A 55,684-nucleotide genomic window follows, 5' to 3' on the forward strand; every position below is an offset into this window, starting at 1 on the left:
CCACTACCGCGCCGCCTTCTTCAGGGCGACGGCCGCGTCGGCCACCAGCGCCGGGTCCACGGCCGCACCCTGCTGGATCAGCTTGCGCCCCTGCGCGAGATCGCGCGGACGGCCGACCGCCAGCAGCGCGGCCAGCCGCTCACCGCGCAGCCAGCACACGCTCCAGGCGGCGCCCTCGGGATCACCGCGCCACACCAGCTCGTCCCCCTCGCCGTGGTGGCCCGCGTACTGCACGAAGCGCCCGAACTGCTCGGACCAGAAATACGGCACCGGGTCGTGCTCGACGCTGTCGGCCGCGCCGTCGGCATGCCCCTCGGCCAGCAGGTTCGCGGCCACCGTGCGGGGGCCCTGGAGCGCGTTGTCCCAGTGGTGGACCAGCAGCCGCTCGCCGTAGCGGGCCGACGGGAAGGAGGCGCAGTCCCCCACCGCGTAGACGCCGGGCACGGAGGCGCGCAGCCGGGAGTCGGCGCGCACCGCGCCGTCGGGACCGAGTTCGACGCCGGAGCCGCGCAGCCAGCCCGTGGCCGGGCGGGCGCCGATGCCGACGAGCACCGCGTCGGCCGCCAGCCTGTCCCCGTCGGACAGCAGCACCGCACCCCGCTCGACACCCGAGACGGCCACACCCGTGCGCAGCTCCACCCCGGCCTGCGCGTACCAGGCCCGCATCGGCTCCGAGACGCGCGCAGGCAAGGCGCCGGGCAGCGGCGTGGCGGCGGCCTCCACCACCGTCACCTCGCAGTCGCGCTCGCGCGCCGCCGTCGCGAACTCCGCACCGATCCAGCCCGCACCCACCACGACGACGCGGCCGCGCTCGGCCAGCACAGGACGCAGCCGCCTGGCGTCGTCCAGGGTGCGCAGCAGATGCACCCCGGGCACGCCCTCGCTGCCGGGCAGCGCGACCGGCTCGGCGCCGGTCGCCACGACCAGGCGGTCGTAGTGCACGGGCCCCGCGTCGGTGACCAGCAGCCGCTCGCGCGCACGCAGCCCCGTGACGGTGCGGCCCAGCTCCAGCTCGATGCCCAGCCCGGCGAAGTCGATGTCGAAGAGCGGCTCCTCGGACTCCTCCCCGGTGCCGAGGAGCACGGCCTTCGACAGCGGCGGCCGGTCGTAGGGGGCGTGCGGCTCGGCTCCGATCAGCCGCACGGACCCCGGCCAGCCCTGCTCCCGCAGGTGCACGGCGGTCTGCACGCCCGCCATCCCGGCTCCCACGATCACGACCCGCTGCTGCGTCTGGCTCCCACTCACGCTCTGGCTCCCACTCACGCCGCTCACTGTATGCCGCCGCGCCGCGCCCGCACTCGGACGGCCGACCGGGATCGGGCACGACCACCGACCGAGGCCCTGGTCCCGGCGCTGAGCACCGCAGTAGGCTGGCCGCGTACATCCAGCACACGCGGGAGCCCGGACGCACCGGGCTGAGAGGGAGGCTGCGGCGGCCTCCGACCGTCCGAACCTGATCCGGGTCATTCCGGCGAAGGGAGCAGCGGCACCCCCATGCGCGAGACGACATCGAGCGGTACGACATCCGGCAAGGCGCCGTCCGGCGCCCCCGACGTCCTCGTCCTCGGCGGCGGCCTCATCGGCCTGGTCACCGCCTGGCGCGCGGCCCGGCGCGGCCTGCGCGTCACCGTTGTCGACCCCGAACCCGGCGGCGGCGCCGCACAGGTCGCGGCCGGCATGCTCGCGGCCGTCACCGAACTGCACTACGGCGAGGAGACGCTCCTCGACCTCAACCTCGCCTCAGCGGCCCGCTACCCCGCCTTCGTCGCCGAACTGGAAGAGGCCTCAGGGCTGGACGTCGGCCACCGCGCCTGCGGCACCCTCGCCGTCGCGCTCGACGCCGACGACCGCGCCCACCTGCGGGAGCTGCACGCGCTGCACCAGCGCTGCGGACTGAGCTCCGCGTGGCTGACCGGGCGCGAATGCCGCCGCCTCGAGCCGATGCTGGCACCGTCCGTACGCGGCGGGGTCCGCGTCGACGGCGACCACCAGATCGACCCGCGCCGCCTGGCCGCCGCCCTGCTGCGGGCCTGCGCACACGCCCGCGTCACCTTCCTGCGGACCACGGCCAGGCGGCTCCTGGTCGCCGGCGGCCGGGCCGTGGGCGCCGCCACCGCCGACGGCGGCGAGGTGACCGCGGGCCAGACCGTCCTCGCGCTCGGCTCGCGCAGCGGCACGCTCGAGGGCGTGCCCGCGCACGTGCCGGTGCCGGTACGCCCCGTCAAGGGCCAGGTGCTGCGACTGCGGATGCCGGCGTCCGGCGGCGCCCGCGAGGCGTTCCTCAGCCGCACGGTCCGCGCCGTCGTGCGCGGCGGTGCGCTCTACCTGGTGCCGCGCGAGAACGGCGAACTGGTCGTCGGCGCCACCAGCGAAGAGCTGGGCTGGGACACCACCGTGACCGCCGGCGGCGTCTACGAACTGCTGCGGGACGCGCACGAACTCGTCCCCGGCGTCACCGAACTGCCGCTGGCCGAAACCGTCGCAGGGCTGCGCCCGGGATCCCCCGACAACGCGCCCCTGCTCGGCCCCACACGACTGCCGGGGCTCCACCTGGCCACAGGACACCACCGCAACGGCGTGCTGCTCACCCCCGTCACCGGCGACGTGATGGCCGGCCTGCTGGCCGACGGCGAGCTGCCGCCCCTGGCCCGGGCCTTCACCCCGGGCCGCTTCGCCACACCCCCCGCCCCCGAGCCGCAGGAGCAGACCGCATGACCTCCACCACCGCGCGGGTCACCGTCTCCGTCAACGGTGAACCCCGCCACCTGACGGAGGGCACCACCCTCGACCAGCTCGTGGCCACCCTCACCGCCGCGCCCTCGGGGGTGGCCGCCGCGCTCAACGAGAACGTCGTCCCCCGCGGCAGCTGGGCCACCACGGCGCTGGGCGAGGGAGACCGCGTCGAAGTACTCACCGCAGTCCAGGGAGGCTGAGCACCACCATGGCCGACGACCCGCTGACCATCGGCGACACCACCTTCGACTCCCGCCTGATCATGGGCACCGGCGGCGCCCCCAGCCTGGACGTGCTGGAAAAGGCACTGCTGGCCTCCGGCACCGAACTGACCACCGTCGCCATGCGGCGCCTCGACCCGTCCGTCAGCGGCTCCGTACTGTCCGTACTCGAACGGCACGGCATCCGCGTCCTGCCCAACACCGCGGGCTGCTACACGGCCGGCGAAGCGGTGCTCACCGCGCGGCTCGCGCGCGAAGCGCTGGGCACCGACTGGGTCAAGCTCGAGGTCATCGCCGACGAACGCACCCTGCTGCCCGACCCCGTCGAACTCCTCGACGCCGCCGAGACCCTCGTCGACGACGGCTTCACCGTGCTGCCCTACACCAACGACGACCCCGTACTCGCCCGCAAACTCGAAGACGCCGGATGCGCCGCGATCATGCCGCTCGGCTCCCCCATCGGATCAGGGCTCGGCATCCGCAACCCCCACAACTTCCACCTCATCACCGAGCGGGCCACGGTCCCCGTCGTCCTCGACGCCGGGGCCGGCACCGCCTCCGACGTCGCCCTGGCCATGGAACTCGGCTGCTCCGCCGTGATGCTGGCCTCCGCGGTGACGCGGGCTCAAGAGCCCGCGCTCATGGCGGCGGGCATGCGGGCCGCTGTCGACGGTGGGCGGCTGGCGTTCCTCGCGGGGCGGATTCCTCGGCGGTGGTATGCCTCGGCGTCCTCTCCTGCGGAGGGCTTGGCCGACTTTGACCCTGAGCGGCCGGCCTTTCGCTGATACCCCAGCACCTGGGGCGGGCCCCCCAGACCTCCCCCTTTACCAGTGGGGCCAGCCCACCCCCGATGTTGCCGATCTCTATCCGGGGGGCTCCGCCCCCCAGACCCCCGGCCCCTCGCCGGGGAGGCTTTGGGGCGGCGCTGCCCCCCAAATGCCCCCCGCTACGGGGGCTCCGCCCCCCTAGGAACCCCCGCCAAGGGGCTCCGCCCCCTGGACCCCCACATGAGACAGCACCACAGAACGCATGCGCTGGGCCGTCTCTTGCGTAAGAGGGGAACTGGCTCTCCTCCAGGGGGCTCCTAGGGGGGACGGAGTCCCCCGTAGCGGGGGGCCGTTGGGGGGCGGAGCCGCCCCAACGCCCGGCCGGCGAGGCCCCGGGGGTTTGGGGGCGGAGCCCCCGACCACGGCCGAGGGCACCTCAGCGGAAGAAGGGGAAGACCATGTAAGGGGGCCAGGGGCGGAGCCCCGAGGGGAGGGGGACTGTCACTGTTCGGCTCTAGTGCGGGCGCGAGGCATAAGGAGGCGCGGGGAACTCGTAAACTCTGCGCAATGGACACCACCCTCAAGGACCCCCTGGTCGGTCAGGTTCTCGATGGCCGGTACCGCATCGAAGCCCGCGTAGCCGTCGGCGGCATGGCGACGGTCTACCGCGCCATGGACACCCGCCTGGACCGGGTGCTGGCCCTGAAGGTGATGCACACCTCCCTCTCGTCGGACGAGACGTTCGTGACGCGTTTCATCCGGGAGGCGAAGTCCGCCGCGCGGCTCGCGCACCCGAACGTGGTGGGCGTGTTCGACCAGGGCACGGACGGTACGTACGTGTATCTGGCGATGGAGTACGTGGAGGGCTGCACGCTCCGTGACGTCCTGCGCGACAAGGGCGCGCTGCGCCCGCGCCCCGCGCTGGACGTGCTGGAGCCGGTGCTGGCGGCGCTGGGCGCCGCCCACCGGGCGGGGCTCGTGCACCGGGACGTGAAACCGGAGAACGTCCTGATAGGGGACGACGGCCGGGTGAAGGTCGCCGACTTCGGGCTCGTGCGCGCTGTGGACAGCCAGACGTCCGCGACGACGGACTCGATCCTGGGCACGGTCTCGTATCTGGCGCCTGAGCAGATCGAGGACGGTACGGCGTCGCCGCGTACGGATCTGTACGCGTGCGGCGTGATGTTCTACGAGATGCTGACGGGCTCCAAGCCGCACGCGGGCTCCACTCCGGCGCAGGTCCTCTACCAGCACCTGAACAAGGACATGCCGCTCCCCTCGGCTGCGGTGCCGGGGATGGCGGCCGCGTTGGACGGGCTGGTGGCGCGGGCGACGGCACGGAACCCCGAGGGGCGCCCCGAGGACGCGGTGGCGCTGCTCGCGGAGGTCCGCTCGACCCGTGCGGGGCTCTCGGAGGAGGAGCTGGACGCGGTGCCCCCGCAGGCCAAGGACGGCGGGGAGCAGGCGGTGGCGCCGGCCGAGCAGGACGGTACGGGGACGCCGGTGGCCGCCGTGCCGCCGTCGGAGGCCGAGACGTCGGTGATTCCGCGGCCCGCGGCGAACGATCCGGTGCCGGACGCCGAACCGATGGACCGTACGGCGCTCCTTTCGGCGGTGCCGGCCACCGAACCGCCGCCCGCCGGGGCGGCGGAGCCCGCCGCCCCGCCCCGGCGGCGGGTGCTGCAACCGCGCTGGGTGCTGGTGGCGCTGGGAGTGCTGCTGGTGCTGCTGGTGGGGACGGGCGTCTGGTACATCAACTCGGGGCAGTTCACCAAGACACCCGCGGTCTTGGACCAGACGCAGTCGGAGGCGACCAAGGCGCTGGCGGAAGCGGGCCTCGACGTGAAGGTGGAGCGCGACTACAGCCAGCGGGTGAAGCGCGGCCACGTCATCGGCACCGACCCGAAGCCGGGTGAGCGGGTGCGCAAGACGGGCGCGGTCACGCTGACCGTCTCGCGCGGCCCCGAGGTGGTGAAGGTGCCGCAGCTGCGCGGCACCCCGCTCAGCGACGCCCGGCGCAAGCTGAAGGACGCCGGTCTCGAGCCCGGGCTGGTCAAGCGGCGGTTCGACGAGGAGACCGCGCAGGGCTCGGTCGTCGCCACGGATCCGAAGCCGGGCAGCGAGCGCAGGCCGGGTGCCGCCGTGGAGCTGACGGTCTCCAAGGGCGCCCCGGTGGACGTGCCCGACGTGGTGGGGGACGACGAGGGCGACGCCGTCGAGGAGCTGAAGGAAGAGGGCCTGAAGGTCAAGATCGCGAAGGAGCGCGTCCACTCGGAGGAGGACGAGGGCACCATCGCCCGCATGTCCCCCACGGACGGCTCGCGGCTCGCCAAGGGCGACACTGTGACGCTGACCGTCTCCAAGGGGCCCGACATGGTCGAGGTGCCGGACGTGGAGGACAGCAGCGAGAGCGAGGCCAAGGCGAAGCTGGAGCAGGCGGGCTTCGAGGTGCGGGTGCGCCGCGTCTTCTTCGGCGACACCGTCTTCAACCAGTCCCCCGATCCGGGCGAGGAGGCCCCTCGGGGCTCCGAGGTGACCGTCTGGCTGCGCTGAGCCCACCGGCGCTGAACGGAGCGCACCAGCGCTGAACGGAGCGCACCAGCGCCGAGCGGAGCGCACCGGTCCGTGCGGCCCCCGGCTTCCGCCGGGGGCCGTTCGCATGCCTTCCGACCGTATGACCTGGGCTTTCCCGAGCACGATTCCGGCATGACCGTTATGTCAGGTCAGTCGTGAAAAGTAATGCCAGGGTGCGCATGGGCCGCTACCGACCGTACTGCGAAACCCGCCCCGATGTGAGCCCACCCATAGGACGCACATCACCTACGAAAGACCGTAGTGGAAAGCGCATCACCGCCCCGACCTGGAATGCGGGGTATTCACCCCTTCATCGCGGGGGCCTGTTCAACGAATTTCGGTAGTACGTCACATCGTTGATTTCCCAAAACGGACCCTCTAACAATTGCGGCGTCGCACGGCGCCGTGAAACAGATCTCGGCGCGTTTCTCCGGCTCCCCGCCTCTGCGACGACGCCTAGCGATGAAAGGTTCCGCTCTTTCTCATGCCCAGCATCTCCAGCCTCAGTCCCGGTAATCTCAGCCCGCGGGCCAGGAAGATGACGACCGTCGGCATCGGCACCGCCGGCGCCGCGGCCCTGGCCCTGACCGTGCTCCCCGGCACCGCGGACCACGGCGACGCCAGCCAGGCGACGGCGGCCAGGAAGGTCAACGCCGAGAACGTGGCGTTCTCCTCCCACTCCTCGGTCCTGCCCGAGCAGGGCAAGGACATCGCGGCCGCCCAGCACTCCCTGATCGACGTCCCCGAGGGCGCGCAGCAGGTCCGCAGCGTCAAGGACGCCACCACGACCGCGAAGAGCTTCACCACCACCGACGAGGCCGCGGAGGCGATACGGGCAGGCGCCAAGGAGCGTGCCGCCAAGGCCGAGGCCCAGAAGAAGGCGGAGGCCGAGCGCGCCGCCAAGGAGACCGCGAACCGTTCCGAGCAGCGCGCGGCGAAGCCGACCTACCCGAACAACCTGGACGGGTGGATCCGTGAGGCCCTGGCCATCATGGACAAGCACAACATTCCGGGCTCCTACGAGGGCATCCACCGCAACGTCATCCGCGAGTCCGGCGGCGACCCCCGCGCCATCAACAACTGGGACATCAACGCCCAGAACGGCGTGCCGTCCAAGGGGCTGCTCCAGGTGATCAAGCCGACCTTCGACGCCTACCACGTCGAGGGCACCTCCTGGGACCAGTACGACCCGGTCGCCAACATCGTCACCGCGTGCAACTACGCGGCGGACCGCTACGGTTCGATGGACAACGTCAACTCGGCATACTGAGTGGTGTGACCACGAACGAAACGCAAGCCGCGCGCAATCCCGTCGGCAGCCACGTCCCCGTCGCCGGGGGCCTGGCTGCCACGGGCATTTCCTATGCCGACAGGATCGGAGCCGAAGCCGTTCAGGTATTCGTCGCGAATCCCCGAGGCTGGGCGACCCCCACCGGAAATCCGGAACAGGACACCGCATTCCGTGCCGCGTGCGCCGAGCGTGGACTCCCCGTATACGTCCACGCTCCCTATCTGATCAATTTCGGCTCGCACACCGAGGAAACCGCCCGCAAGTCCGTGCTGTCGCTGCGGCATTCGCTGCGGCGCGGCCGCGCGATCGGCGCGCTCGGCGTCGTCGTCCACACCGGAGCGGCGACCGGCGGCCGGGAGCGCGCCGTCGCGCTGGCCCAGGCGCGCTCGTTGATGCTGCCGCTGCTGGAGGAGCTGCGCCACGAGGACGGCCCGCAGCTGCTGCTGGAGCCGACCGCCGGGCAGGGTGCCTCGCTCTGTTCGCAGGCGCACGAGCTGGCCGCGTACTTCGAGGTGCTGGAGCACCACCCGAAGCTCGGGGTCTGCCTCGACACCTGCCACGTCTTCGCGGCCGGGCACGATCTGGCGGCGCCCGGCGGGGTGGAGCGCACCCTGCGGGAGCTGGAGGCGGCGACGGGCCCCGGGCGGCTGCGGCTGATCCACGCCAACGACTCCAAGGACGTGGCCGGCGCGCACAAGGACCGGCACGCCAACATCGGCTCGGGCCACATCGGCCAGGACCCGTTCGCTCAGCTGCTGGCCCACCCGCTCACGGACGGGGTGCCGCTGGTGGTCGAGACGCCCAGCGACAAGAAGGGCACCGAGCACGCGGCGGACGTGGCGCTGCTGAAGAAGCTGCGCGACGCCTGATCGGGCGGGCCGGGGCCGGGCGCCGGGCCCGCCGGGTGGGCGGGTCCGGCTACAGCTCGGGGCCTTCCCCCGGCTCCTCCTGGTAGGAGTAGCGCTGCTCCCGCCACGGGTCGCCGATGTTGTGGTAGCCGCGCTCCTCCCAGAAGCCGCGGCGGTCCGCCGTCATGTACTCGATGCCGCGGACCCACTTGGGCCCCTTCCACGCGTACAGGTGCGGAACGACCAGCCGGACGGGGAAGCCGTGCTCGGCGGTCAGCAGCTCGCCCGCCCTGTGGGTGGCGAAGAGCGCCTTGTCGGACGCGAAGTCGGACAGCCGCAGGTTGGAGCTGAAGCCGTACTCGGCCCACACCATCACATGGGTGACGTCGGGCGCGGGAGGAGCCAGCTCGAGGACCGTCCGGGCGCGGACCCCGCCCCACTCGGCGCCGAGCATGCTGAACTTCGCGACACAGTGCAGGTCGGCGACGACGGTCTCGTACGGCAGCGAGGTGAACTGCTCGTGGTCCCAGCAGTGCTTGTCGCTGTCCGCGGTGGCCCCGAAGACCCGGAACTCCCAGCGTTCGGGCTTGAACTTCGGTACGGGCCCGTAGTGGGTGACGGGCCACCCGCGCTGGAGCCGCTGGCCGGGCGGAAGCTCCTGCTGCTCCCCCGCACGGCTTGACGGCTGACCCATGTCTCCATGGTGACAGACCCGGGGCCGTGGTCTCGACCACGGCGAGGCGGCACACGACCTGCGTCGGTCCGCCCTCACGCCACGGGAGCCGGGCAAATACGGTAAGCCTGCACTTACTGGATCGATCCGGTGAGCGGTGACAGGATGCGCGATTGCGCGCCGCGTGCGCGACCGGCCCGCTTCACGCGTCACTCCCAGGAAGGAGCCCGCCACCATGCAGGGCGACCCCGAGGTCATCGAGTTCCTGAACGAGCAGCTGACCGCCGAGCTGACGGCGATCAACCAGTACTTCCTGCACGCCAAGATGCAGGAGCACAACGGCTGGACGAAGCTCGCGGAGTACACGCGCTCCGAGTCCTTCGACGAGATGCGGCACGCGGAGCGGCTGACCGACCGCATCCTCTTCCTGGAGGGCCTGCCGAACTACCAGCGCCTCTTCCACGTGCGGGTGGGCCAGACGGTCACCGAGATGTTCAAGGCGGACCGGCAGATCGAGGCGGAGGCGATCGACAGGCTGCGGCGCGGCGTGGAGGTGATGCGCGCCAAGGGCGACATCACCTCGGCCAACATCTTCGAGGACATCCTCGCGGACGAGGAGCACCACATCGACTACCTCGACACGCAGCTCGAACTCATCGAGAAGCTCGGCGAGCCGCTCTACATCGCCCAGCAGATCGAGCAGAAGTCCCCGGACGAGGCCTGAGCCCCGAGCCGACGGGCTGTGGCCAGGCGGAGGCGGACCGGCCGCGCCGGCTGTCTCAGGCCGCCGTGCGCAGCGGCTGTGCGGGGGCCGGCTCGGCGGGGAATCCGGCGGGGTCCGCCTCGCCCCGGCGGGGCGCGGCCGTCGGCGCCGTGGAGGTCGGTGCCGTCAGGGCGGGCTCGCCGCGCTCCAGTGCGGCCCTGCGGGGGCAGGCCCCGCGGCCGAGGATGCCCTGGATCCGGCGGACGCAGGAGCCGCAGTCCGTGCCGGCCTTGCTCTCGGAAGCGATCTGGCGCGGGGTGCAGGCGCCCGCCGCCGCGTGCTCGCGCACCTGCTCCTCGGTGATGCCGAAGCACGAGCAGACGTACACGCGGTCACCTCCGCTTCCGGTCAGGACAAGCTTTCTGAGGTAAACCTAACCTTACCCGCCGAACCGTGTCCACACACGCGCCTGGGGCCCGCGTCACACTCGATGACGCGGGCCCCGGGCGAGCGCCGGCACGCTCAGCGGCCGCTCACTGGTCGCGGTACATCTCCGCCACCAGGAACGCCAGGTCGAGCGACTGGCTGCGGTTCAGCCTGGGGTCGCAGGCCGTCTCGTAGCGCTGGTGCAGATCGTCGACGAAGATCTCGTCGCCGCCGCCCACGCACTCGGTGACGTCGTCGCCGGTCAGCTCCATGTGGATGCCGCCGGGGTGGGTGCCCAGGCCCTTGTGGACCTCGAAGAAGCCCTTGACCTCGTCCAGCACGTCGTCGAAGCGGCGGGTCTTGTGACCGCTGGCCGCCTCGAAGGTGTTGCCGTGCATCGGGTCGCAGACCCAGGCGACCCGGGCGCCCGAGGCGGTGACCTTCTCCACCAGCTCGGGCAGCCGGTCACGGATCTTGTCGGCCCCCATCCGGGTGATGAAGGTCAGCCGGCCCGGCTCGCGGTCCGGGTCGAGCCGCTCGATGAGGGCGAGCGCCTCCTCGGACGTGGTCGTCGGGCCGAGCTTCACACCGATCGGGTTGCGCACCCGGGAGGCGAACTCGATGTGCGCGCCGTCCAGCTGGCGGGTGCGCTCACCGATCCAGACCATGTGCCCGGAGACGTCGTAGAGGTTGCCGCTGCGCGAGTCGACGCGGGTGAGCGCCGACTCGTAGTCGAGCAGCAGCGCCTCGTGCGAGGAGAAGAACTCGACGGTGCGCAGCTCCTCCGGGTCGGTGCCGCAGGCCCGCATGAACTTCAGCGCCTGGTCGATCTCGCGCGCCAGCGCCTCGTAGCGCTGGCCCGAGGGGGAGGTCTTGACGAAGTCCTGGTTCCAGGCGTGCACCTGGCGCAGGTCGGCGTAGCCGCCGGTGGTGAAGGCCCGCACCAGGTTCAGCGTCGCTGAGGAGGCGTGGTACATCCGCTTGAGCCGCTCCGGGTCGGGCCTGCGGGCCTCCTCGGTGAACTCGAAGCCGTTGACCGAGTCGCCGCGGTAGGTGGGCAGCGTGACCCCGTCGCGGGTCTCGGTCGGCTTGGAGCGGGGCTTGCTGTACTGGCCCGCGATCCGCCCGACCTTCACCACGGGGACCGCCCCCGCGTAGGTGAGGACGGCTCCCATCTGGAGGAGCGTCTTGAGCTTGTTGCGGATGTCCTCGGCGCTGACCTGGTCGAACGCCTCGGCGCAGTCGCCGCCCTGGAGCAGGAACGCCTCACCGCGCGCGACCGCACCCAGCCGCTCCCGCAGCTGGTCGCACTCGCCGGCGAAGACGAGCGGCGGATAGGACTCGAGCTCGGCGAGGACGTCGCGCAGAGCCTGGTGGTCCGGCCAGTCGGGCTGCTGTGCTGCGGGCAGGTCTCGCCAGGTGCGGGCACCGGCGTCGGGGTTGGCGTTCACAGTCACGGACCCAAGATTACGGGGTCTCGCGCGCTGTCCGTCCCGCTGCCCGCGATGCGAGATCGGGATCTTGGCAGGTGGATCACGGCGCCGGGGCCCGCGGTGGGCTAGGGTGTCCCCCATGCACGCGCACTCGACCATGAACTGGTGGTGGCCCGCCCGCACGGCGGCCCGCCAGGACGCGCGTATCCACTGAGCGACACGTAACTCAGTACCGCGACAGGCCGCCCGAGGGGCGGCCTTTTCGCGTAGCGGCGGCCGTTCCCTCCCGTCTCCACGAGTAGGAACCGCCATGGACCGCACCACCACCCCCTCACCCGCCGCCCTCGTCGAGCGGCTGACCCGACCCGACGCCCCGCCGTTCGCGCTGCTGCGCCGCCGCACCCCGGGCCGCGAGGCGGACGTCGTCGAGGTGCTGACCGGCACCGTGCGCGAGGTCGAACGGCTCGCCGACATCCCCGTACGCCCGGGCGGTGAGGCGGGGGCGCTGGCGCTCGTCCCGTTCCGGCAGATCCGCGAACGCGGTTTCGACGTGCGCGACGACGGCACGCCGCTGTCCGTGCTGCTGCCCGACGAGCGGTACACGCTGCCGTACGACGACGTGCTCGCCGCGCTGCCCGGCCACCACGTGGCGGTCGAGCCCGGCGCGTTCGACGTGGACGACGACGCCTACGAGCAGAGCGTGCGCCGGGTGGTCGGTCAGGAGATCGGCTCGGGCGAGGGCGCCAACTTCGTCATCAGGCGCGACTACGAGGCCCGCGTCCCCGGCTTCACCCGCGCCGACGCGCTCGCGCTCTTCGCCCGGCTGCTGCGCGGCGAACAGGGCGCCTACTGGACGTTCGTCGTGCACACGGGCACCGGGACGCCCCCCGCCCCAGCGGAGCGAAGCGGAGTGCGAGGGCGAGGGCGAGGAAGGGTCCTGGTCGGCGCCAGCCCCGAGGTGCACGTGCGGATGCGGGGCGGGACGGTCGTGATGAACCCCATCAGCGGCACCTACCGCTACCCCGCCCAGGGGCCCGACGCGGCCGGGCTGCTGGAGTTCCTGGCCGACCGCAAGGAGAGCGAGGAGCTGTCCATGGTGGTCGACGAGGAACTGAAGATGATGTGCACCGTCGGTGACGAGGGCGGCGTGGTCGTCGGCCCCCGGCTGAAGGAGATGGCACACCTGGCGCACACCGAGTACGAGCTGCGGGGCCGCAGCACCCTGGACGTGCGCGAGGTGCTGCGCGAGACGATGTTCGCGGCGACGGTGACCGGCTCCCCCGTCCAGAACGCCTGCCGGGTCATCGAACGGCACGAGAGCACCGGCCGCGGCTACTACGCGGGCGCGCTCGCCCTGATCGGACACGACGCCGCGGGCGCCCAGACGCTGGACTCCCCCATCCTCATCCGCACCGCCGACATCGACGCGCGCACCGGGGCGCTGCGCGTCCCCGTCGGCGCCACCCTCGTGCGCGCGTCGCAGCCGGCGAGCGAGGTCGCCGAGACCCACGCCAAGGCGGCCGCCGTCCTGACCGCGCTGGGCGTACGGGACGCACCGGCGCACGCCGCGCGGCGCCCCCGCGCGCGGCTGGCCGACGACCCCCGCGTGCAGGCGGCCCTGGAGGGCAGGCGCGCGGGTCTTGCCCCGTTCTGGCTGCGGATGCGGACGGGCCGGGCGGGCCACGGCAACGCGGCCGCGGCGACCGCCATCGGCGCCGCGCCCGGGGCCGGCGCCACCGGCGACACGCCCGCGGCGTCCGAGGAGGGGCGCACCCGCGACGTCCTCGTCGTCGACGGCGAAGACACCTTCACCTCGATGCTGGCCCACCTGCTGCGCTCCACCGGGTGCGCCGTGCGGGTGCGCCGCTTCGACGCACCGGGGCTGCACGCCGCAGCGCTGGCACACGCGGGGCCCGTGGTGCTGGGTCCGGGGCCCGGCGACCCGCGGAACGCGGCGGACCCGAAGATGCGGCTGCTGCGCGGGCTGGCCGCCGACCTGGTCGCCGGCGCGCGGCAGCCGCTTCTCGGCGTCTGCCTCGGACACGAACTGCTCGCCGCCGAACTGGGCCTCGACCTCGTGCGCAAGCAACGCCCCCACCAGGGCGCCCAGGAGACCGTCGACCTGTTCGGACGGCCCGAGACCGTCGGCTTCTACAACTCCTACACCGCCCGCTGCGACGAGGAGACCGCCACGGAACTCGCCCTGCACGGCATCGAGCTGAGCCGCGACCCGGCGAGCGGCGAGATCCACGCCCTGCGCGGGCCCGGGTTCGCCGGAGTCCAGTTCCACCCCGAGTCGGTGCTCACGCTGGACGGCGTCACGGTGGTCGCCCAGCTGCTGGCCGCGGTGAGCGAGGGGGCGGGGAAGGGGAAGAGGGTGCGCCTCGGCGGGTGAGGGACGGCGCGGTCGGCGGCGCACCGCGGCCGGGCGGGGCGTCAGCCCAGGACGTGCAGGGAGCCCCACAGGGCGAGGACCGACAGCGCCAGCGCCGGCGGCACCGTGAACAGTCCGAGCCGGGTGAACTCGCGCAGCCCCACCCGATGCGCGTGCTGGTGCAGCGTCTGCCGCCACAGCAGCGTGGCCAGCGACCCCGCGTACGTGAGGCTCGGGCCGATGTTGACGCCGAGCAGCACGGCCAGCACGGGACCCGCACCGCCAGGCGCGGTGAGCGGCAGCAGCACCAGCACGGCCGGAAGGTTGTTGATGACGTTCGCCAGCACGGCCGCCAGCCCCGCCACGGCCAGCAGTGCGAGCAGTCCGGAACCGTCCGGCACCAGGCGGCCGAGCCAGTCGGCGAGCCCGTTGTCGACCACCGCGCGCACCACCACGGCCAGCGCCACCACGAACGCCAGGAACGGCAGTCCGGCCGCCACCAGCAGGCCGCGGGGCGAGGTGTGCCCGCGGCGCAGTGCCCTGGCCCCCAGGACCAGGGCGCCCGCGGCCGCCGCCCAGGCGGGTTCGAGGCCCAGGACCGAGGTCACGACGAACCCCGCGAGCGTGCAGACCACGGTGACGAGGGGGAAGAGCGGAACCTCCGGCTCACCCAGGGACCCCGGCGCCTCGCGGTCCTCCTCGCGGCCTTCGAGGTCCGCGGCGAAGAACCGCCGGAAGACCGCGTACTCGACCGCGACGGCCGCCAGCCAGGGCAGCAGCATCAGCCCCGCGAACCGGGTGAACGTCAGCCCCGTCGCGGCCAGTGCCAGCAGGTTGGTCAGATTCGAGACCGGCAGCAGGAGCGACGCGCTGTTCGACAGATGGGTGCAGGCGTAGACGTGCGGCTTGGCGCGCACGCCCAGCCGGGCGGCGGTGGCGAACACGACGGGGGTGAGCAGCACCACCGTCGTGTCCAGGCTCAGCACCGCCGTGGTGAGGGACGCCGCCGCGAAGACCGCCACCAGCAGCCGCCCGGGGCGCGCCTCGGCGGGAGCGCGGGAGGCCCTGCGCGCCATCCACATCCCGCAGGCGTGGAAGAGGCCCTCGTCCGCGCAGAGTTTCGACAGGACGAGGACCGCCGCCAAGAAGGCGATGACCGGGCCCAGGCGGACGGCCTCCTCCCGCGCGTGACCGAGGGAGACCGCACCCGTCGCGATCACCACCGCGGCGGCGGGGACCGCGACGACGGCCTCGGGCCACCGGGGCGGGCGGGCGACGGCCCACCCGAGGGTGGCCAGCAGGAGCAGGACGGAGAGGACTTCGGCCGGCAGTCCGTGCATGAGGCCCTGCCCCGCCCTTCCCTTTCCCGTCCCCGCTGTGTCGCGGACAGTTTTCCACGGGCCCTCACCCGAAGAAGACGCCCGCCTCCTCGTACAGCGCCGGGTCGACCGTCTTCAGCTTCTCCGTGGCCTTGGCCAGCGGGACGCGGACGACGTCCGTACCGCGCAGGGCGACCATGCTGCCCCACGCCTCGTCGCGCACGGCGTCGATGGCGTGCAGGCCGAAGCGGGTGGCGAGCCAGCGGTCGAAGGCGGTCGGCGTACCGCCGCGCTGGACGTGCCCGAGCACCGTGGTGCGGGCCTCCTTGCCGGTGCGCGACTCGATCTCCTTACCCAGCCACTCGCCGACCCCCGAAAGCCGCACATGGCCGAACGAGTCGGTCGTCTCGTCCTTGAGCACCATCTGGCCGTCCTTGGGCATCGCGCCTTCGGCGACCACGACGATCGGCGCGTAACTGGCCCTGAAACGGGAGGTGACCCAGCCGCACACCTCCTCGACGTCGAAGCGCTGTTCGGGAATGAGGATGCAGTTGGCGCCGCCCGCCAGACCCGAGTGCAGGGCGATCCAGCCCGCGTGCCGCCCCATCACCTCCACCACCAGCACCCGCATGTGGGACTCGGCCGTGGTGTGCAGCCGGTCGATGGCCTCGGTCGCGACGGTGACGGCCGTGTTGAACCCGAAGGTGTAGTCCGTCGCCGACAGGTCGTTGTCGATCGTCTTGGGGACGCCGACGCAGCGGATGCCGTACTCGTCGGTGAGCCGGGCCGCGACGCCGAGCGTGTCCTCGCCGCCGATGGCGACGAGCGCGTCGACCTCGTACTTGGCGAGGTTCTCCTTGATGCGGCGGACCCCGTCCTCCTCCTTGAAGGGGTTCGTGCGCGAGGAGCCGAGGATCGTGCCGCCGCGGGGGAGCATGCCGCGCACCGCCGGGATGTCGAGCCGCACCGTCTCGCCTTCGAGAGGCCCGCGCCAGCCGTCGCGGAAACCGGTGAAGTCATAGCCGTAAGCCTGGACTCCCTTACGGACCACGGCCCGCATGACCGCGTTGAGTCCGGGGCAGTCGCCGCCGCCCGTGAGCACTCCGACCCGCATGGGATCTCCCTTCTCCGCATGGACGCCTGGGCACGCACTGCGCACACTCGTGTGCGCAGCGCGCAACACCCGCCACGCTAGCGGTGATCCACGTCACATGGGATGCGGCGAGACGCCGTTTTCGCCTGGATTCGCAAAGGACGCGAGCGGCAACCACCCGTACGAAGGACAGCCGTGCGCGCCTGCCCGCCCGGCCGCTCGGGGCGGACGGCTCCCTCAGTCGTCCAGGCCGCGCTCGATGGCGTACCGCACCAGTTCGACCCGATTGTGCAGTTGCAGCTTGCCGAGGGTGTTCTGCACGTGGTTTTGCACCGTGCGGTGCGAGATGACGAGCCGTTCGGCGATCTGCTTGTAGCTGAGCCCCTTGGCGACCAGGCGCAGCACCTCGGTCTCCCGCTCGGTCAGCTTCGGCACATCGGACCCGTCCTGGGACGCGGGGGCCGGATCCGCCGCCAGCCTGCGGTACTCGCCCAGCACCAGACCGGCCAGGCCCGGCGTGAAGACCGGATCGCCCAGCGCCGTACGGCGCACCGCCTCCAGCAGCTCCTGCGGCCCGGCGGACTTGACCAGATAGCCCGTCGCGCCCGACTTGACGGCCTCCAGCACGTCCGCGTGCTCGCCGCTCGCCGAGAGCACCAGCACCCTCAGCGTGGAGTCCGGCCCGACCAGCTCCCTGCACACCTCGACACCCGGCTTGTCCGGCAGGTTCAGATCCAGCACCAGGACGTCGGGGCAGGCGGCCCGGGCGCGCCGGATCGCCTGCTCGGCGTCGCCGGCCGTGGCGACGATCTCGAACCCCGCCTCGCCCAGGTCCCGCGCCACCGCGTCCCGCCACATCGGATGGTCGTCGACGACCATCACCCGCACCGGATCCGCCGCCCGCGCGCCACCGGGCACGCCCCCTGACAGGCCCTCAGTTGTCATGCTTGGGAACCCTCATCTCCACTTCCGTGCCCTGTCCCGGCACCGACACCAGCTCGGCCACGCCGCCCAGCTCGCGCAGCCTGCCGCGGATGGAGAGCGCGACACCCATCCGGCCCTCGGCCTCCGCGTCCGCCAGCCGCCCGGCCGGGATGCCGGGGCCGTCGTCCCGCACGGTCACGATGACCGCGTCCGGCTCGTCCTCCAACAGAATCCACGCCTGCGCCGGGCGCCCCGGCCCGCCCCCCGCGTGCCGGCGCACATTGTCCAACGCCGCGCCGACGGCCGCCGCGAGTTCGGCCGCCGCCCGGGCCGGTAGCAGCACCGGAGCGCCCGGCTCGGCGAAGGTGACACGCGAGGCCGCGTACGCGGCGAGCAGCGCTCGCACGTCGCAGGGTTCGCTCGCCGCCTCGGCGTCGTCCAAGGCGGCGCTCCCCGCGCGCTCCCGCCGACGCCCCGCGCCCCGTGCGCGGCGCCCACCGCCCCACGCGCGACGCCCCCGGGCAGCCCCCGCACCGGATACGGCGGCGCCGGCGGCGACTTCGCCGCGCACGGCACCGTCGGGGGCGGTGTCTTCGGGGGCGGTGTCGCCGGGAGCGGAGCCGCCCGCGGTGGTGGGGGATGCAGTGGCGGCCGTGGTCACGGCGCCGGCAGTGTCGCCGCCCGCCGCCACGGGCGCGCCCTTCTCGCCGGAGCCGGGGCTCGCACCATCGGGCCCCGGGCCCGCGTCCGGATCCGGGCGCGGGGCCCGCGGTGCCACGCCGCTGGAGACCAGCGCCCGCAGGGCGACCTCCTGTTCGCCCGCCATCCGGCCGAGCTCCGCCGCCTCGCCGCCGAGCGCCGTGCCGCGGCGCTGGACCATGGCCAGTACCTGGAGCACGCCGTCGTGGATGTCGCGGGCCAGCCGCTCGCGCTCGCGCGTGGCCGCCTCGATCTGCAGGGCACGCGCCAGGGTGCGCTCACTCGCGCGGGCCACCTCGATGACGTAGCCGATGGCCACGCTCGCCACGCAGACGAGCAGGACGTTGTGGAAGGTGGTGCGCGTCATCGTGCCGCGCTCGATGATGTTGGCCGCCCCCACCAGCACCGACACGCCCGCGGCCCAGCGCCAGCCGCCCTTGAGCGCGAAGGCGAGGACGGGCCCCGCGACCCAGATGGAGGGGAGCGTCGGGCCGACGTGGCCGTGCCCGTCGACGACCGGGGACAGCAGGATGCCGGCGACGCCCAGCAGGATGTCCGTGACCAGGAACGGCAGGGTGCACCGCTCGGCCGAGCCGACGTTGCGCAGCGTCGCGAAGGTCCAGCAGGCCAGGACGAGCAGGAACACGATCCCCGGCACGGGCGCGCTGTATTCGCGGTAGCTGGAGACGAAGACGCCGACGGCGTAGAGGACGGCCAGGATGCGGTATCCGCTCAGCGCGCGCCACAGCGGCTGCTCCACGGACATCATCTTCACGGCCACGTCTCCCCCTCCACTGTTCCGGACCCCGGGCGTCCGCTCTCGGGGCCTGCCGTGTTCCTGCCCGGACTCGCGGATACCGGACCGGACGAGGAAAGTCCCTAGGCGGCCCGGCCGTTGCTCCCCTGGGGCCCCTCGCCCTTGCTTCCCCCCACGCCCCCGTCGCCCCGCGCGCGGTCGCCTGCGCCGCCGTCGCTCTCCGCGTCGCCGCCGTGTCCCGCGGCCTCCTTCTGCGCGGTCTTCTCCGCCTCCTTCGCGGCCTTCGCGGCCTCGGCGAGCTGCCGCTTGGCCGCCGTGGCGTAGATGTCCACGTACTCCTGGCCCGACAGCTTCAGGATGGCGTACATGACCTCGTCCGTGACGGCGCGCTGGATGAACCGGTCGTTGTCCATGCCCTGGTAGCGGCCGAAGTCCAGCGGGGCCCCGATCCGGATGCCGGGGCGCATGAGTTTGGGCAGGGACTGGCCGGGCGGCTGGATCTTCTCGGTGTCGATCATCGCGACGGGGATCACGGGCGCGCCCGAGCGCAGCGCGACCCGCGCCAGGCCGCCGGGCTTGCCGCGGTAGAGGCGGCCGTCGGGCGAGCGGGTGCCCTCGGGGTAGATGCCGAACAGCTCGCCGCGTTCCAGCACTTCGAGCCCGCTTCTGATGGCGGCCTCTCCCGCGCCGCGCACCCCGGAGCGGTCGACCGGCAGCTGGCCGACGCCCTTGAAGAAGGCGGCGGTCAGCTTGCCCTTGAGCCCCGGCGAGGTGAAGTACTCGGCCTTCGCGATGAAGGTGACCTTGCGGTCGAGGACGGCGGGCAGGAAGAAGGAGTCGGAGAAGGACAGGTGGTTGCTCGCCAGGATGGCGGGCCCCTCGTCCGGCACGTTCTCCAGGCCCTCGACCCACGGCCGGAACGTGAGCTTCAGCGCGCTGCCCACCGACAGCTTCATCGCCCCGTAGAACACCGCGACCTCCTTCGTGGGACCCTGCCGACCCTATCCCGCCGCCGTTCCCGCACGCGCGCTCACTTCGTCGCCCCTCTCGTCGCCCCTCTCGTCGCCCCCGCCCCGCCCGCGCGCGTCCGCAGCCGTCCACCGGCACGGGCCGGGGCGCGGGGAGCCTCGGACACTGCCGCAGTCCCCGGCGACGAATTAGGGTGGCAGCACGCCTTCCCGCTGAGCCCCTGGAGGCCCACCGTGCCGCCCATCCTCCCCGGAGCCGAGCCGTACCGCCGCGACGGATCAGCGACCGGCGTACTGCTCTGTCACGGCTTCACCGGGTCGCCGCAGTCCCTGCGCCCCTGGGCCGAGGACCTGGCGCGGCACGGCCTGACCGTCTCGCTGCCGCTGCTGCCGGGGCACGGCACCCGCTGGGAGGATCTGGCGATGACCAGCTGGGAGGACTGGTACGCCACCGTCGACCGCGAGCTGCGGCTGCTGCGCGAGCGCTGCGAGGCGGTGTTCGTCTGCGGTCTGTCCATGGGCGGCGCCCTCGCGCTGCGGCTGGCCGCGCTGCACGGGGACGCGGTGCGCGGCGTCGCCGTCGTCAACCCTTCGGTGACCTTCCCCAGGGTGCAGGGCTACGCCGTGCCGGCAGGGCGGTTCCTTCTCAGGTCCGTGCGCGGCATCACCGACGACATCGCCAAGGGCGGCCGTCACGAACTGGGCTACGACCGGGTGCCGACGCGGGCCGCGTACGCCCTGCGCGCCTACCACCGCGTCGTGCGCCGGGACCTGCCCAGGGTGACGCAGCCACTGCTGCTCGCGCACAGCCGCACCGACCACGTGGTGCCGCCCTCGGACTCGGCGCTCGTCCTCGGCCGCGTCTCCTCCACCGATGTGACCGAGACGGTGCTGGAGCACAGCTTCCACGTCGCCACGCTCGACCACGACGCCGAACAGATCTTCGCCGACACGCGCGGATTCATCGACCGGCTCACCGCGGGGGCACCGGCCGCTATGCGAGGGGCGGGGGCACGTGACGGGGCGTGACCCGGAGGAGGGCGAGCCCCGCAAGGACGGCTCGCCCCTCCCTCCCGAGGAAGAGGCCGCGTGGGCGGCCATCGTCGCCGCGTACGGGGAGGAACCCAAGGATCCGGAACCCGGTCCGCGAGCGGCCCCGGAGTCGGAACCGCCCGGCGGCTCGGGCGACGAGGAGAGCGACACCCTCACCGCGTCGCGGCCGGCGTCGGACAAGGAGCCGCCGGATCCGAGCGGGCCGGAGGCGCCGCCGGGACCGCGGGTGCGCAGCTTCACCGTCTACGCCGCGGGGACGGGGCCGGCCGGTCCCCGCGACTGGGAGACGGCCGAGGAGGAGGGCGAGGGCCACTTCGAGCCGCCCGAGCCGCCGCCGCTGCCCGAGACGGACGTGGCGACGAAGTTCGCGTGGCTGGCCGCCATCGGCGGGCCGCTGCTGCTGCTCGGCGCGATCCTGCTCCAGGCCGACCTCACGTGGTGGATCGTGACGCTCGGCGTCGGCGGCTTCCTCGGCGGTTTCGCCACCTTGCTCACCCGGCTGCGCGACGGCCGCGATGACGACGACTGGGACGACCCGGGCCGCGGCGCCGTCGTGTGACCTGGCCGGCGGGCCGCGCCCTGGCGTGCCGGGGCGAGGCCGACCGGTCAGTCTCCGGGGCGTACCCGCAGTGCCGCCAGCACCGGCAGGTGGTCGGTGGCGGCCACCAGATCACCCTCGGTCACCCCGGGGAGCCCGCGGGGCACGCCCGCGCCGAGGACCTCGACGCCCTCGGTGGCGAACACGGCGTCGATGCGCTGGACCGGCTCGCGGGGCGTGGAGGTGTGCTCGGCTCCCCACGGCGCCGACGCCCACGCGTCCCGCAGCCCCGCGCCCGGCTGCCCCTCGGGTGCCTGGCCGAGCAGCCGGAAGGTACGGCCGCCCGCCCGCTCGTTGACGTCGCCCGCTGCGAGGACTCCGCTCGTCCCCGCGGCGAGTGCGGCGGCCCGCTCCCGCAGCGCGAGGGCCTGCCGGCGCCGCTCGGCGGCCTGGAGGCTGAGGTGGAAGCTGACGACGCCGATCCTGACCGGGGAAAGGCCGCCGGACGCGGGCCCGAAGCGGAGCCGCGCGAGGGCCAGGCCCCGCTGGTGCAGCCCCGGGGTGCGGGGCAGCAGCACGTCCTCGGTGTGTTCGACGTGGGCCCGCAGCGAGGCCAGGATCATGGGCCCCGCGGCCGTCGCACCGCCCGTGACGTACGTCAGGTCGGTGCGACGTGCCAGCCGGGCGGCGTGCTTGCGCCAGCGGAAGAAGCGCGGGGCTTCCTGCACGCAGACGATGTCGGGCGCGCAGGCCCGCACGATGCGGACGAGCGCCTCGGTGTCGTCCCGCAGGGAGCGGACGTTGTAGCTGAGCAGCCGGACGACCGTCGTGCCGTCCGGCTCGGTCCGCGACGCCGGCAGCTCTCCCGGGCGCACCGGTACGGGCGCGCCGCGTCTCTCCGCCTCCATTCGCGTCCCCGCTCCGCTCAGCCCTGGCGGGCCAGGTCCGCGACGCCGACGAGGCCCGCCTTGTTGCCCAGTTGGGCGGCCAGCACCTCGGCGTGCGGGCGCCAGCGGCTGCCGACCAGCCAGCGGCGGTAGGACTTGCGGATCGGGTCGAGGACCAACTCGCCCTCGTCGGAGACGCCGCCGCCGACGATGAAGGCGCCGGGGTCGAAGAGGGAGGCGAGGTCGGCGAGGCCCGCGCCCGCCCAACGGGCGAGTTCACGGAAGGAGTCGACGGATACCGGGTCGCCCTGCCGGGCCGCTTCGCTGATGTGGCGGCCCTGGATGCCCTCCGTGGTGCCGTCGCCGAGGCTCAGCAGGGTTTCGGCGCGCTCGGGGGTCGCGGTGGCGCGCTGCTGGGCGTAGCGCAACAGTGCACGCCCCGAGGCGTACTGCTCCCAGCAGCCCTGGTTGCCGCAGCCGCACAGCAGCCCGTCGGGGACCATCCTGATGTGGCCGAACTCGCTGGCCACGCCGTACCGGCCGCGGTGCAGCCTGCCGCCGATGATGGTGCCGCCGCCCAGGCCCGTACCGATGGTGATGCAGACGACGTCCTCGTGGCCCGTGCCGACGCCGAACTTGTACTCCCCCCAGGCCGCCGCGTTGGCGTCGTTCTCGATCACGACGGGCAGGTCGATGCGCTGTTCGACCTTGTCCTTGAGCGGTTCGTGCCGCCAGCTGAGGTTGGGGGTGAACAGCACGGTGGCGCGCTTGTCGTCCACGTATCCGGGGGCGCCGATACCGACGGCCTCCACCTGATACTCGGCGCTGGCCTGGCGTACGGCGTCCGCGATGGCGTCGATCACGGCTTCCGGGGTGTCGGGCGTGGGCACCTTGCTGGTTTCGAGGATCGTGCCTTCCTCGTCGACAACGCCGGCCGCGATCTTCGTGCCGCCGATGTCGACCCCGATTGTGAGTCCCATGTGTCCCTCGGTCGTCCGGTCTGATCCCCGCCGCCGTAAACCGTACCGGAGGGCCCCGACACGCAGGGCACCGTCACGCCCTCAGGGCTGTGGCGGATTCAGCCGTCGTCGCCGGGCCGCTCCGGGCCTCCGGGCTGTGTGCCGTCCGCCTCGTCCCGGCCCCGCTCCTCGTGCCGGCCCCGGCTCTCCTCGGGGCGGTCACCGGTGACTTCGCCTGCGCCCTCGCGGCCGTCGTCGCCAAGGGCGCCGTCCTTGTCGAGGGGGACGCGCTGCTCGTCGACGACGCGCGCGTCCAGGTCGGCGGCGTGCGAGAGGTCGGCCGCCTCCTCCACGTCGATCCGGTCGACGCGCTCGGCACCCGCCGCCGAATCGGCCGCGTTCGCGTCCCTGGGCGTGGACCAGCGGCGCTCCGACTCCTCGACGACGGAGCGGTAGGCGGCCAGCAGTTCACCACCCGCCGCGGTCAGGTGGTCGAAGAACTGCGGATTGCGTTCGACGACCGGCTCCAGGGTCGATTTGGCCTGCGCGAACAGCTGCCGCGCCACGCCCTGTGCCGCGGCGGACCCGGCGGCGCCGACGAAGGGCTTGCCGATCTCGGCGACCTTCTCGGTCACCGCGTCGGCGAGCCGGCGCAGCTCCTCGGCGGCGCTGGTGGGCGGCGGGCCGTACCGGGCACGGCGGCGGGCCTTCTCCGCGGTCAGGTCCTCCTCGCACGCGGCCGCCCAGGCGTCGGGATCCGGGGCGTCGCGGCGCTCGGCGTCATCGCTCATGGCGGGCTCCTACGGGCGAAGGGGGTCGCTGGGCTGGTGCAGGTTCGACGGTACCCGAACGGGGGACCGATCCGAGGCCCTGAGCGGGGCCGGGGAGAGGTTCAGGGCCGGGGGTCCGCGTCGGGGCCCTGGGGCCACAGCTGCGGGTCCGGGGTGAAGCGGACCCCGAGTGCGCCGCCCTTGAGGCCCGCGCCGGTCACCCGGCAGCGCCGCAGCGCGGAGGGGAGGGCGAGGACGCGGCGGTAGGGGCCGACTCCGACGGTCAACTCGTCGCCGCGCCGCACCAGTTCGAGCTCGTCGCGGCCCGCTCCCGGCAGCGGGAGCCGCCACACCAGCGTGCCGTCCTCGGCGATCCTGTCCTCGACCCAGCCGTAGGCGACGTCGGTGTCCGGCGCGGTGTCCGCTCCGGCCGGCGGTCGCAGGCCCTCGCCCCCGCCGCCCGCCTCGGGCGCGACGGCGGTACGGGCCGCGTCGGCCAGCGCCGTCAGGTCCTCGACCCCGCGCGGGTCGCGGCCCAGGTGGGGCAGCTCGCACAGCGGGACGGAGTCGGCCGCGCACGTGCCGCGCAGCTCTCGCAGCGCGGCCTGCTGCTGTCCGGCCAGTGCGGCCAGCCACGTGTCGGAAGAGCCCGTGGGCAGCAGCCGGTTGGCGACGACGGATTCCAGCGCGAGCCCGTGCAGCCGCAGCCCGGCGCCCGCGGTGCGCAGCGACTCGGCCGCCAGCGGCCCCGGCTCGGTGACCAGCCGGACGACCGTCGTGGGCGCGTCGACGATCTCCTGGAGCGCGGCGAGCTGCTCCGACCAGCGGGTGGCGGTCTCGTACAGCCACTGCGCGGGCATGGGGGCGCCGGCCAGCTGCGCGAGTATCGGCCGCAGCGCGCGGGCCGTCTGGCGTTCGGCGGGGACGAGGCGGCGCAGGTAGCGGCGGAGCTGCTCGGGCAGCGCGAGGAGGTTGAGGCCTTCGGGGGTGGGCGGCAGGTCGGCGACGACGATGTCCCAGCCGTCCGCGGCCGCGGCGGGAAGGGCGTCGGTGCGGTGCGCCGCGTGCAGGGCGCGCAGCAGCGCGAAGGCGCCGGCGCCGGGGAGTTCGGTCAGCTCGTCCTCGTCGAGGGGGACGGCGCCGAGCAGGTCGAGCACGGTCTTGCCGCGCTGCTGGAGGTCGACGGCCTGCCTGCGGAACTCCTCGCCGGAGTCGATCCGCCCCAGCCACAGTCCCGGCACCCCGGCGACGGCCTCGAAGGCGTCGGGGCCCGGCGCGTGGGCGGCGGGTTCGCCGCCAGGGCCGTCGGCGCCGTCGCCGGGGCTCAGCAGCGCGGCGAGGCGGCGGGCGGGCTCGGGGCTCAGCAGCAGGGTGCGGTGCCCTTGGGCCGCGGCCGCGCAGGCGGTGGCGGCGGCGACCGTGGTGCGTCCCGTTCCGCCCGCGCCGGTGACCAGGAGGGTCTGCGGGCGCCCGCCGGTCAGTTGCCGTCCTTGTCCGTGCCGGACGTGGCGGACCCCTGGGCGCCGCCCGACTCGACGCGCTTCTTGAGGCCGTCGAGGGCGCGGTCGATGATGACCTTCTCGGCCTTGCGCTTGATCATCCCGAGCATGGGGATCTTGACGTCGACGGTGAGCTGGTAGGTCACCTCGGTCCGCGCGCCGCCGGCCAGCGGGGCGAGGCGGTAGACGCCGTCGAGGGAGCGGAGCATCTGGGACTTCACCAGGGACCAGCGCACCTCGTGCTCGCCGATCCACTCGTAGGCGAGGGTGTGCTCGTCCTTGATGGCTCCGGCGTCCAGCAGCAGGCGGACCTGTTCGGCGCGGCCCCGCTCGTCCCGGCCGAGGACCTCGGCCTCCTTCACCTCGCCGGTCCACTCCGGATAGCGGGGGAAGTCGGAGATCACGTCCATCACGGCCTCGGGTGCCGCGTCGACGGTGATGCTCGAGCTGGTGTGTTCCGCCATCGCCATGGCCCTCCGATGTACCCGTGTCCGAAATGCCCGCCGTGGCGCGGAAAGACCGCGCGAATGCCCGTCGTGGCGCGGGGAGTCTCTGCGGGGGAAGGCTACCGCGCGTCCGGCGGCCCCGACGCCGGGCGGGGCGTGGTCCTCCTCACCGCCGCCTCCGCCACGCCTGCCACACCCGTCACGACTGCCACCGCTTGGGCGCCCACGCGTGCCGGCCGCTCACCACTCCAGCACCCACGGGGTGCCGGTCGCGTTGAAGTGGCCCACGTTGACGCACTCGGTCGCGCCGACGCGCATGCGCTGGACCAGCGGCTGGTGGACGTGTCCGAACAGGTGGTAGCGCGGCCGCAGCGTGTGCAGGGCCTCCAGCAGCTGCGCGCTGCCGCGCTCGAAACGGCGCGCGACGGTGTCGTAGCACAGGTCGGGCACCTCGGGCGGGATGTGGGTGCACAGCACGTCCACCTCGCCCAGCGCGGCGATCTTCGCCGCGTAGGTCTCGTCGTCGATCTCGTAGGGCGTGTTCATGGGCGTGCGCAGCCCACCGCCGACGAAGCCGAAGCGCCACCCGCCGATGACGGCGGTCTCCCCGTCGAGGACGTTGACGCCCGCCCGCGCGTACTCCGGCCACAGGGGCGGCATGTCGACGTTGCCGTAGGTCGCGTACGTGGGGGTGGGGAAGGCCGCGAACAGTTCGGCGTACTGCTTGCGTACGGCCGCCTCCGTGGCCGCCTCGCGGTCCAGTCCGTCCCACAGCCGGCGGGAGTAGGCGCGGGCCTCGTCGAAGCGGCGGGCGGTGCGCAGGGCGACGATGCGGTCCGCGCTCTCGACGCCGAACAGGTCGGGGAAGATGCCCCGCGAGTGGTCGGCGTAGTCGAGGAAGAGGATCAGGTCTCCCAGGCAGACCAGCGCGTCCGCGCCCTCGCCCGCCTTCGCGAGGTCCTCGCTGTTGCCGTGTACGTCGCTGACTACGTGGACTCGCATGCGCCCCACCCTAGAGCGCCGCCGGTGGGGCGGGGAGGGGGCGACCGGAGCGTCGGCGCGCACCCCCGCGGACCGGGATCCGGCCGGGGTCCGGCCCGGAGCTGGCCGAAAAGCACCGTACGCCCGCTCTTACCGCTCTCTTCCCTCGCGGCTTCCCTGTCCCCGAACGCCTCGACTAGGCTGCATATCGGCCAACTCCACCTGTGACGCACAAGACATCTACGCGTCACCCTCTACCCCCATGCCCGTACCGATGGGTAACGTCCGGGCCGTCATTCTTCCGGGATCGCAGGACCGTCCCGCGGACCGGGAGCCGAGCCAATGGAGGCCGACCCCGCGGCCCTCCCCTCTTGGCGCGCCGACGAGGAGCAGCAGTCTTGCGCGAGTACAGCCTTCCGGCCCTCTACGAAGTCCCCGCAGAGGGAAACCTGACGGACCTCATCCGCCGGAACGCGGCTCGCCACCCCGACCTGCCCGTCATCGGACGCAAGCGCGACGGCCGCTGGGAGGACCTGAGCGCCGCCGGCTTCCTCGCCGAGGTCCACGAGGCCGCCAAGGGACTGATCGCCGCGGGCATCGAGCCGGGCGACCGCGTCGGTCTGATGTCGCGCACCCGCTACGAGTGGACCCTGCTGGACTTCGCCATCTGGAGCGCGGGCGGCGTCACCGTCCCCGTGTACGAGACCAGCTCCCCCGAGCAGATCTCCTGGATCCTCGGCGACTCCGGCGCCGTCGCCTGCCTCGTGGAGACCGACGCGCACACGGCCGCCGTCGAGTCCGTCCGCGACCGGCTGCCCGCGCTGCGCGAGGTGTGGCAGATCGAGCCCGCCGCCTCGGGGGACGAGGCCGCCGTCGAGAGGCTCGCCGCCCTCGGCGCCCAGATCACCGACGAGACGGTGGAGGAGCGCAGCTCCGTCGCCGACGCCGACTCGCCGGCCACCCTCGTCTACACCTCCGGCACCACGGGCCGCCCCAAGGGCTGTGTGCTCACCCACCGCAGCTTCTTCGCCGAGTGCGGCAACGTCGTCGAACGGCTGCGCCCGATGTTCCAGCCGGGCGAGGGCTCGGTGCTGCTGTTCCTGCCCGTCGCCCACGTCTTCGGCCGTCTGGTCCAGGTCGCCGCCGTGATGGCGCCCATCAAACTCGGCCACGTGTCCGACCTGAAGACCCTCACCGACGAACTCGGCGCCTTCCGGCCCACGATGGTGCTGGGGGTGCCCCGCGTCTTCGAGAAGGTCTTCAACTCCGCCCGCGCCCAGGCGGTCGCCGGCGGCAAGGGCAAGATCTTCGACAAGGCCGCCGAGGTCGCCGGCGCCTACAGCCGCGCCCTGGACGACCCGGAGGGGCCCTCCCTCAAGCTCAAATTCCAGCACCGGGTCTTCGACAAGCTGGTCTACAGCAAGCTGCGCGCCGTCCTCGGCGGCCGGGCCACCCACGCCATCTCCGGCGGCGCCCCGCTGGGCGAGCGGCTCGGCCACTTCTTCCGCGGCGTCGGCTTCACCGTGCTGGAGGGCTACGGGCTGACCGAGTCCTGCGCCGCGACGGCCTTCAACCCCTACGACCGGCCCAAGATCGGCACCGTGGGCCAGCCGCTGCCCGGCTCGGTCATCCGGATCGCCGACGACGGCGAGGTCCTGCTGCACGGCGAGCACCTGTTCACAGGATATTGGAACAATCCGCAGGCCAGTGAGGAGTCGCTGGCCGAAGGCTGGTTCCACACCGGCGACCTCGGCACCCTCGACCCCGACGGCTATCTGGCGATCACCGGGCGCAAGAAGGAGATCCTGGTGACGGCGGGCGGCAAGAACGTCGCCCCCGCCGTCATCGAGGACCGCATCCGCGGCCACGCGCTCGTCGCCGAGTGCATGGTCGTCGGCGACGGGCGCCCCTTCGTCGGCGCGCTGCTGACCGTGGACGAGGAGTTCTTGCCCCGCTGGGCCGCCGAGCACGGCAAGCAGCAGCTCAGCCACGAGGAGCTGCTCGTCGACGCCGATCTCCTCGCCGCGCTGCAGACCGCCATCGACGAGGGCAACAGCGCCGTCTCCAAGGCCGAGTCGGTCCGCAAGTTCCGCGTGCTGCGCGAGCAGTTCACCGAGGAGTCCGGCCACGTCACCCCCTCCCTCAAGCTCAAGCGGGGCGTGGTGGCCAAGGACTTCGCCGACGAGATAGAGGCCATCTACGCCGGATAGGGCGCCGACCGGCCGCCCGCCCCGTGCGAGGCCCCCGCCCCGTCCGCGGCATCCGCCGCGTCCGCGTCCAACAGGTTCACCAGCGCGGTGACCGCCGCCCGCGCGGCGGCCATCGACTCGGCGGCCGCGGGCCGCAGCGGGGCGAGGCCGGGAATGTCCCACGCCCTGGTCATCTCGGCCGTGACGACGTGCAGGTGCTCCGCGGCCACGCCGCGGTCGGTGAAGTAGCCCCGCAGATACGGCGTGAGGAAGTCCAGCCCCTCCTTCGGTGCCCCGGGACCGTAGCCGCCGCCGTGCGCGGTGACCAGCACGACCCGGGTGTGCCGCAGCGCGCTGCCGCCCGTGCGCGGATCGGTGAAGGCCCCAGGGAAGTTGACCCGGTCGATCCACGCCTTCAGCGTCGCGGGCGCCGTCAGGTTGTACATGGGCACGCCGAGCAGCAGGGTGTCCGCCGCCAGCACCTCGCGCAGGAGGGGCAGCGTCAGGCGCCACTCGGCCTGCTCGTCGGCGTCCCGGGCCAGCGACGCGACCCGCTCCACGGGGACGGTGCCGCCGCGCTCCGCCCGGTACCCGAGCCGGGCGTACGCGGCCGTCAGGTGCGGCACGGGGTCGGCCGCCAGGTCGCGGTAGCGGTAGTGCGCGTCCGGATGCCGCTCGCGCCATCCCGCGGCGAACAGTGCGGTGAGCCCTCTGCTGACGGAGACGTCGGCCGCGGCCGCGCTCGCGTCCAGATGCAGCAGAGATCCGCGCGCCGCGCGCTCACTCGTCATGGGACCTCTCTCCTCGTCACGTTGTCCTGGTGCGCTACGTCGAGACAGGTGACGGACCGCGTGGGAGAAAGGTGACCGATGGACGAGCTGACCGAGCTGGCCGCACGCTTCGAGGAGCGCCGCGGCCTGCTGCGCGCCGTCGCCTACCGGATGCTGGGCTCGCCCGGCGAGGCCGAGGACGCCGTGCAGGAGACGTGGCTGAGGCTGAGCGGCGCCGACGTGGGCGCCGTGCAGAACCTGACCGCCTGGCTGCGGACGGTCGTCTCCCGCGTCTGTCTCGACATGCTGCGGGCCCGCCGCGCACGCCCCGAGGACCCCGTGGGTTTCAGCGCGCCGGACAGCGCCGAGGCGGCCGGGTCCGACGAGGAGGTGCTGCTGGCCGACTCCGTCGGCAGTGCGCTGCTCGTGGTGCTGGACGCGCTCGGGCCCGAGGAGCGGGTCGCGTTCGTGCTGCACGACCTGTTCGCCGTGCCCTTCGCGCAGATCGCGCCGCTGGTCGAGCGCTCCCCCGTCGCCACGAAGAAGCTCGCCAGCCGTGCCCGGCAGCGGGTGCGGGGCACGCCCGCCGTGCCCGCCGCACACCTGGGCGAGCAGCGGGCGGTGGTGGAGGCGTTCTTGTCCGCCGCACGCGGCGGCGACCTCGGCGGGCTGCTGGCGGTACTCGCCCCTGACGTGGTGCGGCGTGCCGACGAGGCCGCGCTGCCGCCGGGGGCCGCGGCGCTGGTGCGGGGCGCGGACGCCGTCGCGCGGGGAACGGTGCTGCTGGGCCGGCGGGCGCGGTACGCGCAGGCGGCGCTGGTGGACGGGGCCGTGGGGGCCGTCGTGGCCCCCGGCGGCACGCTGCTGCTCGTCCTCACCTTCGACTTCGCGGACGACGGCCGGATCGCGGCGTACGACGTGCTCGCGGACCCGGCGCGGCTGGCGGGCCTGGAGCTGGCCGTGCCAGGACCCGTGGTGCCCGTCGCGGGCGCGGGCTCACAGCAGGGCGCGTAGCTTGTCCGCCAGCAGGTCCCAGCGCCAGCGCTCCTCCACCCACCGGCGGCCGCGGGCACCCATGCGGGCCCGCAGCTCGGGGTCGCGCAGCAGTGCGACGAGGCGGTCGGCGGTCTCCTCGGGCGCGCCGCCGCGCACCACCCAGCCCGTCTCGCCGTCGAGCACCGCGTCGGGCGCCCCGCCCGAGTCCCCCGCGACGACGGGCAGGCCGGTGGCGGAGGCCTCCAGGTAGACGATGCCGAGGCCCTCGACGTCGAGTCCGCCGCGCCGGGTGCGGCAGGGCATGGCGAAGACGTCACCCGCCCCGTAGTGCGCGGGCAGCTCCTCCCACGCGACGGGCCCGGTGAAGCGCACCGCGTCGGTCAGGCCGTGGGAGGCGGCGCGCTTCTCCAGGTCGGCGCGGTGGGGGCCACCGCCGACGATGAGCAGCACGGCCCCCGGCACGGCGGCCAGCACCCGCGGCATGGCGTCGATCAGCGTGTCCTGGCCCTTGCGCGGCACCAGCCGCGAGACGCACACGACGACGGGCCGGTCGGTCAGCCCCAGCCGGGCGCGGACCGCGCCGCCCCCGGAGTCGGGATGGAAGGTCTTCTCATCGACGCCCGGCGGCAGCTGCACCATCCGGGCGGCCGCCTGGCGCGTGAGGGCGGACGCGATCCGGCTGCGGGTGTACTCGCCCAGGTAGGTGAGGGTGTCGGTGCCCTCGCCGATCCGCCGCAGCAGGGTGCGGGCCGCGGGGAGCTGGGCCCAGCCGGCCTCGTGCCCGTGCGTGGTCGCCACGATGCGTTCAGCCCCCGCCCTGCGCAGCGCGGGCGCCATCAGGCCGAGGGGCGCGGCGGCACCGAACCACACGGAGCGGCATCCGTGCTCTTGCAGCAGCGAGACGGCACGCTTGGTGACGCGCGGAGTGGGCAGCAGCATCGTCGTGCGGTCGCGCACGACCGTGAACGGCTGCTCCGCGTCGAACGCCGCGGTGGCCTCCGCACCTTCCCGGCCCCGCTTCCACGTCGAGGCGTAGACCACGACCTGGGACGGGTCCAGGCGCAGCGCCATGCTGTGCAGGAAGGCCTGGATGCCGCCGGGACGGGGCGGGAAGTCGTTGGTGACGATGAGGGTCTTGTGCATCGCCGCCGACAGTACCGCGCGCGGGCGCGCGGGCCGTTGGCGCGGGCGCGGGCGGGCACAGCGAGGGAATGGGCAGGATGCGCGGCGGGACGACGACGCCGGGAACACCGAAACCACCGAGGGCGCAGCGGGTGCCGGGGATGCCGGGGACGCCGGGGACACAGCGGCGTGGCGTGGTGGCGCCCTCGGTGGTCTGGGTGGCCACCCGGGCGGTGCTGCTGGCCTTCGTGTGCAAGGTCTTCACGGTGCCCGGCGGCATGGACATCACCTCAGACGTCTCGGTGATCTATCACGGCTGGTTCGAGCAGCTGAGCACCGGCGCGTTCCCCTCCCAGGACGTGACCTGGCAGTACCCGCCGGCCGCAGCGCTCGTCATCCTCTCCCCCGGGCTGCTGGCCGGCCTGCTGGACTACGCCTCCGCCTTCTTCGTACTGGCCTGCGCCGCCGACGCCGCGGTCCTCGCACTGCTCCTGTACACCGTCCGGCACCGCAACCCGCGCGACGCCCGCGCCGACCCCGCCTCACCCCGCCACCGGGCCGGCGTGTGGGCGTGGGTGGCCGGAGTGCCGCTGCTGGGCCCGACCGCGTACGCCCGCTACGACCTGATGGTGACCGCCCTCGCCGTGGCCGCGCTGCTGGCCGCCGCCCGCCACCCCCGGATGTGCGGGATGCTGGCCGGTCTCGGCGCGATGGTGAAGGTGTGGCCGGTGCTGCTGCTGCTCGGCACCCGGCGCGGCCGCACCACCCGCACCGTCTGGCTCACCGCGCTGGCGACCGCAGTGGTGCTGGCCGCCGGGTTCGCGGCCACCATGCCCGGCTCCCTGGACTTCCTGGCCGGACAGCGCGGCCGTGGCACCGAGGTGGAGTCGGTCGGCTCCCTGGCGCTGCACGCGGCCCGGTACTTCTCCGACTGGGACGGCCAGGTACTGCTGCGGTACGGCTCGATGGAGTTCGTCGGATCCGGGGTGTGGCTGGTGACCGACGCGGCCATGGTCGTGACCGGGGCGTGCTTCGGCTGGCTGCTGCTGTGGCGGCTGCGGGCGCGCACCTGGGCGCCGGACACCCTGGCACAGGCGTCGCTGGCCGCCGTGCTGGTCTTCGTCGTCACCAGCAGGGTGCTCTCTCCGCAGTACCTGATCTGGCTGGTCGGACTGGCCGCCGTCTGCCTCACCCTGCGCACCGGCCGCCAGGCGCTGCCCGCCTGGCTGGTGCTGGCGGCGACGGGGCTGACCCAGCTGGAGTTCCCCGTCTGGTTCACCGACGTGGTCACCAGCGAGGGCCCCGGCCTGCTGGTGCTGGCGGTCCGCAACGCGCTGCTGGTGGCCGCCGCCGTACTCGCCTGCGCGCGGCTGTGGCGTACGACGGTGACCGGACCGCGGAAGGACCGGCACGGCGGCCGGGACGACGGGGAGGGCCAGGACGACGGCGGCGCGGACCGGGACGGCACGGACGGTGCCAGGGGCGGCGCCCTGCCGGGGATGCGCGGCCCCGACGGGGTGCCGCCGCTCAGCCCCGGGACGGGCCCCGGCCCAGCTGCGCCGTCACATACGCCCGCCACCGGTCGGTGAACTGCTCCCGGCTCACCCCCAGCACCGAGCGCAGCGCCGCGTCCCGTCCCGCGCTCTCGCCGCCGTCCTCGCGGCCCGCCCGGTCGTAGAGCGCGACGAGCGCGTCCGCGCCCCACTCCTCGGCGACCATCCGGCAGGCCAGCCAGCCGCCCTCGTAGGCGCGGGCCAGGCGGGTGGGGTCGTTGTCGAAGCGGAAGTCCTCCTCGGTGGGCAGCGCCCGCAGCGGCGAGGACCCGCCACGGCCCGCGTCCAGATCGTCCACCGCACGGGCGAGTTCGGGCGCCGCCCGGCGCGGCGTGAGCTTCGCGCTGCGGTAGCCCGCCCAGTCGGCGATGCCCTCGGAGAGCCACATCGGCGTCGCGCCGGTGGTCTGCCGCCGGGTCGCCACATGGGTGGTCTCGTGCGTCAGGACCACCTGCCTGCCCTGCTCACTGAGCTCGGCGAACGCCCGCGGGTTGACGACGATGCGGTCGGCGGGCGCGTCCCCCTCCCCGGTCCCGTCCTGCGCCTCACCCGTGGTGACGGCCGCGATCCCCTCATAGGAGGAGGCGGGCGACCTCAGCAGGCGGCCCATCGCCTCGGTGGAGGACGGCGCCTGGAGCACCGTCCTGCGGGTCCAGCCGCGCGGCCACGTCCCCGCGACCGCGGGCACCGCGCGGTCGGCGGCGTCCGCGAGGGCGCGCAGCGCCGACCGCTTACGTCCCACGCCCAGCACGAGAGAGTGCTCGCCGCGCACGACGGTCACCGTGCCCTGCTCCCACAGCTGGGTGGTGCTGCCGGACGCCTCCCGGGCCAGGCGCCAGCCGCCGTCCCGCCGCACGAAGCGCAGCCGCTCGGTGTCGGTGGTGGCGACCCGGTCGTACCCGGCCAGGCGGTAGCGCAGCCGGGCCCGGACGGTGGCCTCGTCGCCGTCGCGCCTGACGTCCGCCACCCGGTAGCCCCACTCCCCCAGCGGGAGCCTGCGCAGGTTGGCGTAGACCCGCCGCTGCTCGGCGCGGTAGCGGTCGGCGTGCGGGTCGAGCGCGGCCAGATAGCCGGCCCTGTCGCCCTCGCGCACGGCGGCGGCCTGCCCGTCCAGGACGGCCTGGAAGGGGCGGGCATCGCCACCGTCGCCTCCCGCGTCGCCGACGGCCGGGGCGCAGGCGCCGAGCACGCACACCAGTACCGGCACGAGCCCCCGGCGGGCTGCGCGCCCGCCGGGGGCACCGTGTCGCCTGTTCACCCCACCGAGGGTACGGGCGCCAGGGCCCCGCGGCCGGTGGGCCGCGGGGCCCCGGCGGTCGAGGGGGCCGCCGGTGGGTCAGCGGGCCGGTGGGGCGATGGGCCGGTCGGCGGAGCGGGTAGGCGACGGGCCGGCGAGCCAGTCGGCCGATGGACCGGTGGAGCGGTGGGCCAGTCGGTCGCTGGACCGGTGAGCCGCCGGTGGTCGAGCGGTCGGTGAGCCGGTCGGCCGCTGGACCGGCGGGGCGGTGGGGCGAAGCGGACGGTGGGCCGACAGCGGGTACCGACAGACCGGTCGGCCGACGGGCCGGTGGGCCGGTCGGTTGGCGTAGCGGGTGCCGACGGGTCGGTCAGCCGGTCGGCCAGCAGAGCGGGTGCCGATGGGCCGGTGAGCCAGTCGGCCGCCAGGCCGACGCAGCAGGTGCCGCCAGGCCGGCGCAGCAGGTGCCGCCAGGCCGGCGCAGCGGGTGCCGGTGGGCCGGTCGGCTGCTGGGCCGGTGCGGTCCGTGGGGCGGTCAGGGTCTGGTGACGGAGGAGATCGGCATCATGCCCACCGGGTCGTAGCGCACCGGGGCCCCGGGGTGCGGGGCGTGCACGACCTGTCCGTTGCCCATGTACATCGCCACATGGCTGGCGTCGTCCCGGTAGACGATCAGGTCGCCGGGGCGGGCCTCGCCCAGCGGAACCTGGCGGCCCGCCGAACGCTGCGCCTGCGACGTGCGCGGGATCGAGGTTCCCGCCTGCGCGTACGCCCACTGCGTCAGCCCCGAGCAGTCGAACGAGCTCGGCCCGGCCGCACCCCACACGTACGGGCGGCCGACGGCGGACCTCGCGGCGGCGGCCGCGGCGGCGGCACGGCCCGAGGAGGCCTTGGCCCCGCCGGAACCCACCTTCGGGCCGCCGTCGTCGCCGCGCCCGCCCCTGGAGGCGCGCTCGCGCTCGGCGCGCTCCTGCGCGGTGAGCCGGCCCAGGAGCCGCTTGGCGGCCGAGAGCTTCTTGCGGACGCTCTTCTTCTGCCGGCTGAGCGCGTCCTGCAACCCGTCGAGCTGCTCGACCTTCCCCGCGGCCTCGGTGCGCTGCTGTCCGAGATTCCGCTGGGCCGTCTGCAACTGGCGCAGCTTGAGCATCTGGCGGCTGCCGATCCGGTCGAGGGTGGCGGCCTTGTCGAGATAGCCCTCGGGGTCGGAGGTGAGCATCAGCGTCAGCGCCGGGTCGATGCCTCCCGAGCGGTACTGGGCGCCCGCGAGGCCGCCGAGCGTGTCGCGCAGCCGGTTGACCTTCGACTGGCCGCGCGCGATGGCGTCCTGCGCCTCGGAGACCTGTTCGCGCAGCTTGCCGGCGCGCTCCGCCACCCCGTTGTACTTCTCGGTGGCGACCTCCGCCTGCTCGTAGAGGCCGTCGATACGGGCGTTGACGCTCTTGGCGGACGGTTTGTCGGCGCCGGGGTCAGCGCCCGCGGGCGCGGGCGTGAGCGCGGCCGCCGCACCCGCGGCAGCGGCCGACAGCACGGTGACCCGCGCGGTCCAGCCCTGCGCGGGCGGCGAGGTACGTCGAGGGGACCGGTGGGATGCCACTGGAGGACGCGTTCCTTCCGCTAGGCGACGTGCGCCCGCAGAATGTAGCCGTGCCCTCACGGACGGCAAAGGACCGCTCACGGCCGGTAAGTCCTGGCGCGCGGTGCGGCGTTCGGCGATCACGCAGGTCACCGGGGTGGCCCCCGGGTCATCCGCAACCGGAGGCTTTCACCCGTACGAAGGACGTTTAGCGGTCATCACACTGGCTGTTGATCGTGGGGCGGCCGGTGCCGTCCCGCCGCTCGCGCCACCCGCGTACGGGCCGGGCCCGTCACCCGCGAGCGAGCCGGAGACCTCAGCCCACCCGGACGCCGTACTGGAAGGGCATGTTGCCCATCGCCTCGAAGCGCACCGAGGCGCCCGGCTTCGGCGCGTGCAGCACCTGCCCGTTGCCGGCGTAGAGACCGATGTGGTGCAGGTCGCCGTAGAAGAGGACCAAGTCGCCCGGCTTGAGGGCGCTCTGGCTGGCGATCCGGGTGCCGGCGCTCGCCTGCGCCTGGGAGGTCCGCGGCAGCGAGACGCCCGCCTGCTGGTACGCCCAGGACGTCAGCCCCGAGCAGTCGAACGAGCTCGGCCCGGTGGCGCCCCACACGTAGGGGCTGCCTATCTTCGTCTTGGCGGCGGCCAGCGCGGCGGCGGCGCGGCCCGAACCGGGCTTCACGTCGCCGAGGTCGGCACGGTCGCTGGAGGCGCGGTCCGCGCGCTTCTGCTTCGCGGCGAGCTTCGCCTTCTCCTTGGCGGTCAGCGAGTTGAGGAGCGTCTGGGCCTCGGAGAGCTTGCCCTGGATCTCCTTCTTCTTCTTGCCGAGCGCCGTGCGCGTGCTGGAGAGGTCCTTCAGCTTCCCGGAGGCCTCCTTGCGCTGCTGCGCGAGGCTCCGCTGCTTGCCCTGGATCTTCTTCAGCGCGGTGGTCTGCTTGGTGCTCAACTGGTCCATGGCCGAGGCCTTGTCCAGGTAGTTGTCCGGGTCGGACGAGAGGAAGAGCTGCAGCGACGGGTCGATACCGCCCGTGCGGTACTGCGCGGTGGCGACGGAACCGAGCTGGTTGCGCATCTTGTTGAGCTGGCCCTGGCCGCGCGCGACGCTGTCCTGGAGGTTCTCGACCTCCGTGGAGAGCTTGGACTGCTTCTCCTTGGCGCCGTTGTACTTCTCGGTGGCGGCCTCGGCGTCCTCGTAGAGCTTGTCGACCTTCTCCTTGACGCTCTTCTTGGAGGTCTGCGGGTCGGCGTGTGCCGCCTGGGAGGTGAGGGCGACGGCCGCGGCGGCGGTCATGGTGAGGACACTGACGCGAGCGCGGTTCGGCTGCTTGGGACGACGGTGGGACGCCACTGGGGCGAGCTCCTTCTTCCTCTCAGCCGCCTGCCGGTCGGTCAGTTCCGGCTCCGCGTCGCCGGACCGCGCCACCTGAGAGGGGCGGCGGTCTCAACTCGACGGAACGAGGCGGTCCTCCGCCGTCACCCCGGATAGGTGATCACCCGAGCGGAGGTTCGAGGCCAGAGATTAGCCACGCGTAGTGATCGGATCAAATCCCTCCAGAAAAAAGATGACTCGCGGCCGCATTCTTTACCCGGATCCCACTCAGGGCGAGCACGGCCTCACGCTTCGCACACGTGACAGAGCGAGGGGCCGTGGTGGAGGCCACACACAAAGGCCCGGACCGTGTCCGTTCGCGGGCGGTTGGCGGTTCGGCAGGCACGCGAGGCGCGTGAGGAGCGCGGAGCGATGCCTGCGTGCGCGGCGAGGCGCTTGAGACGCACGGACGGACTCCCGAGGCGCGCGCGAGCGCTCTACGTGTGCGTGAGTGCTTCACGTGCGCGTGAACGCTCTACGTACGCGTGAGTGCCCTACGTGCGCCTGAGTGCCCTACGTACGCGTGAGTGCCCTACGTGCGCGCGAGGCGCTTGAGGAGCAGAGTCGCCGCCACGGGCCTGGCGCCGGCGGCCGCACAACCGTCCGCCACCTCGCGGTCGCTGGAGACCACCACGACAGGGCGGCCAGGCGGCTCGGCGCGCACCAGCCGGCGGATCAGCTCGTCCGCCGTCTGGCCCGGCTTGGAGAAGAGCACCCGCACCCCGCGCGGCGGTGCCAGCAGCACAGGCGCCGCGAGCTCAGCGCCGTCGAACACGCAGGTGACCTCCGCGTTCGACTGGGCCGCCAGCCCGGCCAGGCCGCCCAGCAGCCGCAGCCGCTGCTTCTCCAGCGGCATCGCGGGATAGCCGGTCTTGGTGACGTTGTAGCCGTCCACCACCAGATGCGCCTGAGGCAGCGCCAGCAACTGGTCGAGCAGGGCGGGATCCGTCGCCGACAGCGCCCTGGCCGCGACGTCCTTGGGTGACATCCGGCCCGGCTCCACCGCCTCGACGGTGTCGGCCGGACGCGACTCGGACGGCGGCAGCGCCAACTCCCTGCGCAGCCCCTGGGCCGCGTCCAGCACCGTGTCCAGCAGCAGCCGCACCCGCATGTCCTCGACGCTGCGGCCCTCACGCGCCGCACGGCGCTGCGCCTCCAGCGCCGACTCGCTCTCCGCCAGCCGGGACTTCAGGCGCCGCACCTCACTGTCGGAGGCCGCCTTGTCGGCGCCCGCGGCCGACCGCGCCGCCTCCAGCTCGGACTGCGCCCTGCGCAGCGCGGCCTCGCCGCGGCGCACGTCCGCCTGGGCGCTGCGGAGCCTGCGCTGGGTACCGTCGAGCTCCTTACGCAGCGCCTCCACGTCACGCCGCGCCCGCTCCGCGTCGTCGCGCGCGGCGCTCCTGGCGTGGGAGAGCTCCTCGCGCAGCCTGGTCAGCTCCCGCTGCACCTCCTCGCCCGCCCGCTCCGCCTGCGCCCGCTGGGCCTCCTCGCCCGCGGCGGCGACCAGCTTCGCCCATCCGGCGGGCCGCAGGACGTAGCCGACGGCGGCCACGTCGACCGGGTCGGCGGCCGGGGGCGGGGCGCCCTCGTCCAGCGCGCCCGCCAGCTCGGGCAGCTGCTCGCGCAGCCGGGAGGCGATCCGCTGCCGGAAGACGGCGTCCGACTCCAGGGCCGCCGCCATGGCGTTGCCGCCGAACTTGACGCGGCGCTGCGGGGTGAAGCGCGCGTACTGCCGCAGCGGGGGCGGCAGTTGTGCGACGGTCAGTCCGCCCAGCGCGTCGCCGGTGAACGCGACGACGCGCCGGCGCACCTTCTCCGGCAGTGGCCGCTCCAGCCCCTCGGAGTCCGCGTCACGTCCGTCGGGGCCGCTGTGCGGTTGAGGGCCCGTGTGCTGAGGGCCCGCGTCAGGACCGGTCGGCCCCGGGGGCGCGTCGGCAGCCTTCGTCGGCCGCCGAGGCTCGCCGCCCGTCCGTTCCTCCACCGGTCACACCTGCCGTCTCAAGCCCTGATTCCTCGAGCCCTGTCCTGTCCGAGCCCTACACCTGAGCGCTGGGCCGGTCCACCAGTTCGATCTGGTCCACGGCGTTGCACCATCGGCAGCGCACGGACTCGATGGTCTCACTGAGCACCTCGCGCTCCTCCACCTTCGGCGCTCCGGCCAGGTCCAGATGGACGTACTCCACCACCTTGCTGGACCGGGTCACATCGAACCGGGTCAGATTGCCGCACAGGGTGCAGCGCCAGCGGGTCTCGTCCGTGGGCGTGGGGACCGCCATCGTCGTGAGTCCTCGATTCTTGAGGTCGGTGTTCCTTGGGGTCGGGCCGGTCGGTGTGCGCGTTTCCGCCTTCCGTGCGCTCTCGTGGACACGTCACGGACATGCGGGAGGGCGTCACGTGCCGTCAACCCTACGGCCTGGGGCCGTCCGCGTGCCCGTGCGTGTGTCGAGGAGCATGCCCAGCGAGCGAGCCGTCATGATCCCGTCATGGACGGCACCGACGGCACCGAACGCGCCGCCGCCGCGCCCCGGGGCCGCGGCGCAGGGCCGCGCCCCCTCGTGACGTACGCCCTGATCTGCTGCTGCGGCCTGCTCTTCCTGATCGGCCCTGCCTCCGGGCTCGTCCCGGCCTACGGCACGGGGCGGGCACTCGCGCAGGCGCAGTCCGGCTACTTCGACCGGTGGGGCGTGGTGCCCCGCGCGCTGCTGAGCGGCGCCGCACGCCCGCTGCTGACCCCTGTGACCGCGCTGTTCCTGCACGGCAACTGGCTCCACCTGCTCGGGAACCTGCTGTTCCTCCGCGTCTTCGGCAAGGCGGTCGAGCAGCGCATGGGCCCGGTGCGCTTCGCCCTCCTCTATCTGAGCGCCGGCTACGTGGCCATGCTCTGCTACGCGGCGGCGCACCCGGACTCGGGCCAGTCGCTGGTCGGCGCCTCGGGAGCGGTCTCCGCCGTGCTGGGCGCCTTCTTGTACCTGTATCCGCGCACCAGGGTCACCAGCGTCTTCCCCTTCCTCTTCTTCCTCCCGCTGCGCTTCCCCGCCTGGGTGGTGCTCCTCTTCTGGCTCACCCTCCAGTGGCTGGCCACGTGCCAGGACGAGGGCGGCCCGGGCGTCGCCTACCTCGTGCATGTGGTCGGTTTCACGCTGGGCTTCCTCCTCGTCTGGCTGAGCTACCGCCGGGCTACAGTGACCGGGCCAACCCCGGCGTGCGAGGGAGAGACCAAGCCGTGATCACATCGATCGTCCTCATCCGGACGAGCACCGAGCGCATCCCCGAGATCGCCGAGCAGATCGCCGCCATCGACGGCGTCAGCGAGGTCTACTCCGTGACCGGTGCCCACGACCTGATCGCCATGGTCCGCGTCGCCGAGCACGACGACCTCGCCGACATCATCCCCGGCCGCATCAGCAAGGTCCCCGGCGTCCAGTCCACCGAGACCCACATCGCCTTCCGCACCTACTCCCAGCACGACCTGGAGACGGCCTTCGCCATCGGCCTGGACTCCTGAGCCGGACGCTCGAAGGCAACCGGGTCCCGGCAGTGCCGCACGCCGGCGTGCGCGGGTGGTGGTGAAAGACTTCTCCCGTGACGTCGGAGGGGCTGCGGGTGCGGTGGCGGTCGGTGCCGCGGTGGGGGCGGTGGGTGGCGGCGGGTTATCTGGCGGGGTTCTCGGAAGGGGGCTGCGCCCACCTGTTCGACCTGCTGCGGGGCGGTATCCACGTGTACGCCCCGATCGCGGCCGTGCCGTGGCAGGTGTTCTTCGTGGGACTCGTGGTGCTGGACCCGCTCGTGGTCGTCCTCGTCGCGGGGGCGCGCGCTGCCGGGGTGTGGCTGGCGGGGGCGGTGATGACCGCGGACGTGGTGGCGAACTGGGTGGTGGACTGGCAGTGGGTACGCGAGGACCCGGGCTGGGCGCTGCGGCCCGTGGGGCTGCTGCCGATCACGCTGTTCGGGGTGTTCGTGCTGGTGACGTGCGCACCCTTGGCGGGGGCGGTGGAATCGGGTGGCCGCGTGCGTGCGGGCGTCGGTAGCGTGCCGGAATGAGTAGGCAGGGGACGGCGGAGAAGGCGACGACCACGCTGTGGCGGCCCACGGGCCCGAAGGAGCTGGAGCTGGTACGGGGGTCGGGCTGGCGTGCGTGGCCCGCGCGGCTGCCCCAGCAGCCGTTCTTCTACCCCGTACTGAACGAGGACTACGCGATCCGCATCGCCCGCGACTGGAACGTCAAGCACGACGGGGCGGGCTATGTGACGCGCTTCGCCGTCGAGTCGGCTTTCCTCGCCCGGTATCCCGTGCGGCAGGCGGGTGGCGAGACGATCCTCGAACTGTGGGTGCCCGCCGAGGAGCTGGAGGAGTTCAACGCGCACCTCGTGGGGCCGATCGAGCTCGTGCACGAGTTCCGCTGACGGGCCTGGAATCCTCGGCTCATGTGGCGCGAGAGGATACTGGCCCTCGACGCCGGAGCCGTGCCTGCGGCTCCCGCGACCGAACGGGCGCTCGCCGAGATCCCGCGGGCCCTCGGGCAGCCGCTGCCCGAGGCGCTCGCCGCGCTGTTGCGGGAGTGTGACGGCGTACGCGGCGAGGACGGCACGGACGTGGTGTGGAGCGCCGCGCGGATCGCGGCCGACAACGCCGCGTTCCGCTCCTCGCCCGAGTTCGCCGGGCTCTACATGCCGTTCGAGCCGCTGCTGTTCTTCGGTGACGACGGGGGCGGCGACCAGTTCGCTTTCGTGCGGGTGCCGAGGCGGGAGGAGGACGTGTTCGTCTGGGAACACGAGACCGACTCGCGCACGTGGACGGCGGCAGGGCTGGACGGCTACCTGCGCCGGGCGCTGGGCGGTTAGGGCCTTCCGCCGGAACCCTGCGGGTCTCGGAGGTCCCGGCCGGCCGCGTCGCCCTCGCCCGGGTCCCCCATGTCCCGCAGGAACGCCGCGCCCGCCGGGGTGAGCCGGGTGGCGCTCCACACCAGGCGCTCCTCGCGGCGGGGTCCCTCGCGGACCGGCAGAACGCGCAGCCCGGCCAGCTGGGAGACGAAGGCCGAGGGGAGCATGGCGACGGCCATGCCGTTGCGGACGAGGGCGGCGAGGAACTCCCAGTGGGAGGCCTCGAAGGCCACGTCGCGGTGGAGTCCCGCGGCGGCGAAGGCCTCCTCGGTCTGGGCACGGGCGTGGCTGCCGGCGGCGAAGTCGACGAAGGTCTCCTCGGCGAGGCGGGCCAGCTCCAAAGGTCCGGCCGCGCCCTCCTCCTCCAGCGGATGCCCCGGGGCGACCATGACGACGTGCCGGTCGCGCACCAGGGTGCGCGACCGTACGCCCTTCGCCTGGAAGGACGGGGTCACTCCGAGGAAGGCGAGGTCGAGGGTGCCGCGCCTGACCTGTTCCGCCAGCAGTTCGCTGCGGCTCGACGTCAGGCTGATGCGCACCTGCGGATAGCGCTGGTGGTAGTCGCGCAGCAGCCGGGGCAGGTCGACGGAGGCGATGGTGCTGATGGCGCCGAGCGCGAGGGTGCCGCGGATCTCGCCGGTGGCCGCGGCGACCTCGGCGGCGGCGCGTTCGGCCGCCTCCAGTGACTGCCGCGCCGCGGGCAGGAACGCCTCACCTGCGGGGGTGAGCCGCACGCTCCTGCTCGTGCGCTCGAACAGCCGCGCGCCCAATTCCTTCTCCAGCTTGGCGATCTGGTGGCTGAGCGCGGACTGGACGACGTGGCAGCGCTCGGCGGCCCGGGTGAAGCCGCCGGTGTCGGCGACGGCGGCGACGTAGCGCAGCTGCTGGAGTTCCATGCGGGCAAGCCTAGGAACATCCATCTCGTTTCGCGATCGTTGGCATGACGAGGATGTGTTGGACTCATCGACAACGGCGGCCGCAGCCTGGGCACATGACCGACACCGCACCCCGGCCCTGGGCCGGCACGGCGCCCGCGACCTCACGAGAGGACCCCCGCGAGCACACCCCGCCGACGCCCCGCCGCGCCCTGCTGCTCCTGATGGCCGTCGCCACCGGACTCTCCTGCGCGGGCAACTACTTCGCCCAGCCGCTCCTCGACCTCATCACCCGCGACCTGCACGTCAGCGCCACCCTGGCGGGGTTCGTGGTGACCGCCTCGCAGGCCGGCTACGCGCTCGGCCTGCTGCTGATCGTCCCGCTCGGCGACGTGCTCGACCGGCGCCGCCTCGCCGTCGGACTGCTGGCGGCGACCGCGGTCTTCCTCGCGTGCACGTCCGCGGCTCCCACGGGAGCGCTGCTGCTCGCGGGCACCGTCGCCGTCGCGCTGACGGCGGTGGGCGCCCAGGTCGTCGTCGGGTACGCGGCCGCCCTCGTGCCGGACGAGGCGCGCGGGCGTGCGGTGGCCACCGTGATGTCCGGCGTGCTGCTGGGCGGGCTGCTGGCCCGCACCGTCTCGGGGGTGCTGGCCGGACTGGGCGGCTGGCGCACCGTCTACTGGGTCAGCGCGATACCAGTGGCCGTGATGGCGTTCCTCCTGCACCGTCACCTGCCGCGCGTACCGTCCACCGCCCGGCTGTCGTATCCGGCGCTGCTGCGCTCCTCGCTCTCCCTGCTGCGCGCGGAGCCGCTGCTGCGCTGGCGGTCGGCGATCGGCGCCCTGTCCCTGGCGGCCTACAGCGTGCAGCTGACCGCGCTGACGTTTCTGCTGGCCGGGCCGCCCTTCGGCTGGTCGGAGTCGCGGATCGGGCTGTTCGGGCTCCTCGGTGTGGTCGGGGTGGTGACGATGACCTTCGCGGGGCGGCTCAACGACCGGGGACTCGTGCAGTACGTGACCGGGTGCGGCATCGCGACGCTGGGCGGCGGCTGGCTGCTGCTCCTGGCCGGCGGACGGTCGCTGCTGTGGCTGGCGGTGGGCATCGTCGCGCTGAACGTCGGACAGCAGGCCGTCCTCAACAGCAGTCAGACGGTGCTCTACGCGCTGCGCCCCGAGGCCCGCAACCGCCTCAACTCCGTCTTCATGACCAGCTTCTTCATCGGCGGCGCCACGGGTTCGGCGCTGACCGCCCTGGTGTGGGCGCGCGCCGGCTGGAGCGGGGTGTGCCTGCTGGGCGCGGGGCTCGCGGCGGCCGCGCTGGCGGTGTGGGGCCTGGAGCGGCTCAGCACCGCGCACTTGAGCTCACACTGACGTCAAATCGACAGCTCTACTCATCGACACATCCGCATCGTCACCCAGGAGTTGGACACCATGCGCATCGCAGTCTTCGGCGCGGCGGGCAACGTCGGCAGCCGGGTCGTCACCGAGGCCCTCGCGCGCGGCCACGAGGTCAGCGCCGTGGTCCGCGACCCGGCCCGCTTCCCCGCCCTGCACCCGGGCGCCACGCACCGGGTGGGCGACGCGGCCGACGCCGGCGACGTCGCCGCTCTCAGCACGGGACACGACCTGGTCGTCAGCGCCACCCGCCCCGCGCCCGGCAACGAGGAGGGCCTGGTACTGGCGGCGCGCGGGCTGCTGGCGGGGCTGGCCCGCACCGGCGTGCGGCTGCTGCTGGTCGGCGGCGCGGGAAGCCTGACGGTTCCGGGCACCGACGGGCGCGTCCGGGTGAGCGACGATCCCAGGTACGTCCCCGAGGAGTGGCGGCCCATCGCCCTGGCCTGCGACGAGCAGTACGCGCTGCTCCTGCGGCAGGCACCCGCGCGGCTGGACTGGGCGTACGTGAGCCCGCCCGCGCTGCTGGCTCCCGGCGTCCGCACCGGGCACTACCGGCTGGGCGCCGACGAGTTGCTGGTCGACGAGGCGGGCCGCTCCGCCCTCTCCATGGAGGACTTCGCCATCGCCCTGATGGATGAGGCTGAGCGGCCGAAGCACCATCGGGCCCGCTTTACGGTGGCCTCCTGAGCCAGGGTCCGCCCGGCGGCGGAAAGGCGAGGGAGCGGGCGGGCGGTACGTCGTTCAGTTCGCGGCGGGGTCCGGGGCCTCGGGGACGCAACGTCCCTCCTCGGTGCGGTAGTTCCAGCGCGCTCCCTTGCGCACCAGCTCCCGTACGGCGGCGACGAACCGGTCCACGTGCTCGTCGGGCGTCCCGGCGCCGAAGCTGACCCGGACGGCGTTGAGCGCGGGGGCCTCTCCCGGCGAGGGCTGGGAGTCCGGCGCGGTCTCGGGCGCCCCGCACTCGCCGGGAGCGTCGCTCTGCTGGCCGAGGAGGGTGCGCAGCAGCGGGTGCGCGCAGAACAGGCCGTCGCGGACGCCGATGCCGTACTCGGCCGACAGGGCGGCGGCGAAGTGCGAGCTGTTCCAGCCCTCGACGACGAAGGAGACGACGCCCACCTGGTCGGCGCCCTCGCCGAAGAGGGAGAGGACACGCACCTCGGGGACGCCGGCGAGACCGGCACGCAGCCGGGCCAGCAGCTCCTCCTCGCGGGCGACCAGGCCGTCGAACCCCGCCTCCGTGAGAGCCCGGCAGGCGGAGGCGAGGGCGTAGGCGCCGATGACGTTCGGCGAACCCGCCTCGTGCCGGGCGGCGGTGGTGTGCCACTCCACGTCCACGCCGCCGTCCGCGCCCCGCGCCACCCGGCGGCTGGCACCGCCACCGGCCAGATACGGCTCCGCCCGCACGAGCCAGTCCGCGCGGCCCGCCAGGACACCCGCGCCGAAGGGCGCGTACAGCTTGTGCCCCGACAGCGCCACCCAGTCGGCCTCCAAGTCGGCGAGGCTGACGGGGCGGTGCGGGGCGAGCTGCGCCGCGTCCAGCACGAGCCGCGCCCCGTGCCGGTGCGCGGCCCGCGCCAGCTCACGGACCGGCCACACCTCTCCGGTGACGTTGGAGGCCCCCGTCACGCATACCAGCTTCGGCCCGGCGGGGGCGCCGTGCAGCGCCGCCTCAAGGGTGGCGACGGCGGCCTCGGGCGAACGGGGCGCGTCCAGATACGTGACGTCGTGCGTGCGCCACGGCAGCAGAGAGGCGTGGTGCTCCGTCTCGAACACGAAGACCCGCGTGCCCTGCGGCAGCGCCGCCGACAGGAGGTTGAGGGAATCGGTGGTCGCCCGGGTGAAGACCACCTGGTCGCCCTCGCGGCATCCGAGGAACTCCGCGACGGTTCGCCTGCTGCGCTCGAACAGCTCGGTCGACAGCTGCGAGAGGTGGCCGGCTCCGCGGTGCACGCTGCCGTAGTACGGCGCGTACGCGGCGACGTCGTCCCACACCCGCTGGAGCGCGGGGGCGCTCGCCGCGTAGTCGAGCGCCGCGTAGGTCACCTCCCCGCCGGTGACCAGGGGCACGCGGACGTCGCGGCCGAGAACGGGAAGGGGCCCTCCCGCCTCCTGGGCGGGGGCCGGCGACGTCTGCGGCGCGGAGGCCGCCGCCTCCCGCGCACAGGACGGATCAATCGGGGCAAAAGTGGCATTGAACGGCATGGGGAAGCTCCATGGGCAGGGGGGAACGACGAACGGCGACGACGGCGACATCGCCTCGCTGTCGGACGGCAGACGACAGCGCCTTGTGCCCGGCGGCAGACGGCATCGCGGCGCGCCTGACGGCAGACGGGAAAGGGGCCGAGCCGGCCCTAGCGCATTCGCTTGCTCACGAAAGACTCCCTCGCAGACCAGGACCCCTGGCGGAGAGGGATCCGCGCTTGCCGCAGACCTTGCTGTCCTACGGCCTGGTCATCACCCGGGGCACCCCGCCACGGACGGAGGGTTGCCGGACAGCGGGCCGGGGCCTTGATCGCTGTCGCTCGTGACCTGGGCTGAAGTATGCCACACGGCGTGTCCGGGGCACACCCGTACGTCCACGATCCGGACGGGCCCCGCCGCCGGGGGGCCGCCGGGGTGCGTCACCGCGGCAGCCGCTCACACAGCTTCCGCACGAGCGCGCCCGTACGGAAGCGGTCGGGCCAGTACGCGGGCACGTCCCGCTCAAGCAGCGGCGCGGCGGTGACCGGACCGACGCAGGCCACCTGGACAGGCCCGCGCAGGGCCCGCGTCAGCGCGTCCACAGAGCCGCTCTCCTCGGCGCGGGCGAACAGGCCCGCCACGGCGGGGGCGCTGGTGAAGGTGACGGCATCGACCTCACCGGCGATCAGGGCCTCGATCAGCCGGTCGAGGGGAGCGGGGTCGAGCGGCCGTGTCGAGCGGTAGACGGGTACGGGGACGACGTCGGCCCCCGCGGCGCGCAGCGCGTCGAGGAACGCGCCGAGGGGTTCTCCGTGGAGCTGAACGGCCACCCGCAGCCCCGTCAGATCCCCGCGGGCGAGCAGGTGTTCGCGTACTTCGGCGGTGGACTCGGAGGCGGGCGACCACGCTTCGCGGAGCCCGGCGGCGCGGATGGCCCCGCACGCCTTGGGGCCTCGGGCGAGGACTTCACCCCCGGCGAGCGCGTCCCGCAGCGCCCCGCCCGTATCCCAGTCGTCCGCCGCCTCCATCCAGCCGCGGAAGCCGATACCCGTGGTGACGACGGTGAGGTGCGGCGGGTCGGCGACCAGCTGCCGGGTGGCGGCGCGCAGTTCCGCGTCGTCGGCGAGGGGGACGATACGCAGCGCGGGGGCGTAGCGGACGTGGGCTCCGCGCCGTTGGAGCAGCGCGCCGAGTTCCTCGGCCCGGCGCGCTGCCGTCACGGCGACGGTGTAACCGGTCAGGGGCGGGACCGCTCCGGTGCCCGTGGGCCCGTGCGGGGGTCGGGGTTCCGGCACAGCGTCTCCCTCAGGTGTGGACGAAGCGTACGGGGACGGACCGGGACGAGGGGCTCGTCCCGGTGCGCTCTCCGGTCCACGAGGCTACGTCCCGCCGCGCGGCTGCCGCTGCCGGCCGTGGCTGCTCCGAAAGCATCCGCTCACTCCCCCACCGGCACCTGCGAGAACTCCCCCGCCGGGTCGGGCGTGCACTCTCCCGGCACCCTCCGCGCCTGGCTGCAACATCACGCTGGCGTCGGCCGGAGCGGTCGCCGGCCACTGCTCCGGTGGGGCCGCGGGGGGCGACATCCGGGCCGAGCGATGAGTTTCCGGTGCCCGGACGGTCTGTACTGGCAGACGGCGTGAACCGAACGACCAGGAGATGACGATCATGCGGCAGTCCCAGAAGATCAAGACGTTCCTCTGGTTCGACACCCAGGCCGAGGAGGCGGCCGCGTTCTACGTCTCCCTCTTCGACGACTCCCGCATCCTGGGCGTCACCCACTACGGCGAGACGGGCCCGGGGAAGCCGGGGTCCGTGATGACGGTGGACTTCGAGCTGGCAGGACGGGAGTACGTGGCGCTCAACGGCGGTCCCGAGTTCTCCTTCACCGAGGCGATCTCGCTCCAGGTGGACTGCGACTCGCAGGAGGAGGTGGACACCCTGTGGGAGAAGCTGACGGCGGGCGGCGGCCAGGAGGTCCAGTGTGGCTGGCTCAAGGACAGGTACGGCCTGTCGTGGCAGATCGTGCCGCGTCGCCTCTTCGAGCTGCTGGAGGCGGCGGACAGCGCGCAGGCCGAAGCGGTCACCGCGGCCATGCTCGGCATGGTGAAGCTGGACGTGGCCACGCTGGAGGCGGCGGCACGGAGGTGACGCCGCCTCCGTTTCGGGACATCCCCGGGGCGGGGCGGGGTTCCCTGCGGCTCGTGTTCCGGTCAGGGAGTGCCCCTGCCCGCGACCTGCGGTCCGCGGGCTGGTGGTGAGCTTGTCGCGCAGTTCCCCGCGCCCCTGCGGGGCGCGTCACCGCCGGTGGCTGGCCTCCACCCACCGGTCGAGCGCGGCACGGGCAGCGCCGGAGTCGAGGGACTCGGCGGCGCGCCGCATCCCGGCGGCGATCTGCTCGCTCAGCGGCGCGTCGGTGGGCGTGAGCGCCGCGAAAGCGGCGGCCGAGTTCAGCAGGACGGCGTCCCGCACGGGCCCCCGCTCGCCGTCCAGCAGCCGCCGTGCCACGTCCGCGTTGTAGGCGGCGTCGGCCCCCCTCAGCGCCTCGACGGGCACCAGTTCGAGGCCGACGTCGCGCGGGTCGAAGCTCTCCTCGCGCACCGCACCGTCGCGGACGATCCACACGGTGGACGTCGCCGTGGTGGTCAGCTCGTCCAGCCCGTCGTCCCCGCGGAAGACCAGCGCGGAGGAGCCGCGGGCCGCCAGCACGCCCGCGATGATCGGCGCCATCCGCGCGTCGGCGACGCCGGTGGCCTGGGCACGGACCCGGGCCGGGTTGGTGAGCGGCCCCAGGAGGTTGAACGGGGTCGCGACGCCCAGTTCCTTGCGGGCCGTGCCGACGTGCCGCAGCGAGGGGTGGAACCGCACGGCGAAGCAGAAGGTGATGCCGGCCTCGGCCGCCACCTCGGCGACCCGGTCGGGGCTCAGCTCCAGGTCCACCCCGAGCTTCTCCAGGACGTCGGAGGCGCCACTGGCGCTGGAGGAGGCCCGGTTGCCGTGCTTGACGACCTTCACGCCCGCTCCGGCGACGACGATCGAGGACATGGTCGAGATGTTGACCGTCTTGGCCCGGTCGCCTCCGGTGCCGACGATGTCCACGGCAGGGCCCGGCACCTCGATCGTGCGCGCGTGCGCGTACATGGCGCGCACCAGCCCGGAGATCTCCTCGACCGTCTCCCCCTTGGCCCTCAGCGCGACGGCGAACCCCGCGATCTGCGCGTCGGTGGCCTCGCCCCGCATGATCCGGTCCATCGCCCACGCGGTGGCGTCCTCGCTCAGGTCCTCGCCCGCGAGCAGTGCGCTGAGCACGTCGGGCCAGGTACGCGCCGCCACGGTGTCGCCTCCGGCGGGGGGAGCAGCGCTCATGGGAACCACATCCTGGCTATAGACCGACGCAATGGTGCCGCCACCCTATCGAGCCCGACCGGCGGCGTGGTCGCCCGTTCACCCCGTGGGCAGCGGGATGGAAGGCGTCGCCTCCAAAGGGGCGGTGCGACCCGACACAGCCGGGAGGGGCCCACGGGACGTACCCGTGAACCCCTCCCGGTGTGGCGGATTCAGCTGTGCCGCGCGCGGTCAGTGGTGACCGTGGCTGCTCTCGATCTCGCGGTACTCCTCCTGCGTGGGCTTGGGAATCTGCCCGGACTCGCCGTAGTAGCCCTTCGACAGGTGCGACCGCAGCTTCTGACCACGGCCGACCTTGCGCCGCACACCGTTCTCGTCGGTGGCCGCGCCCACCTCGACCGGCTGGTACTGGTCGTGCGCCGTCAGCGTGTGCAGCTGCTCCTGGGACAGCGGCTCGTGGACCTCCACGAACTCACCGTGCGGCAACCGCTTGATCGTGCCGGTCTCCCGCCCGTGCAGCACCTTCTCCCGGTCCTTGCGCTGCAGACCCATACACACCCGCCGCGTGATCACGAACACCACGACTGGCGCGACGAAGAATGCCACCCGCACGAACCACGTGATCGCGTTGATCGACAGGTTGAAGTGCGTCGCCCACAGGTCGTTGCCACCACCGACCAGCAGCACGAAGTACCACGTGATCCACGCCGCACCGAAGCCCGTACGCGTCGGCGCGTTCCGCGGCCGGTCCGCGATGTGGTGCTCCCGCTTGTCCTTGGTCACCCACGACTCGATGAACGGGTAGAGGGCGATCGCGACCAGCACCAGCGGGAAGATGACCAGCGGGATGAACACGCCCAGGACCAGCGTGTGACCCCACAGGTTGATCTCCCAGCCAGGCATCACCCGGATCAGGCCCTCGGAGAAGCCCATGTACCAGTCGGGTTGCGCGTTGGTGGACACCTGGTCGGGCCGGTAGGGGCCCAGCGCCCAGATCGGGTTGATCGTGAACAGCGCCGAGATGGCCGCGATCACGCCGAAGACCAGGAAGAAGAAGCCACCCGCCTTGGCCATGTACACCGGCAGCAGCGGCATACCGACCACGTTGGTGTTCTTCCGCCCGGCACCCGCGAACTGCGTGTGCTTGTGGTAGAAGACCAGAATCAGGTGCGCCACCAGCAGACCGAGCATGATGCCCGGCAACAGCAGAATGTGGATCGAGTAGAACCGCCCGACGAAGTCGTCCCCCGGGAACTCCCCACCGAACAGGAACATCGACAGGTACGTGCCCACGATCGGCACCGACAGGATCGCGCCTTCCATGAAGCGCACGCCCGTACCCGACAGCAGGTCATCCGGCAGCGAGTAACCCGTGAACCCGGTGAACATGCCCAGCACGAACAGCAGGAACCCGAAGATCCAGTTGACCTCGCGCGGCTTGCGGAACGCCCCCGTGAAGAAGACCCGCATCATGTGCACGAACATCGCCGCGAGGAAGATCAGCGCACCCCAGTGGTGGATCTGCCGCACCAGCAGACCACCGCGCACGTCGAAGCTGATGTCCAGCGTCGAGGCGTACGCCTCCGACATCTGGATACCGTGCATCGGCGTGTAGGCACCGTGGTACTCCACCTCGTTCATCGACGGGTGGAAGAACAGCGTCAGATACACACCCGTCAGGATGATGATGATGAAGCTGTAGAGCGCGACCTCACCCAGCATGAACGACCAGTGGTCCGGGAAGATCTTGCGCATGTTGGCCTTGGCGAGGCTGTAGATCCCCAGCCGCCCATCGGCCCAGTCGGCGACCCGCTCCCCCGCGGGTGCCTTTTTCTTGCCCTCGGCAGCGGCGCTGCCCCGGGCCTCGGTTGCAGTACTCATCCGCGCTCCCAGAAGGCCGGACCGACGGGCTCATCGAAGTCGCCCTGCGCTTCGAGGTAGCCGTCCTTGTTGACGCTGATGTTCAGCTGCGGCAGCGGGTGGCCGGCGGGCCCGAAGAGCACGCGCGCACCGTCGGCCAGATCGAACGTCGACTGGTGGCACGGGCACAGGACGTGGTGGGTCTGCTGCTCGTAGAGGCTGACGGGGCAGCCGACGTGCGTGCAGATCTTCGAGAACGCGACGATGCCCTCGTGCGACCAGTCCAGCTCGCGCTTGTCCTTGATGTCGCCCGGCTCGAGGCGGACGATCATCAGGGCGGCCTTGGCGATCTCGGTCTGGAAGTCCTCGTCGTGGTGCTCCAGGCCCTCGGGGCGGGCGAAGGTGAGCGAACCGACGGCGATGTCCTCGGGGCGCAGCGGCTCGTTCGTGTTCTCGTTGACGAGCAGCTTGCCCTTCTTCCAGGCCGTGTGCCGCAGCTTGTCCTCGGGCAGCGGGCCCAGGTCGCGCAGCAGGACGACGCCGGAGAGCGGCACCAGGGCGACCGCGCCGAACATCGTGTTGCGGATCAGCTTGCGGCGGCCGAGCGCGGACTCCTTGGCACCCTGTTTGAAGTCCGAGATGACCTTCTCGCGGACCTCGGGCTCCGCCGCGATGGCGTGCCGCTCGTCGACCATCTCCTCATCCGACATCAGCGTGCGGGCCCAGTGGACCGCGCCCGCGCCGATGCAGAAGAGGGCCACGCCGAGCGTCAGGCCCAGCGCGAGGTTGAGCGCGCTGATGTGGCCGAGCGGCCAGACATAGATGATCTTGTCGATCGGGAAGGCCACGAAGGAGGCGATGAAGCCGATCGTGGCCAGCATCGAGAGCGTGAAGATGAAGGCGACGGTGCGCTCGGAGCGCTTGGCCGCCTGCTCGTCGATGTCCTGGATGCGGTGCTCATGGGGCGGCAGCCCCGGGTCGGCGAACGGGTCGTCCTTGCGGGCTACCTCGCCGTGTGCCGGTCCCTGCTCTTTCGGCAGGTTCTCGTCTGACACGTTCTCGTCTGGTCCAGTCTCGCTACTCATGACTTCTTGGCCTTTGCAGTCCGAGCGGCGACCCAGGTGGCGACGGCCACCATCGCGCCGAGGCCGAAGATCCAGGCGAACAAGCCCTCGCTCACGGGGCCGAAGCCGCCGAGCTTGAACCCACCGGGGCTCTCGGACTTGTCGCTGTTGACCTGCTTCACGTAGGCGACGATGTCCCGCTTGTCCTTCTCGGGAAGCGCGCCGTCGGTGAAGGACGGCATGTTCTGCGGCCCGGTCTGCATGGCCTCGTAGATGTGCTTGGGGTCGACATCCTCGAGGTCGGGCGCGAACTTGCCGTGGGTGAGGGCGCCGCCCTCACCGGTGAAGTTGTGGCACTGCGAGCAGTTGGTGCGGAAGAGTTCGCCACCGTTGGCGACATCGGCACCAGCCGGGTCGTACGCCTTCTTGTTGGGCTGGCTCGGGCCCGAGCCCAGCGAGGCGACATACGCGGCGAGCTGGTTGATCTCGTCCTGGCTGTAGATCGTCTTCTTCTTGGGCACCTGAGCGCCGGGCTGCTGAGCCGGCATGCGCCCCGTGCCGACCTGGAAGTCCACCGCCGCGGCCCCGACACCGACCAGGCTGGGACCGTCGCTGGTCCCCTGGCCGCCGGTTCCGTGGCAGCTGGAGCACCCGGTGGCGTAGAGCTTCTTGCCCTCCTCGATGGCGAGGGACTTACTCGACTCCTGCTTCTCGGCCTTGGCCTCACCCGCGGGAGCGAACGCGGTGTACAGCCCCCCGGTGGCCGCCAGCGCGAAGAGTAGAACGACAAGCGCCGCCAGCGGATGGCGCCGTCGTGCGGAGAGCTTTTTCACGGATTACCCCGGTGTCAGGATCTTCTCGTCGATGCGGTGTCTGTCCGTACTGCGTCTGGTCCGTTATGGCCGTGGTCCGCCTGGGCGGTACGGCGCGCGGCGTCGCCGCGCCCGCACGGTCACCGGATCAGGTAGATCGTGGCGAAGAGGCCGATCCAGACGACATCGACGAAGTGCCAGTAGTAGGACACGACGATGGCGGCCGTGGCCTGGTGGTGTGTGAACCGCCTGGCCGCGTATGTGCGTCCCAGGACGAACAGGAAGGCGATGAGGCCGCCCGTCACGTGCATCCCGTGGAAGCCGGTAGTCAGGTAGAACACCGATCCGTACGGACTCGAGGAGAGCGAGGTGCCCTCCTTGACCAGCTCCGTGTATTCGAAGACCTGGCCGCCGATAAAGATCGCACCCATGACGAAGGTGACGATGAACCACGCGCGGAGCTTCTTGACGTCACCCCGCTCGGCGGCGAAGACGCCGAGCTGACAGGTGAGTGAGGAGAGCACCAGGATCGTGGTGTTCGTCGCCGAGAACGGAAGGTTCAGCTCTGAGGCGTGTTCCTTCCAGTAGTCGGCGCCGGTCACCGATCGGAGGGTGAAGTACATCGCGAAGAGGGCCGCGAAGAACATCAGCTCGGAACTCAGCCAAATGATCGTTCCGACGCTGGTGAGGTTCGGCCGGTTGACCGACGGGTGCGCGTGCCCGGTTTCTACTGCTGTTGCTGTCGCCACGACCGACATTATGTCGGTCGCTTATCCCGGCCTCACTTCGGGGGTCCCGTTCGGGGTGTCGGCGCGGCTCGCGCCCGCCGTGCCCAGCGGTGACGAAGGCCCGTGCGCCCCGCGAGGACCGGTATCCGCGTGCGCCGACCGGTGTTGACGGTGCGTCGGAGGGAGTAGCATCCGAGCCCAGCGGTTCACCCGATAAGGACGAACACGGACGCGGAGGAACGATGCAGCCGACCGCCACGGTGCTGGTCTACAGCGACGACGCCACCACCCGCGAGCAGGTGCGGCTCGCTGGGGGCCGCAGGCCGGCCTCCGACGTGCCGGAGGTCCGCTACGTGGAGTGCGCCACGCTGCCCGCCGTCCTGGAGGCGCTGGAGGAGCGCCACGTGGACGTGTGCGTGCTGGACGGGGAGACGGCCCCCGCGGGCGGCATGGGCGTGTGCCGCCAGATCAAGGACGAGATCTACGACTGCCCGCCCGTGCTGCTGCTGATCGGGCGGCCGCAGGACGCCTGGCTGGCGACCTGGAGCAGGGCCGAGGCCACCGTCTCGCATCCGGTGGATCCGGTTGCGCTGGCCGAGTCGCTGGCCGGTCTGCTGCGCGAGCAGGCGGCCGAGGGCAGCCTCGCCCGCGCCTGAGACCTCACCCCACCGCCGCGCCCGCCCGTCCCCCGTTCGGGGGGAGGGGCGGGCGCGGCGTCGTCCGGCGGCGGATGTGGGGTTTCACACCTGCGGGCGCAGCCGGGCGGCGTCCGCGGGGCCGCTGCCGACGTGCTTGTCGCTGTT

At 73.1% G+C, this 55,684-nt stretch carries 52 protein-coding genes, 1 pseudogene and 2 riboswitches (1 of these 55 only partly in view); of the genes and pseudogenes, 22 read left to right on the plus strand and 31 right to left on the minus strand.

Annotation, left to right across the window (positions count from 1 at the left end):
- Nucleotides 1–3 precede the first annotated feature (3 nt).
- The gene (locus MMF93_RS08645; RefSeq protein ID WP_274709438.1) at nt 4–1,263 is read right to left on the minus strand and encodes an NAD(P)/FAD-dependent oxidoreductase; all 1,260 of its coding nucleotides are present in this window, start codon (nt 1,261–1,263) and stop codon (nt 4–6) included.
- 129 nt (nt 1,264–1,392) lie between these two features.
- A riboswitch (TPP riboswitch) is annotated at nt 1,393–1,481 on the plus strand.
- A 13-nt stretch (nt 1,482–1,494) separates the two neighbouring features.
- Here MMF93_RS08645 and thiO point away from each other — a divergent pair.
- The 6 genes from thiO to MMF93_RS08675 all read left to right on the plus strand — a co-directional run bounded on the left by thiO (nt 1,495) and on the right by MMF93_RS08675 (nt 8,455).
- Nucleotides 1,495–2,715: a glycine oxidase ThiO gene (gene thiO / locus MMF93_RS08650; RefSeq protein WP_242750616.1), complete on the plus strand. Its 1,221-nt coding sequence runs from the start codon at nt 1,495–1,497 to the stop codon at nt 2,713–2,715.
- Complete coding sequence (thiS, locus tag MMF93_RS08655; RefSeq protein ID WP_242750617.1) at nt 2,712–2,933, plus strand: sulfur carrier protein ThiS; 222 nt, start codon at nt 2,712–2,714, stop codon at nt 2,931–2,933. The genes thiO and thiS overlap by 4 nt, the downstream gene beginning before the upstream one ends.
- Before the next feature lie 8 nt (nt 2,934–2,941).
- Nucleotides 2,942–3,739 carry a thiazole synthase gene (locus MMF93_RS08660; RefSeq protein WP_242750618.1) on the plus strand — a complete coding sequence of 266 codons (798 nt, stop codon included), beginning with the start codon at nt 2,942–2,944 and terminating at the stop codon, nt 3,737–3,739.
- A 549-nt stretch (nt 3,740–4,288) separates the two neighbouring features.
- Nucleotides 4,289–6,274 (plus strand): Stk1 family PASTA domain-containing Ser/Thr kinase, encoded by a 1,986-nt coding sequence (pknB, locus tag MMF93_RS08665; RefSeq protein WP_242750619.1) that lies wholly within the window; start codon nt 4,289–4,291, stop codon nt 6,272–6,274.
- Nucleotides 6,275–6,779: 505 nt separating this feature from the next.
- On the plus strand, nt 6,780–7,565 hold the full coding sequence (locus MMF93_RS08670; protein ID WP_242750620.1) for a transglycosylase SLT domain-containing protein: 786 nt from the start codon (nt 6,780–6,782) through the stop codon (nt 7,563–7,565).
- Nucleotides 7,566–7,570: 5 nt separating this feature from the next.
- Nucleotides 7,571–8,455 carry a deoxyribonuclease IV gene (locus tag MMF93_RS08675; RefSeq protein WP_242750621.1) on the plus strand — a complete coding sequence of 295 codons (885 nt, stop codon included), beginning with the start codon at nt 7,571–7,573 and terminating at the stop codon, nt 8,453–8,455.
- 49 nt (nt 8,456–8,504) lie between these two features.
- Here MMF93_RS08675 and MMF93_RS08680 read toward each other — a convergent pair whose 3' ends face one another.
- On the minus strand, nt 8,505–9,128 hold the full coding sequence (locus tag MMF93_RS08680; protein ID WP_242750622.1) for a sulfite oxidase-like oxidoreductase: 624 nt from the start codon (nt 9,126–9,128) through the stop codon (nt 8,505–8,507).
- Between the two features lie 214 nt (nt 9,129–9,342).
- On the opposite strand from MMF93_RS08680, the gene bfr reads away from it, so the two are divergent.
- A complete protein-coding gene (gene bfr, locus MMF93_RS08685) occupies nt 9,343–9,831 on the plus strand; it encodes a bacterioferritin (protein ID WP_242750623.1) in 489 nt (162 codons plus the stop codon).
- A 55-nt stretch (nt 9,832–9,886) separates the two neighbouring features.
- Here bfr and MMF93_RS08690 read toward each other — a convergent pair whose 3' ends face one another.
- On the minus strand, nt 9,887–10,198 hold the full coding sequence (locus MMF93_RS08690; protein WP_242750624.1) for a (2Fe-2S)-binding protein: 312 nt from the start codon (nt 10,196–10,198) through the stop codon (nt 9,887–9,889).
- A gap of 145 nt (nt 10,199–10,343) precedes the next feature.
- On the minus strand, nt 10,344–11,693 hold the full coding sequence (locus MMF93_RS08695) for a class II 3-deoxy-7-phosphoheptulonate synthase (RefSeq protein WP_242750625.1): 1,350 nt from the start codon (nt 11,691–11,693) through the stop codon (nt 10,344–10,346).
- A 286-nt stretch (nt 11,694–11,979) separates the two neighbouring features.
- Between MMF93_RS08695 and MMF93_RS08700 the strand changes: the two genes are divergently transcribed.
- Nucleotides 11,980–14,064: an anthranilate synthase family protein gene (locus MMF93_RS08700; protein ID WP_242750626.1), complete on the plus strand. Its 2,085-nt coding sequence runs from the start codon at nt 11,980–11,982 to the stop codon at nt 14,062–14,064.
- 41 nt (nt 14,065–14,105) lie between these two features.
- Here the strand turns inward: MMF93_RS08700 and MMF93_RS08705 are convergent, their stop codons facing one another.
- From MMF93_RS08705 to MMF93_RS08725, 5 genes are all read right to left on the minus strand, one after another.
- Nucleotides 14,106–15,383, minus strand: a complete 1,278-nt coding sequence (locus MMF93_RS08705) for an SLC13 family permease (RefSeq protein WP_242750627.1) — start codon at nt 15,381–15,383, stop codon at nt 14,106–14,108.
- Nucleotides 15,384–15,447: 64 nt separating this feature from the next.
- Nucleotides 15,448–16,476: a 6-phosphofructokinase gene (locus tag MMF93_RS08710; protein ID WP_242750628.1), complete on the minus strand. Its 1,029-nt coding sequence runs from the start codon at nt 16,474–16,476 to the stop codon at nt 15,448–15,450.
- A gap of 216 nt (nt 16,477–16,692) precedes the next feature.
- On the minus strand, nt 16,693–17,400 hold the full coding sequence (locus MMF93_RS08715; protein WP_242750629.1) for a response regulator: 708 nt from the start codon (nt 17,398–17,400) through the stop codon (nt 16,693–16,695).
- On the minus strand, nt 17,390–18,847 hold the full coding sequence (locus tag MMF93_RS08720) for a DUF5931 domain-containing protein (protein ID WP_423835586.1): 1,458 nt from the start codon (nt 18,845–18,847) through the stop codon (nt 17,390–17,392). The genes MMF93_RS08715 and MMF93_RS08720 overlap by 11 nt, the downstream gene beginning before the upstream one ends.
- Before the next feature lie 110 nt (nt 18,848–18,957).
- On the minus strand, nt 18,958–19,791 hold the full coding sequence (locus tag MMF93_RS08725) for a lysophospholipid acyltransferase family protein (RefSeq protein ID WP_242757385.1): 834 nt from the start codon (nt 19,789–19,791) through the stop codon (nt 18,958–18,960).
- Between the two features lie 246 nt (nt 19,792–20,037).
- On the opposite strand from MMF93_RS08725, the gene MMF93_RS08730 reads away from it, so the two are divergent.
- Both MMF93_RS08730 and MMF93_RS08735 read left to right on the plus strand, forming a co-directional pair.
- Nucleotides 20,038–20,832: an alpha/beta hydrolase gene (locus tag MMF93_RS08730; RefSeq protein ID WP_242750630.1), complete on the plus strand. Its 795-nt coding sequence runs from the start codon at nt 20,038–20,040 to the stop codon at nt 20,830–20,832.
- Entirely contained in the window at nt 20,819–21,415 is a 597-nt protein-coding gene (locus MMF93_RS08735) for a hypothetical protein (protein ID WP_242750631.1), read from the plus strand. The genes MMF93_RS08730 and MMF93_RS08735 overlap by 14 nt, the downstream gene beginning before the upstream one ends.
- 47 nt (nt 21,416–21,462) lie before the next feature.
- Here MMF93_RS08735 and MMF93_RS08740 read toward each other — a convergent pair whose 3' ends face one another.
- From MMF93_RS08740 to MMF93_RS08765, 6 genes are all read right to left on the minus strand, one after another.
- Nucleotides 21,463–22,302, minus strand: coding sequence for an endonuclease/exonuclease/phosphatase family protein (locus tag MMF93_RS08740; protein WP_242750632.1), 840 nt, complete (start codon nt 22,300–22,302; stop codon nt 21,463–21,465).
- Between the two features lie 17 nt (nt 22,303–22,319).
- Nucleotides 22,320–23,261 carry an ROK family glucokinase gene (locus MMF93_RS08745; RefSeq protein ID WP_114022760.1) on the minus strand — a complete coding sequence of 314 codons (942 nt, stop codon included), beginning with the start codon at nt 23,259–23,261 and terminating at the stop codon, nt 22,320–22,322.
- Between the two features lie 98 nt (nt 23,262–23,359).
- On the minus strand, nt 23,360–24,031 hold the full coding sequence (locus MMF93_RS08750; protein WP_242750633.1) for a DUF5304 family protein: 672 nt from the start codon (nt 24,029–24,031) through the stop codon (nt 23,360–23,362).
- Between the two features lie 101 nt (nt 24,032–24,132).
- Complete coding sequence (locus MMF93_RS08755) at nt 24,133–25,464, minus strand: ArsA family ATPase (protein ID WP_242757387.1); 1,332 nt, start codon at nt 25,462–25,464, stop codon at nt 24,133–24,135.
- 23 nt (nt 25,465–25,487) lie between these two features.
- Nucleotides 25,488–25,973, minus strand: a complete 486-nt coding sequence (locus MMF93_RS08760; protein WP_242757389.1) for an SRPBCC family protein — start codon at nt 25,971–25,973, stop codon at nt 25,488–25,490.
- A gap of 222 nt (nt 25,974–26,195) precedes the next feature.
- Nucleotides 26,196–26,957, minus strand: a complete 762-nt coding sequence (locus MMF93_RS08765; protein WP_242750634.1) for a metallophosphoesterase family protein — start codon at nt 26,955–26,957, stop codon at nt 26,196–26,198.
- 377 nt (nt 26,958–27,334) lie between these two features.
- Here MMF93_RS08765 and MMF93_RS08770 point away from each other — a divergent pair, with 377 nt between their 5' ends.
- The gene (locus MMF93_RS08770) at nt 27,335–29,146 is read left to right on the plus strand and encodes an AMP-dependent synthetase/ligase (RefSeq protein ID WP_242750635.1); all 1,812 of its coding nucleotides are present in this window, start codon (nt 27,335–27,337) and stop codon (nt 29,144–29,146) included.
- Here the strand turns inward: MMF93_RS08770 and MMF93_RS08775 are convergent.
- Complete coding sequence (locus tag MMF93_RS08775) at nt 29,134–29,916, minus strand: FMN-dependent NADH-azoreductase (protein ID WP_242750636.1); 783 nt, start codon at nt 29,914–29,916, stop codon at nt 29,134–29,136. The genes MMF93_RS08770 and MMF93_RS08775 overlap by 13 nt on opposite strands.
- Before the next feature lie 78 nt (nt 29,917–29,994).
- Between MMF93_RS08775 and MMF93_RS08780 the strand changes: the two genes are divergently transcribed.
- Nucleotides 29,995–30,909: a sigma-70 family RNA polymerase sigma factor gene (locus MMF93_RS08780; RefSeq protein ID WP_242750637.1), complete on the plus strand. Its 915-nt coding sequence runs from the start codon at nt 29,995–29,997 to the stop codon at nt 30,907–30,909.
- On the opposite strand, the gene MMF93_RS08785 is transcribed toward MMF93_RS08780, so the two are convergent.
- The gene (locus MMF93_RS08785; protein WP_242750638.1) at nt 30,892–32,034 is read right to left on the minus strand and encodes a glycosyltransferase family 4 protein; all 1,143 of its coding nucleotides are present in this window, start codon (nt 32,032–32,034) and stop codon (nt 30,892–30,894) included. The two genes, MMF93_RS08780 and MMF93_RS08785, sit on opposite strands and share 18 nt — an antisense overlap.
- A gap of 140 nt (nt 32,035–32,174) precedes the next feature.
- Here MMF93_RS08785 and MMF93_RS08790 point away from each other — a divergent pair, with 140 nt between their 5' ends.
- Entirely contained in the window at nt 32,175–33,602 is a 1,428-nt protein-coding gene (locus MMF93_RS08790) for a glycosyltransferase 87 family protein (RefSeq protein WP_242750639.1), read from the plus strand.
- On the opposite strand, the gene MMF93_RS08795 is transcribed toward MMF93_RS08790, so the two are convergent.
- The 5 genes from MMF93_RS08795 to MMF93_RS08815 form a co-directional block, all read right to left on the minus strand.
- Nucleotides 33,541–34,824 (minus strand): nuclear transport factor 2 family protein, encoded by a 1,284-nt coding sequence (locus MMF93_RS08795; protein WP_242750640.1) that lies wholly within the window; start codon nt 34,822–34,824, stop codon nt 33,541–33,543. The two genes, MMF93_RS08790 and MMF93_RS08795, sit on opposite strands and share 62 nt — an antisense overlap.
- Nucleotides 34,825–35,338: 514 nt before the next feature.
- Entirely contained in the window at nt 35,339–36,397 is a 1,059-nt protein-coding gene (locus MMF93_RS08800) for a C40 family peptidase (protein WP_242750641.1), read from the minus strand.
- 295 nt (nt 36,398–36,692) lie between these two features.
- Entirely contained in the window at nt 36,693–37,724 is a 1,032-nt protein-coding gene (locus tag MMF93_RS08805; protein WP_114022809.1) for a C40 family peptidase, read from the minus strand.
- A 553-nt stretch (nt 37,725–38,277) separates the two neighbouring features.
- On the minus strand, nt 38,278–39,726 hold the full coding sequence (locus MMF93_RS08810; protein WP_423835378.1) for an NYN domain-containing protein: 1,449 nt from the start codon (nt 39,724–39,726) through the stop codon (nt 38,278–38,280).
- A 55-nt stretch (nt 39,727–39,781) separates the two neighbouring features.
- A complete protein-coding gene (locus MMF93_RS08815; protein WP_114017220.1) occupies nt 39,782–40,021 on the minus strand; it encodes a hypothetical protein in 240 nt (79 codons plus the stop codon).
- Nucleotides 40,022–40,228: 207 nt separating this feature from the next.
- Between MMF93_RS08815 and MMF93_RS08820 the strand changes: the two genes are divergently transcribed.
- The 5 genes from MMF93_RS08820 (at nt 40,229) to MMF93_RS08840 (ending at nt 42,586) form a co-directional block, all read left to right on the plus strand.
- Nucleotides 40,229–40,972, plus strand: coding sequence for a rhomboid family intramembrane serine protease (locus MMF93_RS08820; RefSeq protein ID WP_242750642.1), 744 nt, complete (start codon nt 40,229–40,231; stop codon nt 40,970–40,972).
- Complete coding sequence (locus MMF93_RS08825; RefSeq protein WP_114022769.1) at nt 40,969–41,250, plus strand: Lrp/AsnC family transcriptional regulator; 282 nt, start codon at nt 40,969–40,971, stop codon at nt 41,248–41,250. The genes MMF93_RS08820 and MMF93_RS08825 overlap by 4 nt, the downstream gene beginning before the upstream one ends.
- Before the next feature lie 77 nt (nt 41,251–41,327).
- Complete coding sequence (locus MMF93_RS08830; protein ID WP_242750643.1) at nt 41,328–41,786, plus strand: hypothetical protein; 459 nt, start codon at nt 41,328–41,330, stop codon at nt 41,784–41,786.
- Nucleotides 41,783–42,148, plus strand: a complete 366-nt coding sequence (locus MMF93_RS08835) for a hypothetical protein (protein ID WP_242750644.1) — start codon at nt 41,783–41,785, stop codon at nt 42,146–42,148. Before MMF93_RS08830 ends, MMF93_RS08835 begins: the two co-directional genes overlap by 4 nt.
- 21 nt (nt 42,149–42,169) lie before the next feature.
- Nucleotides 42,170–42,586 (plus strand): SMI1/KNR4 family protein, encoded by a 417-nt coding sequence (locus MMF93_RS08840; RefSeq protein WP_242750645.1) that lies wholly within the window; start codon nt 42,170–42,172, stop codon nt 42,584–42,586.
- Here MMF93_RS08840 and MMF93_RS08845 read toward each other — a convergent pair.
- A complete protein-coding gene (locus tag MMF93_RS08845) occupies nt 42,583–43,521 on the minus strand; it encodes a LysR substrate-binding domain-containing protein (protein WP_242750646.1) in 939 nt (312 codons plus the stop codon). The two genes, MMF93_RS08840 and MMF93_RS08845, sit on opposite strands and share 4 nt — an antisense overlap.
- 95 nt (nt 43,522–43,616) lie before the next feature.
- Here MMF93_RS08845 and MMF93_RS08850 point away from each other — a divergent pair, with 95 nt between their 5' ends.
- Nucleotides 43,617–44,870, plus strand: a complete 1,254-nt coding sequence (locus tag MMF93_RS08850) for an MFS transporter (protein WP_242750647.1) — start codon at nt 43,617–43,619, stop codon at nt 44,868–44,870.
- Between the two features lie 60 nt (nt 44,871–44,930).
- Nucleotides 44,931–45,581 (plus strand): NAD(P)-dependent oxidoreductase, encoded by a 651-nt coding sequence (locus tag MMF93_RS08855; RefSeq protein ID WP_242750648.1) that lies wholly within the window; start codon nt 44,931–44,933, stop codon nt 45,579–45,581.
- Nucleotides 45,582–45,635: 54 nt separating this feature from the next.
- Here the strand turns inward: MMF93_RS08855 and MMF93_RS08860 are convergent, their stop codons facing one another.
- Entirely contained in the window at nt 45,636–47,096 is a 1,461-nt protein-coding gene (locus MMF93_RS08860; protein WP_242750649.1) for an aminotransferase class V-fold PLP-dependent enzyme, read from the minus strand.
- Between the two features lie 209 nt (nt 47,097–47,305).
- Nucleotides 47,306–47,424: riboswitch (SAM riboswitch) on the minus strand.
- A gap of 97 nt (nt 47,425–47,521) precedes the next feature.
- Nucleotides 47,522–48,370, minus strand: a pseudogene (locus tag MMF93_RS08865) (uroporphyrinogen-III synthase); the annotation flags it as partial.
- A gap of 370 nt (nt 48,371–48,740) precedes the next feature.
- On the opposite strand from MMF93_RS08865, the gene MMF93_RS08870 reads away from it, so the two are divergent.
- On the plus strand, nt 48,741–49,223 hold the full coding sequence (locus MMF93_RS08870) for a VOC family protein (RefSeq protein WP_242750650.1): 483 nt from the start codon (nt 48,741–48,743) through the stop codon (nt 49,221–49,223).
- 147 nt (nt 49,224–49,370) lie between these two features.
- Here the strand turns inward: MMF93_RS08870 and trpD are convergent, their stop codons facing one another.
- The 5 genes from trpD to ctaE form a co-directional block, all read right to left on the minus strand.
- Nucleotides 49,371–50,438, minus strand: coding sequence for an anthranilate phosphoribosyltransferase (gene trpD / locus MMF93_RS08875; RefSeq protein ID WP_242750651.1), 1,068 nt, complete (start codon nt 50,436–50,438; stop codon nt 49,371–49,373).
- A 210-nt stretch (nt 50,439–50,648) separates the two neighbouring features.
- A complete protein-coding gene (gene qcrB, locus MMF93_RS08880; RefSeq protein ID WP_242750652.1) occupies nt 50,649–52,298 on the minus strand; it encodes a cytochrome bc1 complex cytochrome b subunit in 1,650 nt (549 codons plus the stop codon).
- Nucleotides 52,295–53,362, minus strand: a complete 1,068-nt coding sequence (qcrA, locus tag MMF93_RS08885) for a cytochrome bc1 complex Rieske iron-sulfur subunit (RefSeq protein ID WP_242750653.1) — start codon at nt 53,360–53,362, stop codon at nt 52,295–52,297. Before qcrA ends, qcrB begins: the two co-directional genes overlap by 4 nt.
- Nucleotides 53,359–54,174 (minus strand): cytochrome bc1 complex diheme cytochrome c subunit, encoded by an 816-nt coding sequence (gene qcrC / locus MMF93_RS08890; protein WP_242750654.1) that lies wholly within the window; start codon nt 54,172–54,174, stop codon nt 53,359–53,361. The genes qcrA and qcrC overlap by 4 nt, the downstream gene beginning before the upstream one ends.
- A gap of 119 nt (nt 54,175–54,293) precedes the next feature.
- On the minus strand, nt 54,294–54,911 hold the full coding sequence (ctaE, locus tag MMF93_RS08895) for an aa3-type cytochrome oxidase subunit III (protein ID WP_114017231.1): 618 nt from the start codon (nt 54,909–54,911) through the stop codon (nt 54,294–54,296).
- A 212-nt stretch (nt 54,912–55,123) separates the two neighbouring features.
- On the opposite strand from ctaE, the gene MMF93_RS08900 reads away from it, so the two are divergent.
- Nucleotides 55,124–55,537: a DNA-binding transcriptional response regulator gene (locus tag MMF93_RS08900; RefSeq protein ID WP_114021088.1), complete on the plus strand. Its 414-nt coding sequence runs from the start codon at nt 55,124–55,126 to the stop codon at nt 55,535–55,537.
- Between the two features lie 84 nt (nt 55,538–55,621).
- On the opposite strand, the gene MMF93_RS08905 is transcribed toward MMF93_RS08900, so the two are convergent.
- Nucleotides 55,622–55,684, minus strand: partial view of a L,D-transpeptidase gene (locus MMF93_RS08905; RefSeq protein WP_242750655.1) — the 3' end only. The gene runs 1,239 nt beyond the window's last position; only the last 63 of its 1,302 coding nucleotides appear in the window; its start codon lies off the right edge, out of view; it ends in the stop codon at nt 55,622–55,624.

It is taken from the genome of Streptomyces tubbatahanensis (genome assembly GCF_022699385.1).
Lineage (GTDB): Bacteria > Actinomycetota > Actinomycetes > Streptomycetales > Streptomycetaceae > Streptomyces > Streptomyces diacarni.

Coding starts and splice junctions, on each gene's coding strand:
- MMF93_RS08835 (WP_242750644.1), top strand. CDS start 41,783: ATGAGTAGGCAGGGGACGGCGGAGAAGGCGACGACCACGCTGTGGCGG.
- MMF93_RS08860 (WP_242750649.1), bottom strand. CDS start 47,096: ATGCCGTTCAATGCCACTTTTGCCCCGATTGATCCGTCCTGTGCGCGG.
- MMF93_RS08785 (WP_242750638.1), bottom strand. CDS start 32,034: ATGCACAAGACCCTCATCGTCACCAACGACTTCCCGCCCCGTCCCGGC.
- MMF93_RS08815 (WP_114017220.1), bottom strand. CDS start 40,021: ATGGCGGTCCCCACGCCCACGGACGAGACCCGCTGGCGCTGCACCCTG.
- MMF93_RS08705 (WP_242750627.1), bottom strand. CDS start 15,383: ATGCACGGACTGCCGGCCGAAGTCCTCTCCGTCCTGCTCCTGCTGGCC.
- MMF93_RS08775 (WP_242750636.1), bottom strand. CDS start 29,916: ATGACGAGTGAGCGCGCGGCGCGCGGATCTCTGCTGCATCTGGACGCG.
- MMF93_RS08750 (WP_242750633.1), bottom strand. CDS start 24,031: ATGAGCGATGACGCCGAGCGCCGCGACGCCCCGGATCCCGACGCCTGG.
- MMF93_RS08850 (WP_242750647.1), top strand. CDS start 43,617: ATGACCGACACCGCACCCCGGCCCTGGGCCGGCACGGCGCCCGCGACC.
- MMF93_RS08780 (WP_242750637.1), top strand. CDS start 29,995: ATGGACGAGCTGACCGAGCTGGCCGCACGCTTCGAGGAGCGCCGCGGC.
- MMF93_RS08855 (WP_242750648.1), top strand. CDS start 44,931: ATGCGCATCGCAGTCTTCGGCGCGGCGGGCAACGTCGGCAGCCGGGTC.
- qcrA (WP_242750653.1), bottom strand. CDS start 53,362: ATGAGTAGCGAGACTGGACCAGACGAGAACGTGTCAGACGAGAACCTG.
- MMF93_RS08660 (WP_242750618.1), top strand. CDS start 2,942: ATGGCCGACGACCCGCTGACCATCGGCGACACCACCTTCGACTCCCGC.
- MMF93_RS08870 (WP_242750650.1), top strand. CDS start 48,741: ATGCGGCAGTCCCAGAAGATCAAGACGTTCCTCTGGTTCGACACCCAG.
- MMF93_RS08845 (WP_242750646.1), bottom strand. CDS start 43,521: ATGGAACTCCAGCAGCTGCGCTACGTCGCCGCCGTCGCCGACACCGGC.
- MMF93_RS08760 (WP_242757389.1), bottom strand. CDS start 25,973: ATGGCGGAACACACCAGCTCGAGCATCACCGTCGACGCGGCACCCGAG.
- thiO (WP_242750616.1), top strand. CDS start 1,495: ATGCGCGAGACGACATCGAGCGGTACGACATCCGGCAAGGCGCCGTCC.
- MMF93_RS08900 (WP_114021088.1), top strand. CDS start 55,124: ATGCAGCCGACCGCCACGGTGCTGGTCTACAGCGACGACGCCACCACC.
- thiS (WP_242750617.1), top strand. CDS start 2,712: ATGACCTCCACCACCGCGCGGGTCACCGTCTCCGTCAACGGTGAACCC.
- MMF93_RS08715 (WP_242750629.1), bottom strand. CDS start 17,400: ATGACAACTGAGGGCCTGTCAGGGGGCGTGCCCGGTGGCGCGCGGGCG.
- MMF93_RS08710 (WP_242750628.1), bottom strand. CDS start 16,476: ATGCGGGTCGGAGTGCTCACGGGCGGCGGCGACTGCCCCGGACTCAAC.
- MMF93_RS08720 (WP_423835586.1), bottom strand. CDS start 18,847: ATGATGTCCGTGGAGCAGCCGCTGTGGCGCGCGCTGAGCGGATACCGC.
- MMF93_RS08840 (WP_242750645.1), top strand. CDS start 42,170: ATGTGGCGCGAGAGGATACTGGCCCTCGACGCCGGAGCCGTGCCTGCG.
- MMF93_RS08725 (WP_242757385.1), bottom strand. CDS start 19,791: ATGAAGCTGTCGGTGGGCAGCGCGCTGAAGCTCACGTTCCGGCCGTGG.
- MMF93_RS08790 (WP_242750639.1), top strand. CDS start 32,175: ATGCCGGGGACGCCGGGGACACAGCGGCGTGGCGTGGTGGCGCCCTCG.
- MMF93_RS08740 (WP_242750632.1), bottom strand. CDS start 22,302: ATGGAGGCGGAGAGACGCGGCGCGCCCGTACCGGTGCGCCCGGGAGAG.
- ctaE (WP_114017231.1), bottom strand. CDS start 54,911: ATGTCGGTCGTGGCGACAGCAACAGCAGTAGAAACCGGGCACGCGCAC.
- MMF93_RS08680 (WP_242750622.1), bottom strand. CDS start 9,128: ATGGGTCAGCCGTCAAGCCGTGCGGGGGAGCAGCAGGAGCTTCCGCCC.
- MMF93_RS08820 (WP_242750642.1), top strand. CDS start 40,229: ATGGACGGCACCGACGGCACCGAACGCGCCGCCGCCGCGCCCCGGGGC.
- MMF93_RS08765 (WP_242750634.1), bottom strand. CDS start 26,957: ATGCGAGTCCACGTAGTCAGCGACGTACACGGCAACAGCGAGGACCTC.
- MMF93_RS08745 (WP_114022760.1), bottom strand. CDS start 23,261: ATGGGACTCACAATCGGGGTCGACATCGGCGGCACGAAGATCGCGGCC.
- trpD (WP_242750651.1), bottom strand. CDS start 50,438: ATGAGCGCTGCTCCCCCCGCCGGAGGCGACACCGTGGCGGCGCGTACC.
- MMF93_RS08700 (WP_242750626.1), top strand. CDS start 11,980: ATGGACCGCACCACCACCCCCTCACCCGCCGCCCTCGTCGAGCGGCTG.
- bfr (WP_242750623.1), top strand. CDS start 9,343: ATGCAGGGCGACCCCGAGGTCATCGAGTTCCTGAACGAGCAGCTGACC.
- qcrB (WP_242750652.1), bottom strand. CDS start 52,298: ATGAGTACTGCAACCGAGGCCCGGGGCAGCGCCGCTGCCGAGGGCAAG.
- MMF93_RS08670 (WP_242750620.1), top strand. CDS start 6,780: ATGCCCAGCATCTCCAGCCTCAGTCCCGGTAATCTCAGCCCGCGGGCC.
- pknB (WP_242750619.1), top strand. CDS start 4,289: ATGGACACCACCCTCAAGGACCCCCTGGTCGGTCAGGTTCTCGATGGC.